Source organism: Paenibacillus allorhizosphaerae (assembly GCF_042659105.1).
GTDB lineage: Bacteria > Bacillota > Bacilli > Paenibacillales > NBRC-103111 > Paenibacillus_G > Paenibacillus_G allorhizosphaerae.
In genome coordinates, this window is record NZ_JBHSRV010000007.1 from 288,237 (window position 1) to 345,907 (window position 57,671).

45 protein-coding genes, 1 riboswitch and 1 other annotated feature (1 of these 47 only partly in view) are annotated in these 57,671 nt (G+C 49.1%); of the genes, 6 read left to right on the top strand and 39 right to left on the bottom strand.

Annotated elements, in window-relative coordinates:
• The 14 genes from ACFQI7_RS24535 to ACFQI7_RS24600 form a co-directional block, all read right to left on the bottom strand.
• A protein-coding gene (locus ACFQI7_RS24535; RefSeq protein ID WP_377517764.1) for a methyltransferase domain-containing protein crosses the window boundary here: on the bottom strand, positions 1-11 show its 5' end (the start). Its footprint begins 1,315 nt before the window's first position; only the first 11 of its 1,326 coding nucleotides appear in the window; the start codon lies at positions 9-11; its stop codon lies off the left edge, out of view.
• Positions 12-22: 11 nt separating this feature from the next.
• On the bottom strand, positions 23-1,288 hold the full coding sequence (locus ACFQI7_RS24540; protein WP_218103509.1) for an ABC transporter ATP-binding protein: 1,266 nt from the start codon (positions 1,286-1,288) through the stop codon (positions 23-25).
• A 15-nt stretch (positions 1,289-1,303) separates the two neighbouring features.
• Positions 1,304-2,080: an ABC transporter permease gene (locus ACFQI7_RS24545; protein WP_218103511.1), complete on the bottom strand. Its 777-nt coding sequence runs from the start codon at positions 2,078-2,080 to the stop codon at positions 1,304-1,306.
• A 15-nt stretch (positions 2,081-2,095) separates the two neighbouring features.
• Positions 2,096-3,061: a GDP-mannose 4,6-dehydratase gene (locus ACFQI7_RS24550; RefSeq protein WP_218103513.1), complete on the bottom strand. Its 966-nt coding sequence runs from the start codon at positions 3,059-3,061 to the stop codon at positions 2,096-2,098.
• Between the two features lie 27 nt (positions 3,062-3,088).
• Complete coding sequence (gene gmd, locus ACFQI7_RS24555; protein WP_218103514.1) at positions 3,089-4,051, bottom strand: GDP-mannose 4,6-dehydratase; 963 nt, start codon at positions 4,049-4,051, stop codon at positions 3,089-3,091.
• Between the two features lie 19 nt (positions 4,052-4,070).
• On the bottom strand, positions 4,071-5,147 hold the full coding sequence (locus tag ACFQI7_RS24560) for a mannose-1-phosphate guanylyltransferase (RefSeq protein ID WP_377517767.1): 1,077 nt from the start codon (positions 5,145-5,147) through the stop codon (positions 4,071-4,073).
• A 126-nt stretch (positions 5,148-5,273) separates the two neighbouring features.
• A complete protein-coding gene (locus ACFQI7_RS24565; protein WP_218103582.1) occupies positions 5,274-6,680 on the bottom strand; it encodes an undecaprenyl-phosphate glucose phosphotransferase in 1,407 nt (468 codons plus the stop codon).
• 4 nt (positions 6,681-6,684) lie between these two features.
• Positions 6,685-7,551, bottom strand: coding sequence for a glycosyltransferase family 2 protein (locus tag ACFQI7_RS24570; protein WP_218103584.1), 867 nt, complete (start codon positions 7,549-7,551; stop codon positions 6,685-6,687).
• A gap of 86 nt (positions 7,552-7,637) precedes the next feature.
• Positions 7,638-8,582, bottom strand: a complete 945-nt coding sequence (locus ACFQI7_RS24575) for a glycosyltransferase family 2 protein (protein WP_377517770.1) — start codon at positions 8,580-8,582, stop codon at positions 7,638-7,640.
• A complete protein-coding gene (rfbD, locus tag ACFQI7_RS24580; RefSeq protein WP_218103537.1) occupies positions 8,579-9,436 on the bottom strand; it encodes a dTDP-4-dehydrorhamnose reductase in 858 nt (285 codons plus the stop codon). Before rfbD ends, ACFQI7_RS24575 begins: the two co-directional genes overlap by 4 nt.
• A gap of 2 nt (positions 9,437-9,438) precedes the next feature.
• Positions 9,439-10,452 (bottom strand): dTDP-glucose 4,6-dehydratase, encoded by a 1,014-nt coding sequence (rfbB, locus tag ACFQI7_RS24585; protein ID WP_218103538.1) that lies wholly within the window; start codon positions 10,450-10,452, stop codon positions 9,439-9,441.
• A gap of 14 nt (positions 10,453-10,466) precedes the next feature.
• On the bottom strand, positions 10,467-11,015 hold the full coding sequence (gene rfbC / locus ACFQI7_RS24590; protein WP_218103539.1) for a dTDP-4-dehydrorhamnose 3,5-epimerase: 549 nt from the start codon (positions 11,013-11,015) through the stop codon (positions 10,467-10,469).
• Positions 11,015-11,770: a sugar phosphate nucleotidyltransferase gene (locus ACFQI7_RS24595; protein ID WP_218103540.1), complete on the bottom strand. Its 756-nt coding sequence runs from the start codon at positions 11,768-11,770 to the stop codon at positions 11,015-11,017. Before ACFQI7_RS24595 ends, rfbC begins: the two co-directional genes overlap by 1 nt.
• 36 nt (positions 11,771-11,806) lie before the next feature.
• Positions 11,807-13,045 (bottom strand): glycosyltransferase, encoded by a 1,239-nt coding sequence (locus ACFQI7_RS24600; RefSeq protein ID WP_377517773.1) that lies wholly within the window; start codon positions 13,043-13,045, stop codon positions 11,807-11,809.
• Positions 13,046-13,266: 221 nt separating this feature from the next.
• Here ACFQI7_RS24600 and ACFQI7_RS24605 point away from each other — a divergent pair, with 221 nt between their 5' ends.
• Positions 13,267-15,759 carry an O-antigen ligase family protein gene (locus ACFQI7_RS24605; protein WP_218103014.1) on the top strand — a complete coding sequence of 831 codons (2,493 nt, stop codon included), beginning with the start codon at positions 13,267-13,269 and terminating at the stop codon, positions 15,757-15,759.
• A gap of 199 nt (positions 15,760-15,958) precedes the next feature.
• Here the strand turns inward: ACFQI7_RS24605 and groL are convergent, their stop codons facing one another.
• The 9 genes from groL to ACFQI7_RS24650 form a co-directional block, all read right to left on the bottom strand.
• On the bottom strand, positions 15,959-17,593 hold the full coding sequence (gene groL / locus ACFQI7_RS24610; protein WP_218103013.1) for a chaperonin GroEL: 1,635 nt from the start codon (positions 17,591-17,593) through the stop codon (positions 15,959-15,961).
• Positions 17,594-17,739: 146 nt separating this feature from the next.
• Positions 17,740-18,021, bottom strand: a complete 282-nt coding sequence (groES, locus tag ACFQI7_RS24615) for a co-chaperone GroES (protein WP_218103012.1) — start codon at positions 18,019-18,021, stop codon at positions 17,740-17,742.
• A gap of 279 nt (positions 18,022-18,300) precedes the next feature.
• Positions 18,301-19,053, bottom strand: coding sequence for a twin-arginine translocase subunit TatC (tatC, locus tag ACFQI7_RS24620; protein WP_218103011.1), 753 nt, complete (start codon positions 19,051-19,053; stop codon positions 18,301-18,303).
• A 40-nt stretch (positions 19,054-19,093) separates the two neighbouring features.
• Positions 19,094-19,405: a twin-arginine translocase TatA/TatE family subunit gene (gene tatA, locus ACFQI7_RS24625; protein ID WP_218103010.1), complete on the bottom strand. Its 312-nt coding sequence runs from the start codon at positions 19,403-19,405 to the stop codon at positions 19,094-19,096.
• Between the two features lie 36 nt (positions 19,406-19,441).
• Complete coding sequence (locus tag ACFQI7_RS24630; RefSeq protein ID WP_218103009.1) at positions 19,442-20,446, bottom strand: molybdopterin-binding protein; 1,005 nt, start codon at positions 20,444-20,446, stop codon at positions 19,442-19,444.
• Complete coding sequence (mog, locus tag ACFQI7_RS24635) at positions 20,446-20,937, bottom strand: molybdopterin adenylyltransferase (RefSeq protein ID WP_218103018.1); 492 nt, start codon at positions 20,935-20,937, stop codon at positions 20,446-20,448. Before mog ends, ACFQI7_RS24630 begins: the two co-directional genes overlap by 1 nt.
• 229 nt (positions 20,938-21,166) lie before the next feature.
• Positions 21,167-21,670 (bottom strand): cyclic pyranopterin monophosphate synthase MoaC, encoded by a 504-nt coding sequence (gene moaC / locus ACFQI7_RS24640; protein WP_218103008.1) that lies wholly within the window; start codon positions 21,668-21,670, stop codon positions 21,167-21,169.
• The gene (locus ACFQI7_RS24645; RefSeq protein ID WP_218103007.1) at positions 21,663-22,298 is read right to left on the bottom strand and encodes a 5-formyltetrahydrofolate cyclo-ligase; all 636 of its coding nucleotides are present in this window, start codon (positions 22,296-22,298) and stop codon (positions 21,663-21,665) included. The genes moaC and ACFQI7_RS24645 overlap by 8 nt, the downstream gene beginning before the upstream one ends.
• A gap of 198 nt (positions 22,299-22,496) precedes the next feature.
• Entirely contained in the window at positions 22,497-23,198 is a 702-nt protein-coding gene (locus ACFQI7_RS24650) for an endonuclease/exonuclease/phosphatase family protein (RefSeq protein WP_218103006.1), read from the bottom strand.
• Between the two features lie 292 nt (positions 23,199-23,490).
• Between ACFQI7_RS24650 and ACFQI7_RS24655 the strand changes: the two genes are divergently transcribed.
• On the top strand, positions 23,491-25,455 hold the full coding sequence (locus ACFQI7_RS24655; protein ID WP_218103005.1) for an ABC-F family ATP-binding cassette domain-containing protein: 1,965 nt from the start codon (positions 23,491-23,493) through the stop codon (positions 25,453-25,455).
• Between the two features lie 254 nt (positions 25,456-25,709).
• Here ACFQI7_RS24655 and ACFQI7_RS24660 read toward each other — a convergent pair whose 3' ends face one another.
• The 13 genes from ACFQI7_RS24660 to ACFQI7_RS24720 form a co-directional block, all read right to left on the bottom strand.
• Positions 25,710-28,136, bottom strand: coding sequence for a hypothetical protein (locus ACFQI7_RS24660; RefSeq protein WP_218103004.1), 2,427 nt, complete (start codon positions 28,134-28,136; stop codon positions 25,710-25,712).
• Between the two features lie 476 nt (positions 28,137-28,612).
• A complete protein-coding gene (locus ACFQI7_RS24665) occupies positions 28,613-30,202 on the bottom strand; it encodes a 2-isopropylmalate synthase (protein ID WP_218103003.1) in 1,590 nt (529 codons plus the stop codon).
• 72 nt (positions 30,203-30,274) lie between these two features.
• Positions 30,275-30,552 (bottom strand) — a binding site (T-box leader).
• 679 nt (positions 30,553-31,231) lie between these two features.
• Entirely contained in the window at positions 31,232-32,647 is a 1,416-nt protein-coding gene (locus ACFQI7_RS24670; protein ID WP_218103002.1) for an NCS2 family permease, read from the bottom strand.
• 101 nt (positions 32,648-32,748) lie between these two features.
• A riboswitch (purine riboswitch) is annotated at positions 32,749-32,849 on the bottom strand.
• 283 nt (positions 32,850-33,132) lie between these two features.
• The gene (guaA, locus tag ACFQI7_RS24675; RefSeq protein WP_218103001.1) at positions 33,133-34,671 is read right to left on the bottom strand and encodes a glutamine-hydrolyzing GMP synthase; all 1,539 of its coding nucleotides are present in this window, start codon (positions 34,669-34,671) and stop codon (positions 33,133-33,135) included.
• Positions 34,672-35,204: 533 nt separating this feature from the next.
• A complete protein-coding gene (locus ACFQI7_RS24680; RefSeq protein ID WP_218103000.1) occupies positions 35,205-37,595 on the bottom strand; it encodes a transglutaminase family protein in 2,391 nt (796 codons plus the stop codon).
• A complete protein-coding gene (locus ACFQI7_RS24685; RefSeq protein WP_377517778.1) occupies positions 37,576-38,712 on the bottom strand; it encodes a DUF58 domain-containing protein in 1,137 nt (378 codons plus the stop codon). Before ACFQI7_RS24685 ends, ACFQI7_RS24680 begins: the two co-directional genes overlap by 20 nt.
• Positions 38,713-38,814: 102 nt before the next feature.
• The gene (locus ACFQI7_RS24690; RefSeq protein ID WP_218103017.1) at positions 38,815-39,783 is read right to left on the bottom strand and encodes an AAA family ATPase; all 969 of its coding nucleotides are present in this window, start codon (positions 39,781-39,783) and stop codon (positions 38,815-38,817) included.
• 119 nt (positions 39,784-39,902) lie between these two features.
• Positions 39,903-41,345, bottom strand: coding sequence for a polysaccharide deacetylase (locus tag ACFQI7_RS24695; RefSeq protein ID WP_230415687.1), 1,443 nt, complete (start codon positions 41,343-41,345; stop codon positions 39,903-39,905).
• Positions 41,346-41,472: 127 nt separating this feature from the next.
• Complete coding sequence (locus ACFQI7_RS24700) at positions 41,473-41,946, bottom strand: peroxiredoxin (RefSeq protein ID WP_377517780.1); 474 nt, start codon at positions 41,944-41,946, stop codon at positions 41,473-41,475.
• Between the two features lie 137 nt (positions 41,947-42,083).
• Entirely contained in the window at positions 42,084-42,764 is a 681-nt protein-coding gene (locus ACFQI7_RS24705; protein ID WP_218102996.1) for a hypothetical protein, read from the bottom strand.
• A gap of 313 nt (positions 42,765-43,077) precedes the next feature.
• Positions 43,078-43,863: an ABC transporter permease gene (locus ACFQI7_RS24710; RefSeq protein ID WP_218102995.1), complete on the bottom strand. Its 786-nt coding sequence runs from the start codon at positions 43,861-43,863 to the stop codon at positions 43,078-43,080.
• A gap of 5 nt (positions 43,864-43,868) precedes the next feature.
• Positions 43,869-44,663: an ABC transporter permease gene (locus ACFQI7_RS24715; RefSeq protein WP_218102994.1), complete on the bottom strand. Its 795-nt coding sequence runs from the start codon at positions 44,661-44,663 to the stop codon at positions 43,869-43,871.
• Positions 44,656-45,705: an ABC transporter ATP-binding protein gene (locus ACFQI7_RS24720; protein WP_218102993.1), complete on the bottom strand. Its 1,050-nt coding sequence runs from the start codon at positions 45,703-45,705 to the stop codon at positions 44,656-44,658. Before ACFQI7_RS24720 ends, ACFQI7_RS24715 begins: the two co-directional genes overlap by 8 nt.
• A gap of 200 nt (positions 45,706-45,905) precedes the next feature.
• Here ACFQI7_RS24720 and ACFQI7_RS24725 point away from each other — a divergent pair, with 200 nt between their 5' ends.
• The 4 genes from ACFQI7_RS24725 (at position 45,906) to ACFQI7_RS24740 (ending at position 54,465) form a co-directional block, all read left to right on the top strand.
• The gene (locus ACFQI7_RS24725) at positions 45,906-46,973 is read left to right on the top strand and encodes an LCP family protein (protein WP_218102992.1); all 1,068 of its coding nucleotides are present in this window, start codon (positions 45,906-45,908) and stop codon (positions 46,971-46,973) included.
• Positions 46,974-47,160: 187 nt separating this feature from the next.
• Positions 47,161-47,988, top strand: a complete 828-nt coding sequence (locus ACFQI7_RS24730; protein WP_218102991.1) for a PhzF family phenazine biosynthesis protein — start codon at positions 47,161-47,163, stop codon at positions 47,986-47,988.
• A 35-nt stretch (positions 47,989-48,023) separates the two neighbouring features.
• The gene (locus ACFQI7_RS24735; protein WP_218102990.1) at positions 48,024-49,349 is read left to right on the top strand and encodes a glutamate-1-semialdehyde 2,1-aminomutase; all 1,326 of its coding nucleotides are present in this window, start codon (positions 48,024-48,026) and stop codon (positions 49,347-49,349) included.
• 565 nt (positions 49,350-49,914) lie between these two features.
• Complete coding sequence (locus ACFQI7_RS24740) at positions 49,915-54,465, top strand: glutamate synthase-related protein (RefSeq protein WP_230415684.1); 4,551 nt, start codon at positions 49,915-49,917, stop codon at positions 54,463-54,465.
• A gap of 567 nt (positions 54,466-55,032) precedes the next feature.
• Here the strand turns inward: ACFQI7_RS24740 and ACFQI7_RS24745 are convergent.
• The 3 genes from ACFQI7_RS24745 to kduD are packed head-to-tail and all read right to left on the bottom strand — an operon-like array spanning position 55,033 to position 57,470.
• The gene (locus ACFQI7_RS24745; RefSeq protein WP_218102989.1) at positions 55,033-55,695 is read right to left on the bottom strand and encodes a bifunctional 2-keto-4-hydroxyglutarate aldolase/2-keto-3-deoxy-6-phosphogluconate aldolase; all 663 of its coding nucleotides are present in this window, start codon (positions 55,693-55,695) and stop codon (positions 55,033-55,035) included.
• Between the two features lie 36 nt (positions 55,696-55,731).
• A complete protein-coding gene (locus ACFQI7_RS24750) occupies positions 55,732-56,715 on the bottom strand; it encodes a sugar kinase (RefSeq protein WP_230415682.1) in 984 nt (327 codons plus the stop codon).
• On the bottom strand, positions 56,715-57,470 hold the full coding sequence (kduD, locus tag ACFQI7_RS24755; protein ID WP_218102988.1) for a 2-dehydro-3-deoxy-D-gluconate 5-dehydrogenase KduD: 756 nt from the start codon (positions 57,468-57,470) through the stop codon (positions 56,715-56,717). The genes ACFQI7_RS24750 and kduD overlap by 1 nt, the downstream gene beginning before the upstream one ends.
• Positions 57,471-57,671: the final 201 nt, after the last annotated feature.

Genomic DNA, 57,671 nt, shown 5'->3' on the forward strand with positions numbered 1-57,671 from the left:
TTTTTAGACACATTACCACCTCTTATTTCTCATGAACCCATTCATGATTTATTTTTGCGATTCCAACGTCATTGGTCAGACTCGATATTTTAAAAGAATATTTCTTATCATGGTAATCATACTGGTTACCGTTTATATCATGCGCTGCAACGGAAAGCAAATAAGTTCCGGCAACCAGATTTATGGAAGGTATATTAAAAATTATTTTGCCTTTTGAACTCTTATCTAGATGATCTATATAAAATTGATCTATAAAAGTATTCGTTCCATAGCAATGTGTATTATCTATTGTATGAATAGCACAGCCAAAGATAGGCTTTTCAACATCTTTATTTACTTCATAACTAATTTGAATTTGCATGGGTTCTGCACTTAGAAACCCTAGTTTCGAGTTACCTTTTTCATCAGCTATTTTAACATCAACTATTTCAACTTGATGATTTCCCCAACGCTTGTCATCCATTTGTTCATTTGCATGTTGTTGTTCATTTTCCTCATTAATATTTTCACTACTAACTTTCTCAAAGTTATTATTTTCTTCTATCAAACGCTGATTCTCTTCCTCTGATAAATAAGCTAAATACTTATCAATTACTTTTCTAGGCTTTCCGTCTTCTTTTATCTTTCCTTTATTGACCCACACTACCCTATCACAAAGTTTTTCTACGGCTCCAAGATCGTGTGATACGAATACTATTGTTGTACCATTATTTTTTAATTTGAGTAGTTGATCCATACATTTTTGTTGAAATGCCGCGTCTCCAACAGCAAGAACTTCATCAATCAATAAAATGTCCGGTTCAACCATAATTGCTACTGAGAAAGCTAATCGCATATACATACCTGACGAATAACTTCTAACAGGATTTTCAATGTAATGTTTCAATTCAGAAAAAGTGATTATTTGATCCAGCTTCCTCTTAATTTCCTTTTTACTCAGGCCCAGGATAGCTGCATTCATAAATATATTTTCTCGGCCTGTAAAATCCGGATGAAAACCTGCCCCTAGTTCTAATAGGCTAGATACTTTTCCTTCTATATTAATAGTCCCTTGGTCAGGGTATAGAATTCCCGTTAACAGTTTCAATAAGGTACTTTTTCCAGATCCATTTCTTCCTATTAATCCAACAGTTTCACCTTTTGGTATTTCTAACGAGACATTATCCAAGGCGAGATAAATATCGTATTTATTTTTCCTGTTATTAACTATCCGATCTTTAAGTGTAGCTGTTCTTTCTTTGAAAACTTTAAATGATTTACTAACATTTGTGACTGAGATAACACTCATAATCTTATACCACCCTTAGATTTCTTCTGCAAAATTACGGCTTAGTCTTTTAAAAATATAAAAGCCGATGTAGAGCATTACAGAGGATAGGATTGCTACCAAAGTCAATTGACCGGGATCCGGAAACTTATTATAAAAGAAAATATTGTGAAAACTTTCAATGATCACTTTCATAGGATTATAATCAAAAATATATTTGATATCTTTAGGTATCATTGATGATGTAAACACGATTGGAGTAAGATAAAACCAGACCATCATTACGATACTAACGATATGTTCCAGATCCCTAAAATAAACATTCAAGCTTGAAACTATTAAAGTGATCGAAAATGTAAACATAAAATATATAACTAATATGACGGGAAACAATAACAGCGGCATCCCAAGTTGGATTTTGTTTATAAAAAGAATAGGAAATAATATTAACAGACTAAATAAGAAATTAATGACTCCACCTAAAACAACTGAAAGAGGTAATATTTCCTTAGGAAAATAAATTTTCTTTACCAATCCGGAATTACGAATTACTACTCCCGCTCCGGACTGTACGGCTTGATTTATTAAGAACCACGATATTAAACCTATAAATAAATATGAAGTATAGTTCTCCATTTCAATTCTAACAACATATTTAAATACTATTGAATAAACGAATAACATTAGAAGCGGGTTAAGGAATGTCCAAAAAAATCCAACAAAAGATCCCTTATAACGTGTTCGTAGATCTGTTAGGACTAGACTTTCTAACATTTGTCTATACTCATATATTTCTCTAATCTTATTAACCATCGTCTGCATTGCTCCTTATATGGAGTCACTTTTTAATCTTAATCTCCAATGATCTAAGATGTCTTTAAGAGAATCATCTATAGACATTTTAGGAGACCAGCCTGTGTGCAATGAAATTTCACTTGAATCCCCATAGTAATAAGGAAAATCGGAAGGTCTCATTTTTGACAAATCACGATGAATCTCAATGTTCTGACATCTGCTTAGATTTATTAGTTTTTCGAGTATCTCTTGAATAGACGTAGGTTTTTTAGAGCAAACATTATATATTTTACCAGATTGCCCATGAGCAACAAGAAGCGCATATGCTTGGACAATATCTCTAACATCAGTAAAATCTCTTTTAGCATCGAGATTGCCAACTTTTATAATAGGAGTTTGTTTTCCCTCTTCGATTTCGGCAATTTGTTTAGCAAAATCTGAAGTTACAAAACCGACATCTTGTCCGGGACCTATATGATTAAAGGGTCGGACATGAACAATATTTAACGAATATGATCTGTGATATTGTTCAGCTAACATACTAACTGTTGCTTTTGATATTCCATAAGGACTGATAGGTCTTAATGGATTCTTCTCAGAGATCGGCATGTTTTCTAAGTTAACTTCACCATATTCCTCTGAAGACCCAACCGTAAGTATCTTAACAGACTCAGCAACGATACTACCTCTAACGGCTTCTAATAAATTAATTGTCATAACTACATTAGCTTCAAATGTTTCTATTTTATTATCCCAAGATTTTTTCACTGAGCTTTGGCCGGCAAGATGAAATATATAATCAGGTTTGAGAAAATTAAGATATGATACTATTTGTTCTATAGAAGTATTTAAGTCTAACGTTTGGATATGATGAATACCTTTAAATAAAACGGGGGAACTCTTACGAGTTGTCCCCCAAACTTCAAATCCTAGATTTGTTAAATGCTTAGTAAGGTGTTTTGCTACAAAACCGGTAGCACCTGTAATTAAAGCTCTCATTAAACAACCGCCTTTGTTCGCTTTAATTTAGTTTTGTAATTTTTTCAAATCACTTTCAACCATCATCGTTACCAATTGCTCAAATCCAACCTCAAGCTTCCAACCAAGTTTTTCTTTCGCTTTAGTACAGTCTCCTAGCAAAAGATCCACCTCAGCCGGTCTAACAAATTTAGGGTCGATTACAACATAATCTCTCCAATTCAAACCAACATGACCAAATGCAATTTCAACCAATTCTTCAACTGTATGAGTTTCACCTGTAGAAATAACATAATCATCCGGGGTTTCTTGTTGCAGCATCAGCCACATAGCCTTCACATAGTCACCTGCAAAGCCCCAATCCCGTTTTGCATCTAAGTTACCCATGCGAAGCTCTTTTTGCAGTCCAAGCTTAATTCTTGCTGCAGCATCCGTTACTTTTCGCGTAACAAATTCAACACCACGGCGAGGAGACTCATGATTAAATAAAATACCAGAACATGCGTACATATCAAAGCTCTCACGATAGTTTACAGTGATCCAATGCCCATAAACCTTGGCCACACCGTAAGGACTTCTTGGATAGAACGGTGTTGTTTCTTTTTGAGGTGTTTCCACTACTTTCCCAAACATCTCACTGCTTGAAGCTTGATAAAATCTAGCTTCTGGTTTAGTAAGTCTCACGGCTTCCAATATATTTGTTACGCCAATTCCCGTAGATTGACCAGTAAGTACCGGTTGCCCCCAGGAGGTTCCTACAAATGATTGTGCAGCGAGATTGTAAACTTCATCAGGATTAGATACCTTTACTGCATTAATAAGAGAACCTTGATCCAATAGATCTCCTTCTATAAATTCAATTTCATTTTTGATATGCTCAATATTCTCCATTATTGGAACACTCGTTCTTCTGCGAAGACCAAATACTTTGTACCCTTTAGATAACAGTAATTCTGCCAAGTATGAACCATCCTGTCCTGTAATACCGGTAACAAGCGCTTTTTTAGTCATGATTTTCTCCTTAATAGGTTTATAAGTATTGTTCAAGTTTTTGGGTTCTAAGCTCTTTGAGTAATAATTTAACCTCTTGAGCTTTATCTTTTGTACAAATCAAAGTAACATCCTCGGTATCTACAACAATTAAATCTTCGATACCTAGAGTGGCAATTAATTTACCGTTACTTTCAATAATACACCTTTTAGTATCAATATTTAGAATATTTCCTTTAATAACATTCCCATTCTCATCGCGATCATTAATACGATCTAAGGCTGTCCAACTACCAACATCGTCCCATCCAAAAACACATGGTATAACATATATATTTTCTGCTTTTTCCATAATACCGTAATCTATTGATTGGTCCGGCATTTTAATAAATTCAGACCTTATCACTTGGTTTTTATCTTCCTTGTTGAAAGCGCATTTCATTGTTTCCAATAAGTCATGCATTTCGGGCATAAATAATTTAATATAATTCCTTATTACGCTGGTCTTCCATATAAATATTCCACTGTTCCAGAAAAAATTTCCGGATGCTAAGTATTCTTGAGCTGTTTGAAAATCCGGTTTTTCAACGAATTTATTAACTTTATGAACTTCCAATTCATTTATATGCTGTATTTGTTTGGTACTTTCAATATATCCATATCCCGTCTCCGGATAAACAGGCTTAATACCTAACGTTACAAGATTGTTATCTTTTTGAGCAACCTCTACTGCTGTTTTAAGAATTTTAATAAATCCATCTTCATTTTCGATAATGTGATCCGAAGGAAGAACGACCATCGTACTATCGGGATATTTTGCTTCTATAATAATCGAAGCTAACCCTACACAAGGTGCCGTATTTCTGCCTATCGGTTCAATAATGATATTATCGTGCGGCAGATGGGGAATTTGAGCCCGGATTAATTCGGCATAAAGCTCATTGGTAACAATAAAAATTTGTTTTATGTCTATTAGATTTTCAAGTCTGGAAATAGTTTGCTGAATCATCGATTTATTTCCGGAAATATTAAGGAACTGCTTCGGTAGATGCGTTCTACTTTTCGGCCAGAATCGCTCACCTTTTCCCCCAGCCATAATCACTGCTGTAATAGTCATAACTTCCCTCCAAAAACTCACATAAAAAAATCTACAATATGACATCCTATATTATAACGTAACAAATTCCGACAAAGCAATAACTTCTAATTATTGGGTAGTAGTAATATAATATTTTTTAAAATATTAATACGCATTCTTATTAACGAAACCGTTAATAATTGTTTTCCATATGATTTTTATATCAAATAAGAAACTCCAGTTTTCAATATAAAATATGTCGTATTTAATTCTTTCTTCAATTGAAGTATCCCCTCGAAACCCATTGGATTGTGCCCAACCTGTGATTCCAGGACGAATATGATGTTTTATCATATATTTAGGGATTTCTTCCTTAAACTGTTCTACAAAAAATGGTCTTTCAGGACGTGGACCTACTACGCTCATATGGCCAAAAAGAACATTAAAAAATTGCGGCAATTCGTCCAAACTTGTTTTTCGTAAAAAGGATCCGAATTTTGTCTTTCTAGGATCATCTCGAGTAGTCCATTGTTTATCCGATGTTTCTTCCGTCTGTATCCGCATTGATCGGAACTTATACATCATGAAATGTCTTCGATTCAATCCTACTCGTTCTTGTTTAAAAATGATTTCCCCAGGGGATGTTATTTTTATACTGATTGCTATTAAAATTAATAACGGGGAAGTAATAATGATCGCAATTAATGAAAAAATAATATCGAATGCTCTTTTTATAAATCGATTACGAAATTCATCTAATGGTATATCTCGGACATTAATTAGAGGAATACCGGCAAAATTATCAAAGAAAGGTTTTGAAGGTAAGTAATCATAAAAATCAGGAATAATGAGAGTTTTTACTCCTGCTTTTTCACAAATATTTATTATTCTTCCATACTTCTTGTGCGCATGTAAAGGTAATGCAATGATTACTTCGTCTATTAATAACTCATTAATTATGGATTCAAGATCATCAACCTTCCCAATTATCGGTTTATAATTTTCAAAACCGAATTCATGGTTTTTTTGGAAATCATCTAAAAATCCAATTACCTCATAACCAAGTTCAGGATGCTGCATTAAGTTAGTATAGAACTTTTTCCCCAAAGTACCGGCGCCTAGAATTAACAAAAATTGTTTGTTATATCCTTTTTGTCTTAAGCGCTTCAAGGATATTTTTAAAATGTAACGATAAAAACTGATAAGCAAAATGTTATTAACAAGATAGAGCAATAAATACGAGCGAGAAATGTTTAACTCTTTAAAAATAAATAAAATACTTAATAAAATCAATAAGCTTATGCAATAAACCTGAACAATGATAAATAATTCAAAGGAGAACCTTTTTTTCCGTTTCGGTGTATAAAAATTGAAAAAGTAACTTAGAAAAATCGCGGTTCCACCGTATACTAAACTCCATAAAGCGTAAGTCTCAATTGGAAGTGAATTCTCATAAGGAATCCATCCACTTTTAAATTTTAACCACCAGGAAAATAAGAAAACTATTTGAACACATACGAAGTCCGTAAGTGCATAAAATTGAGATAAAAAACTTTGACTTCGCCTAATCATTTTATCACCTCACTGACCCAAACCGATTCAACAGTAACGATATGCCGAGTTTAACAGCAATGCCGACATAAACAATCCAATTTACAAAAAAAGAATATTTATCCTGATAATGCTTTTTATGAAATAAGTACATTGCTCTGTGAAATTCATATATTATTTTATACGGCTTACGTCGACTGCTTGCACCTTTATAATGAATTATTTGTGTATAAGGATAATAATAAATTGCCCATCCTGCTTCTTTTATCCGGTAACACCAATCAATGTCTTCGCCGTACATAAAAAATTCTTCATCTAACAAACCAACTTGTTGAATAGCTTCCCTTCGCACCATTATAAAAGCTCCGACCAAACAATCTACAGGATAGTCTTTATCCGGATCTAAGTGGGTTAACTGATATTGATTGAATTTTGCATTTTGTGGAAACCATTTAGAAAGACCACACATATAATAAAATGAGGCCGATGGCGTCGGAAAACCACGGCGACAAGCTTTATCTAAGCTGCCATCTGGCAATACAATTTTACAACCTGAAGCACCAACCTTAGGATGATGATCCATGAAACTAACCATTGTTTGTAATGAGTCCGGTTGAATGATAGTGTCCGAATTTAACAATAGGACATACCGTCCTTCTGCCAGACGAATTCCTTGATTATTCGCTTTAGAATAGCCTAAATTTATTTTATTACAGTGTAATTTTACTTCCGGATATTTTTTTTTAATTTGTTCGACCGATAAATCTGAAGAATTATTATCAATTAAAATAACTTCGTATGAATAATTAATTTGTGATTCGAATATTGATTTCAAGCAATTTAACGTTAATTCACATGTATTGTAATTTACGATGATAATACTTAAATCCATAATTTTCTCCAATATTAGACAGAATAAGAGATCAATTTCATTATATCACAAAACAATTTCAGTAATATGACGGTTTTCTGGGGATTTTACCGAAAAAAAGAATATAATTGTCCAAAACGAGCTCTTCGTTTGGATTGAACCATCTTTCGTTTACGTAACAAATCCCCAAATTTATTCCAAAAATCTTTCCATGAACCTAACACTAATGGTTCTTTCATTAAAAAATAAAGAAAGCTAGGAACTTCATATGATAGAATAGGAATAATATGTTTTAATACATACAACCAGTGATCATTTTTTACTATTATTTTGTAACGATTTATATATGAATATCTGCGAATTCTTAATGGAATTTGACTTCTTGATTCTTTTTTCCATCCTCTTTCATGGTAGGCTAATGCTTCCGGTGAATAATAAGCTTTCCAGCCTAATAATCTTGCCCTCCAAGCTACATCTACATCTTCTTTATAGGCAAAAAAATCTTCGTCAAAAAAACAATCATCAATACTGATATCTTTTACCATTTCACGATTATAAAACGCTGCGGCTCCTGATACCCCAAACACTTCTTCTTCAAAGACGAATTCGGAAGATTGGCTAGCGCCGCGGTCGAACGCTCTTCTCGACTTCGTAATTATTAAACCAGTACTATCAATTTGATCTGGAGACTGACCTAATAATAATTTGCCCGTAAGACTCCCTATTTTAGAGTCCATTTCCGAAATTCGGATCAAACATAAAATATAATCAGGACAAAGCTTCACATCTGGATTTAGGACTAGAAAATAATCACTGGATGACATACGGATAGCTTGATTATGTCCTGAAGCAAAACCGACATTCTCATCGTTTCTTACAACCATAATATTACCTTTAAAATCTTCAAGAATCGTCAAGGTACCATCTTGAGAATTATTATCTACAATAATGATTTGTTCAATAGGATAAGTTTGTTTCATAACACACTCGAGACAATCACGGATATAAGCTTCACTATTAAAAGTAACAATGTGAATGCTAACTTTTTTCATGACAGTTGATTTCCTAACTTTAATAAAAATTCTTTAAGTGCTTCTCTCCAAGGCCTAAAATCCGCAAAACCATTTGTCCGAATAGATAAATGATCCAAAACCGAGTAACTTGGCCGCGGTGCCGGTCTTGGGAATTCCTTTGTAGTACAGGAAGCTACAATAATGGCCAATCCGCTCTCTTCCATAATCGCTTTAGCGAATTCATACCATGAACAGCAACCTTTGTTTGTACCATGATAGATACCATATTTCTCAGTCTGAATTAGCTCATATAAAAATAATGCGAGATCTTCTGTATAAGTAGGAGATCCTATTTGATCATTTACAACTTTTAACTGCTTTCTTTCATGGGCTAATTTCAACATGGTTTTAACAAAATTATTTCCATGCATTCCATATACCCATGATGTTCGAACAATAAAATAACGAGTTGTTAAGCTGGTAACTAACTGTTCCCCCGCATACTTGGTTTTTCCGTATACATTTACCGGATCCGTACGATCGTACTCTTTATATGGTTTATCCGATTGACCGTCAAATACATAGTCTGTACTAATATAACATAACTTTATTCCATATTTCTCCGAAGCAACGGCTAAATTTCTAGTTCCAACAGCATTCACTATATAAGCGTGATCTTCGTTACTTTCCGCCTGATCAACCGCAGTATAGGCAGCGCAATGTACAATGGCATCCGGCTGATGTAACATTATCTGATGCAAACATTGCTCCATTTTTGTTATGTCTAATTCATATCGACCAAGACCTATGACGGACATAGTAGGATCTTTTTGAAACAATGCAACAACATCTTGTCCTAGTTGGCCGCCGGCACCTGTCACCAATATTTTCATTTTTACACCTTGCTTGATACACAGGTTTGATTGTTGTAATCCTGGTATGCTGCGGTTTGAATTCGTTGTAACCAATCCATATTATTTTTGTACCAATTGATAGTGGCTTTAATGCCTGTAAAAAAGTTATATTCAGGAATCCACCCCAGTTGGTCTATAATCTTTGATGCATCAATACCATAACGTTTGTCATGGCCGGGTCGGTCTTCAACATAAGTGATTAAAGATTCCGGTTTGCCCAATTCGATTAATATGGTTTTAACAATTTCAATATTCGTTCTTTCATTACGGCCGCCTATATTATAGATTTCCCCGTTTTTGCCCTTAAGCATAACGGTTTCGATTGCACTGCAATGATCTTTAACATGAATCCAATCTCTAACGTTAAGACCGTCACCATAAACAGGAAGTTCTTTATTTTGTAACGCATTGGTAATCATTAAAGGAATTAACTTTTCAGGAAATTGATATGGACCGTAATTATTTGAGCAACGTGTAATATTAATGTTTAAACCATACGTTTCGTGGTAGGAACGGACTAATAAATCACTTCCTGCTTTACTTGCAGAGTATGGACTATTTGGTGCTAATGGGGTCGTTTCCGTGAATAGTCCGGTATCCCCTAATGTCCCATATACCTCATCCGTTGATATGTGTATAAATTTCCCAACTCTATATTTCCTTGCTGCTTCCAACAAAACATGGGTTCCCATGACATTGGTTCGGATGAAAACACCAGGATCAGAAATACTTTTGTCAACATGAGATTCTGCAGCAAAATTGATTACAATATCAATACTCCGTTGGAAAACATCATCAACGATTCTCGGGTCTGCTATATCTCCCTTAATAAATAAATATTTAGGATGATCTTGTATATGCTTAAGGTTTTCTAAATTCCCCGCATAAGTTAAAGCATCTAAGTTAATAATTTCATAATCCGGGTATTTATTGATCATATAGGTTATGAAATTGCTACCGATAAATCCTGCCCCACCAGTAACTAATATTCTCAAGGATCATCACCTCATTAATCAAAATAAATATCCGCATCCTTTAATAATGGATGCATGTTATCTTTATCCGAAAGGATTGGAATTGATGTCGGCCAATCGATGTTTAATTCCGGGTCATTCCACAATATACCTCTATCTAGCTGGGGCGAATACAACTCATCGACTTTATATATAACCTGTGTATTTGACGTAATCGTACAAAAACCGTGTGCAAATCCTACTGGAACTAGAAGTTGTCGCTTATTTGATTCACTAAGAATTACACTCATCCACTGTCCAAAAGTGGAAGATGTTTTGCGTAAATCAACAACAACGTCGTAAATAGCTCCAGCAATAACACGAACTAATTTGGTTTGAGCCATCGGGCTATTTTGATAGTGAAGACCACGGATCGTTCCTGCCTCTATAGATAGGGAGTGATTATCCTGTACGAAAGTATGATTGAAACCAAGTTGCTGAAACGTCCTGTTATTATAACTTTCCATAAAAAAACCTCTTTGATCGCCATGTACTTGGGGTTCTATAATATATACACCGGCAAACGGAGTTTCAACAGTCCTCATTACATTATCCTCTCATTTCTTAAGTAACCGAATTCTTTAGGCAGCACAATTTCTTGTGCCAGTTCATTTGCTTTAGTTAACGATAAATGGGTTCCTGCGTCTGTCCACCATCCCCCAAGAATATCATAAGTAAGTTGGCTCTTTGCGATATAGAAATTATTAACATCCGTAATTTCTAATTCTCCTCTTTCGGATGGATGCAAAGTTTTTATAATATCAAAGACAGAGCTGTCGTACATATATATACCTGTAACGGCGTAATTGCTTTTAGGATTTTTGGGCTTTTCTTCAATATTGATAATAAAATTGTTCGATATTTGGGGAACACCATACCGTTGCGGGTCGTGTACTTCTTTAATTAAAATTTTTGCCCCGCGTGGTTGCATTTTAAAATTATTCGCATAAGGAACAATACTTTCTGAAAAAACATTGTCGCCTAAGATAACAACCATCTTTTCATTTCCTATGAATTGCTCTGCAAGACCTAGAGCATGGGCAATACCGCCAGCTTCGTCTTGAACTTTAAAAGTAAAGCTGACTCCCATTTCATTACCGCTACCTAATAAATTCACAACATCTCCCATATGTTCTTTACCGGTAACGACTAAAATATTTTGAATATCAGCTTCTTTAAGTTTAGATATCGCGTGGAAAATCATAGGATACCTTCCTACAGGTAATAAATGTTTATTTGTAACTTTGGTTAAAGGGTATAATCTCGTACCTGTGCCACCTGCTAAAATAACTCCCTTCAAGCGAGTTCCTCCAATCACCTCTTTTTAGAGGCCAATCTATTTTAAGTACCAAGAATTTATATATTGCAGTCTTTTATTAATTAATGTTCCAACGGTTTTTGGAGAATAGTGTGTTTTAATTGTATTTTCCCCATTTTTCGAAATTTCTTGACGATATTCAACATCGGTAACTAATCGTTTCATGTAATAGCTTGCATGATTAATATCTGGATCAGCCCATACTTGATAAGATTTATATGGACCATAGTCTCTACCAACTGGTATTAATTTATAATTCACAAGACAGGAATTGTCCTGATTCATAAAATCCGTATTAGATGACCAGTTGGTTCCAATGACTGGCTTCCCTAGATACATAGCTTCTGCTAATCCGAGACCAAATCCCTCACTTCGGTGAAGTGATATATAACTATCGGTAACAGAAATTAATGCATTTGTATCTTCACGATTTAATGTTTCTTTTATTAAATATATATTTTTATAATCTGCTATTAAATCATTTAATACATCAATTTCTTCCAAATTTTGCTTTAAGGTGTTTATTTTGATGACCAATCCAACCGATAAATCATTTGGTTCGAAAGCAGTTTTAAAGGCTTCAACCGATGCCCGCGGGTTTTTTCGTTCTTGATAGCTTTTAACGTCATACATTGTCAGAAACAAAAAGCTATTATCAGGTAAATTAAAGTAAGTTCTATCTTTATTACTTATATATTTAACTTCAATGGAATGTGGAATTTTCACCACAGGCACTGGACTTTTAATGGAGATAGAATCCGCGACAAAAGTTGAAGGTACCCAAACTTCATTCACCAATTTAAAGCTATCACTCCATTCATCAGGAAAGTCTGGTAATTCCCAATGCCAGTAACCTATATTATAACGGTTTTCGAAAAGTGGGCTTCCATATTCAGCATAGATTTCCATTGTTTGCTCGGCATTCACATGATAAACGTTCACATTATATTTTGGGGACTCTATCTCTTTATGAATCCAAGAAGTATCAGTCATTCTAGAGCTGTTAGTTCCTGTAAAATTAATAATACCGAAAGGTATGCTAGCGGCATCTAAACTTTTGGCAGCTATCCTGCATGATTCGCCAATTCCCATTTCCGCCCTGGAATATCCAACCAAATTCACACCTTGCACTGAAGCAATAGTTAAGTTAGCTTTTTTTTCATTCCATGTGATCGGATAAGCATTATTTAATAATTTCTTTTTAATTGTCGTTCTATAAGATGTAGGAAGTAGAGGTTTTATTACTGATTTCGACAATACAGCTAATCTATATATTAATCGATAAAAGCTTGTCTTTATTTAAAACACCACCATTCATGTTTCTAACTTCTAATTATTCTAACAAAATAAATATTTAATTACTATATAAGCTTGCTTATTCGCAATTCAACCAACCGGAATGAGAACTAATGAATTAAATCAAATAATATGCTAGAATGAAAAAGGTTGTCAGGTATTATCGAATAAAGGAGTCTCATATGAAAAACAAAAAAAATCAAGCCTATGGGTATTCATCTGGCGCAAAAAAAAATGAAAACTTAACTGAGAATAATTCATTACTGTTTTGGCTTCTGGGTGCGTTTTCCGTAGTATTACTTTTCTGGTCCCCATTCCAAAAAGGCCTATTTAACGGAAACAGCTTTGACTTTGAAAGACCGATCTACTCCGCTTTCGTATGGTCGAGTATAATACTCCTGCTTGTGGCTATTTACGCATTTTATCATTGGAAGTTAAAAACAACATCTGACGTCATCAGCTTTATCGCATGGCTCATTCCACTGACTTACCTAATATCGCTTATTAATGCGGGTTCTCACTATAATGCGATCAATATGGTATATATTCAGTCGACTTACGTCATTTTTTTATTACTCGCTTATTATATTGCCAAAAGCGATCTCGGAGCCGCTATATTAAAAAATGGTTTCATGATTTCCACGTACGTAATCATACTATTCGGAATATTTAACTGGTTTGGGAATAAAATCACTAGCTATAATTGGGTAAAATGGTTTGCTGCCGATATGGTCGAGCCATTTTACCGTGACGCTGTTATGACCGATGCTAACGGACTGCGACTTACGTCGGTTTTTCAATACGCCAATAGTTACGCAGCATTTTTGATTGCAGCTTTGTTTTGTACATTATTCTTGGTATTATCGTCCAAAAAGTGGTACAGCATCGGAATACATGGATTTATGGTCGTTCCAATCATTATCTCATTTTTCCTGACACTATCCCGCGGCGGTTTGGTGATATTGCCGGTTGTTTTGTTATTGGTACTCCCTTTCCTGAAACCATACAGACAAATACTTTATATCATCCATTTGATTGTATCGTTTGGTTTATCTCTCATCATTCTTACGAAAATAACGAATCTTGGCATCGAACTGAATAAAGCATTTAACATAAACCAATACGCAACCGGCTGGATGACACTACTTGTCGTTTCTTTAATTAATGCGGTCATTGCCGTTCTCATTCAAAAATTTGTTGCTGCATGGCTGTCCGGTCTACTGGATCGTTTTAACAAGTTTCGTTTTGCTAATATAGCAATTCCTGTCGTGGCCATCGTAGTAGGCGCGATAGGGGTTACAGTGCTTTTTAGCGACCTTGGGTTGACTAAGCTGCTTCCTGAAAATGTACGAACGCGGGTTGAGAATATCAACTTCCAGCAGCATAGCGTTTTGGAACGCGGAACATTTTATAAAGATGCATTGAAACTTTCGGCTGACTACCCGATATTCGGAGCCGGCGGCGGTGCTTGGTCCGCTTTATATGAGAAATATCAAAATAACCCGTATACTAGCCGGCAAGCGCATAACTTCTTCCTTCAATATCTCGTGGAAGTCGGGATCGTCGGACTGTTGATTTTTTTAGGAATTTTAGCTGCTATTATTTATGTGTATATTCGAAATTTTATGAAGCAAGACGAAGCAACGAGAGACCGGCGGTTCATTTTTTACATTCTCGCTATCTCTTTACTTGTGCACAGTATGATTGACTTCGACTTAAGTTATGTATACCTGGGAATGCTGCTTTTCCTAAGCTTGGGAGTTTTAATCTCCAATGATGCTATCGAATTGAAAGGGAATTGGAAAAATGGAATAAGCAAATACAAGTGGATTTATCCATCCGTCTTGCTTATTTTATCCATTGTATGTTTCTTTGCAGCAGTCAAATCCCTATCCGCAAACAGCCTGTTTCGAAATGCAGCTGCTGCATCGTCCAGCGGTAAAGGACTTACGGAAATTACAACACCGCTTGATAAAGCTTTGAAAAATCGCCCGCTTCATCCGGATTATACAAACAGTAAAATTGATATGCTATTGCAGCTCTATAATCAAAGCAAGGATGAAAAATATTACACCGAAGCCATGAGTTTGCTTGAACAACTGAAACAACAAGAACCTCACAATAGACCTGCACTAGATAAGCAAATATATGCTCTTGCTTTAAAAGAACAGCTTCCTAAAGCGTTAGAGTTAGCAAAGGCAGAAATCGTTAATTTCAAATGGGATATCACTTTGTATGAAAAAAGCATTTCTTTAGCAACTGATCTGGGCAATAGAGCAAGAACGGAAAAGAATACACAGTTACAAACCCAGTACTGGAATGAAGCATTTGAAACCTATAATACTGTGCTAAGCAAAATGAAAACATTGGAATCCTTGCCAAAAGAACAATTGCAAGGTCGCGAATTTTCTGTAACGCCGAGTATGGGACTTTCACTAGGACAAATCGAATTTATACGCGGCAATTATCCAGCAGCGGAAAATTTCTTCCGGATCGGCATTGGCGGCTCACTAGATGATCCGCAAACGGCAGCCCAAACGCGAGTGATTATCCGTTATTATCTTGCGACGATTCAGAAACAAGGTAAGAACGACCAGCCTCTAATGGATAAGCTACTCGCTAAAGATCCTAACGAGAAACAGCAAATTCAAAATTTGGTGAACGCACAATTTTAGTCGAATGAGGAAAGAGCCAATCATCAGTCTGTTAAAAGACTAAATGATTGGCTCTTATTTTTCAGGAACATCTAATTGACATTCCCCCGTAATTCCTCAATATTATACGGTCATGCCGCGCTTGCTATATACCCGCAACCACAAAACAAAAACGGCAGCCATCCCATAGGGATGCTGCCGTTTCTCTTGCATAGTCGGATTAGAATCCGCCCATGCCACCCATACCGCCCATGCCGCCCATATCAGGCATAGCTGGCTTTTCTTTTTCCGGTTTGTCTGCGATAACCGCTTCCGTCGTCAAGAACATAGCTGCAACGGATGCTGCGTTTTGCAAAGCGGAGCGAGTTACTTTCGCCGGGTCAACGATACCGGCTTCGATCATATTCACCCATGCGCCGCTTGCTGCGTTGTAGCCTACGCCTACAGCTTCTTTTTTCAGACGCTCAACGATAACGGAGCCTTCTTGACCCGCATTCGCTGCGATCGTGCGTACAGGCTCTTCCAGAGCGCGGAGAACGATGTTTACGCCCGTTTGCTCGTCGCCGTCTGCTTTTACTGCTGCGACAGCGTTATACACATTTACAAGCGCCGTACCGCCGCCTGCAACGATACCTTCTTCAACAGCAGCGCGAGTCGCGTTCAGAGCGTCTTCGATGCGCAGTTTGCGCTCTTTCAGCTCAGTTTCAGTAGCTGCTCCGACTTTTACTACGGCTACGCCGCCAGCAAGCTTAGCAAGACGCTCTTGCAGTTTTTCTTTATCGAAATCGGAAGTCGTTTCTTCCAATTGTGCACGGATTTGCGTGATGCGCGCGCCGATGTCTTTCTTGTCGCCTGCGCCGTCCACGATGATCGTGTTTTCTTTCGTTACACGAATTTGACGAGCGGAACCGAGTTGATCGACAGTGGTCGATTTCAGCTCAAGGCCGAGCTCTTCCGTGATCAATTGGCCGCCGGTAAGAGCCGCGATGTCACCCAGCATTGCTTTGCGGCGGTCGCCGAAGCCAGGAGCTTTAACCGCTACGCAAGTGAAGGTGCCGCGCAGTTTGTTCACTACGAGTGTAGCGTTCGCTTCGCCTTCTACGTCTTCAGCAATGATCAGGAGCTGCTTGCCGGATTGAACAACTTTCTCAAGCACAGGCAAAATCTCTTGAATGTTAGAGATTTTCTTGTCGGTAATCAAGATGTAAGGATTGTCAAGAACAGCTTCCATCTTGTCCGTATCCGTAATCATGTAAGGGGAAATGTATCCGCGGTCGAACTGCATTCCTTCAACCACTTCCAACTCCGTTGCAAAACCTTTGGATTCTTCAACGGTAATAACGCCGTCTTTGCCTACTTTTTCCATAGCTTCAGCGATCAGCTGGCCTACCTCTTCGTCAGCCGCGGAAATAGCCGCTACTTGAGCGATAGAGTTTTTGCCTTCGATCGGCTTCGCGATCTTTTGCAGCTCTTCTACAGCCGCTTTAACGGCTTTGTCGATCCCTTTGCGAACAACCATCGGGTTAGCGCCCGCAGTTACGTTTTTCAGGCCTTCGCGGATCATCGCTTGAGCCAATACGGTAGCCGTCGTCGTACCGTCACCGGCAACGTCGTTCGTTTTCGTAGCGACTTCTTTTACAAGCTGTGCGCCCATGTTCTCGAATGCGTCTTCGAGCTCGATTTCTTTGGCGATCGTTACGCCGTCGTTTGTGATCAGCGGGCTGCCGAACTTCTTCTCCAGCACCACGTTGCGGCCTTTTGGACCCAAAGTGACTTTAACGGCATTTGCAAGCGCGTCAACCCCGCGAAGCATTCCGCGGCGAGCGTCTTCACTGAACTTGATTTCTTTTGCCATGTGTTATACCCTCCCAAGAAATTGGTTTCATGTATTTTGCGTTTCGGATATTTTCCTAAGTAATTGCACAAAACTTAAGTATTCCCGTTACAACGGTTAGATCGGTTCGACGATCTCAGTTGTCAACAGGCTCCGGCACGTCATCCTTAGCCCAGGATAGCCAGAACGTCGCTTTCGCGCATAATCAGCAGCTCGCGGCCGTCGAATTTCACTTCAGTACCGGCATATTTGGAGAAAATGACGCGGTCGCCTTCCTTCAACTCAAGCGCAACACGTTCGCCGTCCTTGAGTGTACCGCTGCCTACGGCTACGACTCTACCTTCTTGCGGCTTTTCTTTCGCCGTGTCAGGCAGTACGATTCCGCTTGCAGTCGTTTCCTCCTTAGCGATGGCTTCGATAACTACGCGATCACCCAATGGTTTGATCATGAGAAAATAGCCTCCTTTGATATGTTGGTACGGTCTTATTAGCACTCGAATGTGGTTAGTGCTAACAACAATTCTTATAATAATCACTTCGCGGCAATTTTGCAAGTAGTTTTCTATTCATTTCATGTCAAATTACAATAAAACCGCACTCACATCATTGTTTCCACCGCATTCGAAAATATACGACATTTTCCAACAAGAACTGCCGGCTCCTCTGCATTAAGCAGAAGCGTAAGCCGGCAGTAAACACGAAGTCTCGTATATAGTTATAAGTAGATGCTACCCCCGCTCCTTCTCCCACTGCTGATCCTGAAGCAGCTGTTTGCGGTATACGATGCCGGATAGAAACACACTGAATTCATACAGCACGATCATCGGCACAGCGACGATAATAGCGGACGTTGCGTCGGGCGGCGTAATCATGGTAGCCACGACTACAAGCAGCAAATACGCGTACCGCCGCATTTTGCGCAGTCGCATCGGATTGAGCAGACGCAGCTTGGTCAGAAACATGACGACAATCGGCAGTTCAAACAGGAGCGACAACGGAATAATAATGTTGAACATGAACGAAAAGTATTGCGTGATGCCGTACGTTTCCTGCAGCTGCAAGTTTTTCGTGACGGCGGACGTAAAGAGGAACGCCATCTTAAACACGACAAAATAACCGAAAGCAAGGCCGATCAAAAACAAAACGAGCGCGAACGGAACGAACATCAAGGATGCTTTTTGTTCCTCTACCCGCAGTCCCGGCTTCAAAAAAGCCCACAATTGATACATTGTAAAAGGAAGTGCGATGACGAGTCCCATTACGAAGGCGAAGTTCATGTACATTTTGATCGCATCCCACGGCGAGAACACGTTCCAAAAGATCGTGTTAGCCGGGGGGACGCTTTTTAAATAGACGATTAGCGGTTGAGCAAATATAAGTCCGACTACCATTCCAAGGACAAGCACGAGTACAACCCATATCAACCTTTTTCGCAGTTCTGTCAGGTGTTCGACCAGCGACATGCCTTCATCGTTTTCCATCTAACGATCACCAACCTACCATTCCAAAGTCTCCCTCTCGTTAATCGGGAAGTCTGCGTGAATCCTGACGATCTGTTTGCGGTTGCGAGGCGCCTTGCTCCGCCTCCCCCGGCTTCTGTGCGGTCTGGGCCTGGGCCGGCGCCGGAGCCGGTGGCGGTTCAGGAGGGGTTACGTCTTTGCGCTCACGCGGTGTTTCCTGCTCATCTCCAAGCAGATCGCGAGCGCCCTGCTTGAACTCGCGGATCGTCTTACCTAAGGAGCGGCCCAGTTCCGGCAGCTTATTCGGTCCGAACAGGAGAAGTGCGATAAGCCCGATCAGCAGCAATTCTCCGAAGCCAATATTTCCAAACATCGGAATCGTTCCTTTCCGGTAAAAGTAAAGTCAAGTTTAACAGCCGTATAGTCCGCCATACCCCAGCTCCGTAATATCTTCGCGTGTAATCATTTCTCCGGCGCAAATACGCGGCAGCAGCACATCGAAGGAGGTATATGGGTCGTGCATGACGCAGCCGGGCAGGCCCATGATCGGCACATCGCCCAAGTAGCCGACGAGCAGCATCGAGCCGGGAAGCATCGGCGTACCGTAGCTGACGATGCGCGCGCCGGCCTGTTTGATCGCCCCGGGCGTCCGGTCATCGGGATCCACCGACATGCCTCCGGTTACGAGAATGAGATCCGCCCGGTCTTCGTGCAGGAAGCGGTGAATCTCGCGTACGATCGTGTCGCTGTCATCCGGCGCCAGGCGCTGCTCGATCACTTCCGATCCGAGTGAGGCCAGCTTCTCGCGTACGATCGGCCCGAACTTGTCCTGGATCCGCCCTTTAAACACTTCGCTTCCCGTCGTGATGAGACCCACCCGCAGTTTACGGAACGGTTTCACTTCGGCAATCGCCCCTTCCGCTTCCGCGGCGATCCGTTCCACCTCTGCAATTTTCGCCTCGTCAATGAGCAGCGGAATAACCCGTGTGCCCATAAGCGGTTTGCCGGGCGCTACGACCGTATTCGTCTTGATCGTTGACATAATCACTTGATCCAGGGAGTTGATCCGATCGATCCGGGACTTGTCGATTTTGGCTAATCCATGAATCGCCGATTTCAGCGTTATTTTTCCTTCATGGGGCTCGGTTAGCTCCACCTGAGTGCCTTGCGCTGCATTCGCCATGCGGAAAGCCGCTTCGTCTTCGTGAAGATATCCCGTCTTGAGCCGAATCGTATAGATGTGTTCCTTCCCGATACTGAGGAGCGCGGGAATGTCCTCCTCGCGGATGACATGGCCTTTTTTGAACAAGCGCCCTTTAAATTGCCCCGGGATGATTTGCGTCAAATCATGCGCCAGCACCATGCCGACGGCTTCTTCGACCTTCACTTCCTCCAGCATCGATTCATGTTTCATCAGCCGTGGTCACCTTCCCGTCCGGTCAAAATGCCAAGTGCATGCGGCAGCTGATCCATGATCGCGGAGAGATTCTCAGAGACGCCTTTGGGGCTGCCCGGCAGGTTAATGATCAGCGTCCTGCCCCGAATTCCGGAGACCGCGCGGGACAGCATCGCACGCGGCGCCTTGGACATGGAATACATACGCATCGCCTCGGCAAAGCCAGGCGCCTGTCGGTCAATCACGTCCAGCGTCGCCTCCGGCGTCACGTCACGGACAGCCAAACCCGTACCTCCGGTTGTCAAAATAAGATCGGCCTTGAAGTAATCCGTCATCTCGATCAGCGCCGCCATGATCTCATCCTTCTCATCCGGCACGACGCGATACTCGATGATTTCCCCACTCATCTCCTCCTCGATCAGTTCCCGGATCACCTGTGCACTAGTGTCTTCTCTTTCTCCACGGAAACCGCGGTCGCTTGCGGTTAAGATAGCCACTTTCCAGCGCATAAGCCTGCTCCTCTCCAGCATTCAGTTCCTTGTCTCATTGTATATGTAAGAAAAGCTTCTAATCGAAGCCTTTCGATGAAGATACATTCGTGTCTTAGCGGAAGCTTTTCTTGCGAGCAGAAAGTTCAATACGCGCTTTAGCGCTTAATTAAAGTAAACTTTCTTTACTCTTAAGAAAAAGCTTCTGATCGAAGCCTTTCGATGAAGATACATTCGTGTTTATGCGGAATCACAATAGCCCCGGGTGGTGGAAATCCCCGCTTTTTCCGCCGGTTTTGCTGACCAGCAACGTTGGCCCGATTTGCATCGTTTTCTCCGCCGCCTTGCACATGTCGTATACGGTCAGCGCCGCCGCAGAAACGGCCGTGAGCGCCTCCATCTCGACCCCGGTCGGCCCTTTCGTTTTGACGGTCGCTTCAATCTGCAGGCGTCCATCCTCGAAATCGGCAAACCGAACATCCACGCCGCTTAACGACAGCGGGTGGCACATCGGAATCCAGTCGGATGTTTTTTTGGCTGCCATGACGGCCGCCACTTGCGCTACGGCCAGCACGTCGCCTTTTCCGATCTTCCCCTGTTTGATCAAAGCGAGCGTAGAGGGCTGCATAGACACGGTCGTTTGGGCCGTGGCCGTCCGAACCGTGTCTTGCTTTTCCGTAATATCCACCATCCGGGCGCGCCCCTGCTCGTTAAAATGGGTCAAATTCCCGCCTTGCTCCACGGGATCAGACATCCGCCTCCGCCCCTCTCTGCACAACGCAACGTTTATCCGTAACCAGTTCGTCAATCCGAAAGTCAAACAGTCCCATCGGAACCTCGTCGATCACCTGCTCATCGAAGGCAGCGGCGATAATATACGGCTTCGGCAGTCCCGTACGCACATACTGCTGCATGAAGCGATCGTAAAAGCCCCCGCCGTAGCCGAGCCTTCCCATGTTCAAGTCGAACGCCAGCCCCGGTACAAGCGCGACGTCGAGTTGGCGGATATCATACAGCTGCGGCGCTTTCGCTACAGGTTCGGGGATGCCCCATGTACCCTGCTCCAAATCCGCGTAAGAACGAATTTCGAACAGCTTAAGCTGCTTGTACGCCGGAACGACTTTCGGCACAACGACGCGCCATGAGCGCTGCCAGCAAGCTTCCAATACAGGCGTAACATCCACTTCTGTTTTGACCGGCATGTAGGTGAAAAGCGTTGGCTTCCGTCTGACGGAAGGATCAGGTTTAAGCAGTAGTTCCAGCCTGCTGAGCAGCGTTTCACATATTTTATTCGATTTCAGGTTGCGTCCTTCCTCCGTAATGGCGGCACGGACGGCCTCCGCCTGGCGGCGAAGCTCGATTTTTTTCTCTTTAATGTTCATGAAACGGCCTCTCTTCTAGCGGGTCGATTCTTGGTTAACCACATTCTAATGCTGTGAACGATTTATAGCAAATCTTTTCTTGCAATTGTTCAAACAACGATCGTGAGCGTTATATATAGTGTACCATAATTGCGTGTAAAATCGCGAATGAAGGCGGTAATCGAATATTTCCCGGGAAAAATGCCTCCCCACCGAATGCTACGGTTCACGAGCCGGTTTCATAACCAGCGAGGCTACGACCGGAAGATGATCGGACGCCCTGCTCGGTACGGTTGCAACAGGCGCTTCGTAGGCAAGATCGGAACTGACGAATATATGATCGATCTCGCCGCCTTTCAGTACGGTGGAAGTGACTTCGGGAAACTTCAGCCGGATGAGTCCTAGCTTTGGCATGCCCGGCGATATGCTGTTAAAATCCCCCATCAGCAGTAACGGTTCCGGGACACCTTTTAATATATACTGCAGCTGCGGCAGCTGCTGTTGCCGTTCGGCAGCGGCAACTCCGAGATGCGTCGTTGCAACTGTGATCTTGCGCCCGCTAAGGTGCAGCTCTGCCGTAAGCAAGCTTCTTGGTTCTCGTCCTCCGCTTAGCCGGTATTGCCGTGGCGACTCGAGCGGATAGCGGCTTAACAAGGCAATGCCGTATTGCGATAATCCGCTGCGAATCGACGGCGCGAATACGTAGTTCATCCCGAGTTCGCGGGCAAAATACCGGGCCTGATCGTGAAGCCCGCTGCGCCATTTATACCGGTCAACCTCCTGAAGGGCGATCACGTCCGCATGAAGCGGCCGAAGCTCCGCTGCAACAGCCTCAGGTCTCACTTTTCCGTCCAGTCCTTCCGCATGACGTATATTATATGTTATGACGCGCAGCTCAACCGGATTGTAATCAAGCTTCAACGAAGAGGTAGCAACCGTGGTAAACAGTAAAGGATGTACGAGCATAGATACAAAAAACATGACCAACAGGAGCATAACTCGGTTAATTTTTCTATTAGCTGCGGAAGACGGCTGCATGACGCCTCAACCTCATTTTCGTAAAAGAATAGGAAGTACACCGAGCATACGTTAGAGCCATTCCGTTTGTATACAAGTAAACCGTTGGAAATCGAAATCGGCGGCGGAATATGCTACACTGGTGGAGATTGGACTACATTTTAAATAGAAGAAACCGACATTCGGGAGGCTTATCATGCTGCTGCAAGTATCAGGAATTCATAAAAGCTACGGGGTCACTACCGTGCTTTCCAATATATCGCTCCAAGTTGAACCGCGCGAGCGAATCGGACTCGTTGGCGTGAATGGCGCCGGTAAGTCGACGCTGCTGCAAATTATCGCCGGCGAGCTTTCGTATGACAGCGGAAACATTTTCAAGGCAAAGGAAACCAGGATCGGCTATTTGAAGCAAAACAGCGGTCTGCACTCCGACCGTTCCATTTGGAATGAACTGTTGAGTGTTTTTTCGGGGCTGATCGAAACCGAACGCGAGCTTCGCAGGCTGGAAACGTTGATGGCCGATCCGCAAATCCTTGAGGACGCCAAAAAAACCGAAGAAACGATGTCTCGCTACGCCAAACTGTCGGATACGTTTCGCGAACAGGGCGGCTATGAGATCGAAGCGAAAATTCGCGGGATATTGAGCGGAATGGGTTTTGGGGACATGGATCCCGCCACCCCGTGCCAAGCGTTGAGCGGCGGACAAAAGACGCGGCTCGCACTCGCCAAAATGCTGCTCGAAGCGCCGGACCTGCTCCTGCTCGACGAGCCGACCAACCATCTGGATATCGCCACGCTGACTTGGCTCGAGCAGTATCTGCGATCGTATTCCGGCGCGATTGTCGTCGTTTCGCACGACAGGTATTTTCTGGACGCGCTCGTGGATGCCATTTACGAGATTGAACGGACGTCCTCGCGGCGATACACGGGCAACTACTCCCGCTTCATCGAGCTGAAAGCGGCGGATTACGAGGTGCAGTTGAAACACTTCGAAAGACAGCAGGAAGAAATCGCCAAAATGGAAGAATTCATTCAGCGCAACATCGTCCGCGCATCCACCACTAAACGGGCGCAAAGCCGACAAAAAGCTTTAGACAAGATGGAACGGCTCGATAAGCCGCAAGGTGATTTGAAGCGGGCCAGCTTTTCGTTCGAGGTCGAAGTTCAAACCGGGCGCGAAGTGCTCGATGTACGTAATGTAGCGGTTTCATATGACGGCAGCAAGCCCTTGGTGAAAAACGTAACATTCCAGCTTCGCCGCGGCGATACCGCCGCACTGATCGGGCCTAACGGCGTGGGCAAATCGACGCTGCTGAAAACATTGATCGGACAGCACCAGCCGGACCGCGGTACCTTCGAATGGGGCGCCAATGTTCGTATCGGTTACTACGATCAGGAACAAACGGGACTGAATCCGAACCACACTGTACTGGACGAGCTTTGGAACGCCTACCCCCATATGGAAGAAGCTCGAATTCGGACCGTACTCGGCAATTTCCTGTTCAGCGGCGAAGATGTGTTCAAGAAAGTCAGTTCGCTCAGCGGCGGGGAAAAAGCGCGCGTGGCGCTCGCCAAGCTGATGCTGCAAAAAGCGAACGTGCTCATTCTCGACGAGCCGACCAACCATTTGGATTTATATAGCAAAGAAGTACTCGAATCCGCCTTAATCGATTATGAGGGAACGCTGCTGTTTATTTCCCATGACCGGTATTTCCTTAATAAAATGGCGGAAAGCATGCTGGAGTTGAGCCCGGACGGCGTTGCCGGCTATTTGGGCAACTACGACGACTATGTGGAAAAAAAGCAGGAGCTCGCCGAAATGGAGCAGCAGCGTCTGGCCGAAGAAGCGACAAAACGGGCGGCGGGCGGACAGGCGGGCGCAAGCCCGACCGGGGAAAGCGCCGGGGCTGTAGGAACCGGCAGCGACTACGAAGCAGGCAAGCAGGCAAAGCGCGAAGAACGGAACCGCCAGCGTAAGCTGGAGCAGCTCGAGCAGCGGATCGCACAGCTTGAGGAAGAGACTGGCGCGATCGAAGCCGAGTTGGCGGTGCCCGAGGTATACAACAATTACGTGCTCGTGCAGGAAAAAAACGCGCTGCTCGAATCAAAGAAAGCGGAGCTCACCGACTGTTATGAACAGTGGGAGCAGCTGGCGGAGTGAATAATAGTTGCCCCTATCGAACAAATTTCTCCTAAGTAAGCCCAAAAAGGGCGGAACCGTTCGTGAAACCTTACTATTCAGAGACTTACCCCTTCGAATAGTTCGGTTCACTTTACGATTCTGCCAATTTGCCTATTTCAGTGCTAACTTAGTTAGATTCGGGCTACTAATCGTTTCCTGCCTGTCGGCCTAACGCAGGCAGCAGCATTCCTCCTTACATCGGAACGCTAGACCCTCCTTGTAAAAATGGAGGCTTACGATTCCCCCGCTTCCGCCAATCGCAACAGCAGCAGCGGCACGCTGCTATACACGATCATGGCGGCGGCGGCTACAATGCCCGAATCATTGAGGGCCAAGGCGGCGAAGACGCCGATCACGCTCGCATAAAACCCGTGCATCAAATACGGGTACCGCTCCCCCCACCGGCGCAGCCGCCCTTTGGGCCGCATTACAAGCAAAGCCATGACGGCTAGGCCGGTGAGCAGCACTTTGCTCCAGGCGGAGACGCGGATCAGGTGCAGATTCATCGCGAGTTTGCGCGCGATCATTGCACCGATAGCGTCATAGCGCCCTTCACGCAGCGCGTCGAAGGCACGGCCGATATGGCTGCCGTGCCCGGTCGTTGTGCCGCCGGGACCAACAGCGGCGGCGGTTACGCACGCGGCTGCGACCGAGCCTGGACCTCCGGCCGAGCCAGGGGGCCAAGCGGCGTTGAGCAGCCATAGGCCCGCGAGCGCCGCGGCCATCGGCAGCGCGACCGCGAGAGCGAGGCGGCGCCAGCACAAGGCGCCGCCGGTGAACAGGCGGGCGACCAGCGCGCCGAACGCCGCCGCCGCGGACAGTGCGCCGCCGGCGTTCGTACCTAGTGCCGGCGCCGCAAGGTAGCCTGCGATGCCGACGCCCGCGACGACGACGGGCGCGATCGCGAGCCACCGGGGCAGCGCCGGTGGCATGCCGTCATCCGGCTCCGCCCGAACCTGCAGCATGGCGCTGAGTCCGAGCACGGCTGCGCCGAGAAGTACGCCCATGAACTCGTTGCCGATTCCATAATAACGAGCTCCGATCATCACGTCATAACCGAGAACGGAATATTTCATCGCCTGGGCCCCGGTCCATCCGTCAAACAAAATAAGCAGCGTGATTCCTATACCCATCCAGCCAAAGGTTCGAATCAATCGAGGTTTCGTTGTCCCATAGAGAGCTGCTGCGCCACCTCCGACAAGCATACCCGCTAATACAAAAACAATGACTCCGGAAGCATCCCGGCGGATCAGCCACCCCATCATCAGCAGTAAAGCCGGGAGCAATAGTACGCTAAGGAGCAGTGCCCGCGTGATTATATGCAGCAGGATGGAACGTCCGTTCTTCCAGACGGCATAAAGCCCCAACAACATGGCGACGACCTCGAACGCCGCGAGCCCATAAAGCAGCGGCGGGCGAAGCATGTATACTCGTGCCTTGCGCTTCACGTCCAGCAGAAGTTCTTCCAGAGTTGACTTCACACCCTTGCTCTCCAATTGGCTGCTGGCTTCCACCGGCATGCCCGCCATCGATCGGGGGACTGTTAAGCCGAATTCCTGCAGCATCGAAGGAGCTACGTCCGTGGCCGCAATAATACCGGGCCTTTGCGTCGTGCCGGAGAAGAACAGTTCACCGGCTGCCGAAGCATTAGCCCGCCACCGGACCGCCGGGGTAAGCATCAGCTTTTCCTTCATCGCCTCCGTATGAACCTGCGGGCTTAGCACCCATAATACTCCGTCACTCCCATAAGTCTTTATTTCTTTCATCAGATCTCCGAGAAACCGATCGATTCGGGCTATAATCTCTTTTTTCAAAAGAACGAACGCTTCGGGTGCGTAGTTATCTTTCTCCTCATACAAACGATATAAATCCCCAAGCTCAATGACCGCAAAGGTCCCGGCCTTTCCCCGCTCCAACTCCCGTCTCCACTGATCGAAAACCAGCTCGTACCGTGTAACAACGCCGAAAGGCATCGCGCCGTCCGCCTCGAGTATGCCGCCTCCGACGGTTCCGTGCTCGACCATTCCCTGCTCGTCCATCGCCATCAATGGCGCCGGGCGACGAATATGGTCTTTTCCGCTGACCGGTATATCCAGCCCGCTCCATACAGCAATGCGAATGCCTTGCTGTTTGAGCCTTTCCCCGAGCTGCCCCGGTACAGCCTCGCTGCCTCCTACCAACTTGCGTCGAATCGATTCGATGGAGGGAACCGTCACACTTGGCAACCGTTGTCCCGCCTGTTGGCCGGCATATCGTTCAAGCATCTCTGCAGCCGTCTGCCCGTCACGCCGTTCCGAGCCGTTCCACGCCTCTGCTCCGCGCGCATCGACCGTCTGCCCCGCTCCCCATGTGGCATACACAGACTCCAGTCCTTTGTATGGCAAACGAACGTTCATGGCAGCCCAGCTGCCGTACAATGCGAGTTCACGAAAGTTGGGATACGCGTCCAGACCGTTTGAATCGAGTTCCATAAACGAAAGATACGGAATGGAAACAACCGTAACATGACGCCTCATTCCGTTCGAGTGATCCGATTCGTGAATTGTGGATAAAGATGCATCCGCCTCGCCGTTTTGCAACGGTACCGCAAACGACAGACACGGGAAACCAAGTATCGACAAAAGCAGCACGGTAACGACAACCCGCACAGCCCTCAACAACCCGTTTCCTTTTCTCCTCGAACCATATCCGCAGCCTCGCATCGCGGTGCTCCCCCGTTTCCGTTTGATGCCTATCGAACCTTTGTCCACAGTTGATAAATTACGGCGCAAACCGCTGTCCTTTGACAAAAATACGCACAGATTTACAACTTTTACCGAGAAATGTTCGGCGCATTTACCCCGTACTTTGCCCAAATTCAACCGCTTTATCCGACATGTGCATATGGAGGCAGTAACTTACCTTTATCCCCAACATTATCCCCAGAAAAAAATGTCGCTTTCTCCAGAAAAATCAGCGTTTTTTTGTAAATCCACAGACTTATTCACATTATCCACAACCCCACTGTGAAAAACTTATCCACCCGGCAACGAAATGCCCGTGTATATTTTTTATGATTACAGCGCTTATTTTTGTGTTTATCCACATTATGCACAGGGGCTGTGGATAAGTATTATCCACAGCCCCTTCCTAACGCTTATGGGATTGTAATTTGTGCTTCACCTGCGTCGGCCGGCAATCCTTGCTTCACCAGTCGTTCCTCATCTCTGGCCGCTTGATTACATGCCGCCATGTACGCGTGGGCCGCTGCCATAATGACGTCCCGGTCTATCGCGATCCCCCTGTACGTCTTCACTCCTGCGCGAACCGTAACAATGGCTTCGCCGCTAGCCTCTTCCCCGGAGGAGAGGGAGTACAACTCCATATCGGCAAATTCGGCCTCAAACGGCAGCGCCTGCCTGATTCCGGCCACGATTGCTTCAACGGGTCCTTCCCCGGTTCCCGTATACATTGTCTCTTTGCCCGATACATTATCGCGAATCGTGCACGAAGCCATCCGATGGCCGGTGCTTCCCGTCACCAATTGCGCGGAAACAAGCGTATACGGCTCCAAAACTTCGTTAACCGTATGTCCCACCATGGCGAGCAGCTGATGATCGTGAACCACTTTTTGCCGGTCGGCCGCAAGCTTGAACTCCGTATACAAGCTTTCCATCTGCTCATCGTTCAGTTGTACGCCGAACTGGCTTACGCGGTGCTTGATCGCATGGCGGCCGGAATGTTTCCCCAAAATAATCATGCTGCGCGGAATGCCCAGCCGCTCAGGGTCCATGATCTCGTACGTGCTGCGGTTTTTGAGCAGCCCGTCCTGATGAATGCCGGCTTCGTGCTGGAACGCGTTTCTCCCGACAATCGGCTTGTTGAAAGCAATCGGGAAGCTCATCGCCCGGCTGACCATTTGCGACACGGTGAAGATTTGATCTGCCCGGATGCCCGTCTCTGCGCCAATCGTCTCTTTCCGTGTCTCCAGCGCCATCACCAGCTCTTCAAGCGAACAGTTGCCGGCCCGCTCCCCTACGCCGTTGACGGTTACCTCTACATGCGTGACACCCGCTTGAATCGCAGCCAAGCTGTTCGCTACCGCGAGGCCGAGGTCGTTATGACAATGCGCGCTGTACTCGACCTGCCGCCCCCCGCGTACATTGTCCATCACCCTGCGAAACATCGCTCCATACTCCTCCGGCAACGCATAGCCGACCGTATCCGGAATATTGATGATCGTGGCGCCTTCCGCAATGACAGCCTCGATCATCTCGTACAGAAACGCATCGCCGGTCCGAGTAGCATCCATGGGGGAAAACTCGATCCGGGGAACGAATTGTTTGGCATATGCAACCATGTTCCGCGCGATGTCGATCGCCTGCTCCCTCGACTTGCGCAGCTGAAAATCCAGGTGAATGCTGGATGAGGAGAGAAATAAATGCAGCCGCCGGCGCTCCGCATCTTGTGTCGCCCGAACGGCGGCGTCGATGTCATCTTTAACCGCACGCGCGAAGCCGCAAATTTCTACGCCGGCCACTTCTCTGGAGATTTGCTGCACCGCCCGAAAATCCCCCGGGCTTGAAATCGGGAAACCCGGCTCGATTACATCGACGCCAAGCTTCGCCAGCTGCCTTGCGATGACGATCTTTTGTTCCGGCGTAAGCGAAGCGCCCGGCGCCTGTTCCCCGTCTCTCAATGTCGTATCGAAAATCGATATTTTGCGTTTGCCGTTGTCCTTATTCATGCCATTCATCCCCTCAATCGATTATTTTCCAAGAAAAATCTCAATACAAAAAGCCCGCCGCCTCTTGAATAATCAAGAGACGACAGGCTGCAAGCTTGCCGCGGTACCACTCTTCTTGAACTCGCATAAAGGTCATGCGAATTCCACCTCGAACCTTGATTACGGAAAGGTGTCCGTCGAGACTTACTTTTATCGATTCAGTCCCGCAGCTCCCGGGCGAGTTCAAGCTTCCGCTGACTGCGTCGCACCTTTGTTGCAACAGTGCATCCCCTAGATGGATGCCCGCCCGCAACGTTCGCAGCTCTCTGTACAGCGGGAGTCGCTTTACTGCTCCCGATCCTTGCTTTTGCCGATATGCTGTTGTTGTATCCAAGAAAACCAAAAAGACCTGCCGCCTCTTTACAAAGAGACGACAGGTCTGACCTATCGCGGTACCACTCTTGTTGACCTAACGCATCCGAAAAGGATGGCGTAAGCCCGCTCGAAGCCTGATCACGGAGGCGATCCGTCAAAGCTTATCGCAAAGCGCAGCGCTACGCCGTACGTTCATCTTTGCCGCTCCCGGGCGAGTTTCGCCGTATCCCCGACTGCGTCGCACCTGTGTCGCAACAGCGGCATCCTTATCAAATGCCGGTTGTCAACATCCCGCAGTTCTCTGGACGGGTATTTCGGTTACTGCTCCCGTTCGTTGCGTTTGAGATTTGTTTGTCATTATAGTATGCGATAAAACCATTGTCAATGCCTCGAATTTAATAAAAGGCCGGATCATTCTCATAATGATCCGCTCATCCCTTTGAAAGCGGAGCCGGACCATTCTGTCATTTCAACAATTGTGCGGATGGAACAAAGAATGTATCTTCATCCAAAGAGCTTCGAGCAGACTATTTTTCTTATTTGTCCGCTAAGCTATGCCATCGCTCGTAGTCCGGCTTTTTCCAAACATTTTCTCTGCGCCATAAATAAAGCCCCGATACCCGAACATGGTCGGACACCGAGGCTGGTAACAACGTATGTCGGTAGCGAGCTGACTTAACCCTCGCCGCCAATCAAAACATAGCGCAGGACGATCAAAATCGCCAAAATCCACATGAGCCAATGAACCTTGTACTGCCCTTTGCCGCTTGCATTAGCGATCGTACCGAGAATCACATAAGTGACAATACCAAAGGAAATACCGTTAGCGATATTGTAAGTGAACGGCATCAGCGCAATCGTCAAGAAAGACGGAATGGCATACACCATATCCTGAAAATCGATCTCTCGCACCGCTTGCATCATCAGTACGCCGACCACGATCAATGCCGCAGAAGTAGCCGCGCCCGGAATCAGTGCCGCAATCGGAGCGAGGAACAGCGCAAGCAGGAAACACACGCCCGTCGTTACCGCCGTCAAGCCCGTACGTCCGCCCTCCGCAATCCCTGCGGAACTTTCAACATAGGCCGTTACGGTGCTTGTCCCGACAAGCGCGCCGCCGCTTACGCCGATCGCATCGACCATCATCGCTTTCCCGACTTTTTTGTTGCCTTCTTCTTTATTTTTCATAATGCCGGCACGGTTGGCCGTTCCGACCATCGTTCCGAACGTATCGAACAATTCAACGAAAGTAAATGTCGCAATGACGGAGATAATACCGGCATTCATGATGCCTGCAAAATCAAAGTGAGCAAACGCCAGCTTGCCAAGGTCCGGCACCCACGTCGTTTTTTCCGATCCCAAGTTCGCGAAGTTGACGACCGGACTGCCGTCCGGATTGTGCAGGAAGATACCGATCAGCGTTGTAAGCAGTATCCCGAACAATATTGCGCCGCGCACGCGCAGCACCATAAGGGCGGAAATGAGAATAAGACCGATGACGCAAAGTATGACATTAACGTCATGCATACTGCCGATATGGAACACGGTCTCGAACGATAAAACATCCGTATATTTGCCTTTCGGAATATCGTTTGCCGCTTCTACGGCAACGGTCAACAGGCCGCTGTTTTTAAGGCCGATAATCGTAATGAACAAGCCGATCCCGACGGTGATCGCATGCTTGATGCTGTCCGGAACCGCAACGAGCAGCAATTGCCGAACTTTCGTCACCGTAAGAATGATAAAAATAATACCGGAAATAAATACTGCCGTTAGTGCCATTTGATAAGTAAATTGGCCTTGTGAAGACAAAATCACCGTAGCGAAATACGCATTTAAGCCCATACCCGGCGCCAAAGCTACCGGAAAGTTAACGAACAATCCCATGGCAATGGTCATGACCCCTGCCGCAATCGCCGTAGCAAGGAACACGGCCGTCCAATCCATGCCGGTCGCTCCGGAACCGAACGCGCTAAGGATGTTCGGATTTACGGCGAGCACATACGCCATGGTCATGAACGTCGTCAATCCGGCCATAATCTCGGTGCGTACCGTGGTGCCGTTTTCCTTCAGCTTAAAATACCGATCCATTCCCGAATCCCTCCAAAATGGTTTATCGGAACAACGAAAAGCCCGGGTGCGCGAATGCCCCAGGCTCCAAGCAAAAGAAGGCTCCACGAAATTTCTTCCGTGAACCGTCATTTCTTGTTCGTAGCCAGATCATTTACGGTGACCTCGTAGAAACTCCCAGGCCCATTCCCGGGATTATACGAAACTTGTTATTCCCTTGATTTCCATTCCTTATTCTAAGAGGGAAGTCGAATGTTGTCAATCGTTTTTCCGAACATTATTGCTAAAATTTAATTTTATGTTCGGATAACGGGGAGGTGCGGTCTTTTTCGAATACATAAGTACACATCATGCATCGAGAATGTTTCCCGAATGATCAACGTAGCATTCAAGCGTAAACGCTCTGGGAGACAGGTCCTATGCCTTGTATGTATGAAAAAGACCTGCCCTCCTAATTTCAAGAGAACAGGCCTCCTTGCATTCCCTATAAGGTCGCAAGTTTTCAATTATTCCCACTCGATCGTCGCCGGCGGCTTGGACGTAATGTCGTACACGACGCGGTTGACGTTATCGACTTCGTTGACGATGCGGACAGAAATCTTCTCCAGCACGTCCCACGGAATTCGCGCCCAGTCGGCCGTCATCCCGTCGATGGATGTAACCGCGCGAATCCCTACCGTATACGAATACGTGCGGGCATCGCCCATAACCCCGACACTCTTCATGTTCGGCAATGCCGTAAAGTACTGCCAAATCTCACGGTCCAGGCCCGCTTTGGCAATCTCGTCGCGAAGAATGGCATCGGACTCCCGCACAATCTCAAGTTTGTCTTCGGTGACTTCGCCAAGCACGCGAATCGCAAGGCCCGGTCCAGGGAACGGCTGACGCCATACGATCGCGGCAGGCAGGCCGCATTCCTCGCCCACTTTGCGCACTTCGTCCTTAAACAAGGCTTTAAGCGGCTCGACGAGCTTAAACTTCATATCTTCCGGCAAACCGCCGACGTTATGATGCGATTTGATCGTTTGCGCCGTTGCCGTGCCGCTTTCGACGATATCCGTGTACAGCGTGCCTTGCGCCAAAAACGCGAAATCGTCAAACCGGGACGATTCCTCCTCGAACACGCGGATGAACTCGTTGCCGATAATCTTCCGCTTTTGTTCCGGATCGTCTACACCGGCCAGCTTGCCGAGAAAACGCTCGCGGGCGTCGATTTTGACGACTTTCATATCGAATTTGCCGACGAATGTCTCCATTACGCCTTCCGCTTCATCCTTACGGAGCAGACCATGGTCGATAAACATGCAAGTAAGCTGATCGCCGATCGCCTTATGAATGAGCATTGCCACGACGGAAGAATCCACGCCGCCGCTGAGTGCGCAAAGTACATTCTGGTCGCCTACTTGATTGCGAATGTCGCGCACGGTGTCTTCGATGAACGTCGTCATACTCCAAGTTCCTTCGCAACCGCACACATGGTACAAGAAATTGCGGATCATGTCATTGCCATATACGGAATGGCGCACCTCCGGATGGAACTGAACCGCGAACATGCGGCGCTCCGGGTGGCTCATCGCAGCGATCGGCGCATGCTCCGTGCTGGCGTCGACCACAAAACCGGCCGGCGGCTGCACCACAAGATCGCTGTGGCTCATCCATACCGTCTGTTTTTTATCGAGTCCATGCACCAAACCGCACGCATCCGTAAAATCGACTTCCGCCTTGCCGTACTCCCGCTTCGACGCCCGCTCGACTTTTCCTTCGAGCTGGTGGGCCATCATCTGCATCCCGTAGCAAATGCCCAGAATCGGTACGCCGATGTCATAAACGCCCGGATCGACAAGCGGCGAGTCCTCGCCGTATACGCTGGCAGGTCCGCCGGAGAAGATGATGCCTTTAGGTTGGAGCGCTTTAAGTTTCTCTACCGGTGTGTTAAAAGGAAGCAGTTCGCTATATACCCCCAGATCGCGGATGCGGCGCGCAATCAACTGGTTGTACTGTCCGCCAAAGTCGAGCACCACAATAATTTCATTCGGCTTGTCCATTGATAATTTTAATCCTCCCGATATTTTCGTTCGATTTCATAATGAACTTTATTATAAGCGTACGATGGGCAAAGGGCAATGCGTCCCGGGGAAAAGTGTTGTCCATTCGGCAACAAAATGGCTGTGGATTGTGCATAAACGCAGCGTAACGCAGATCGATGCAACCTCTGAATAAATCCGGTTGTTCTGAAGGCGTTGGGGATATGTGTACAAATTGGAAAAGTATCGTTTAAAAAAGAGAGTGACCATTCATGCTGGACGATTCCAGCAGATGAATTCTGCAAAAATTCAAATCGATCAAGAACGCTTCCGCAAAGTTCGTACAGCGTGCCAAATCGTCGCGCACCAAAAGAAAAGACGCATCCATGACCACCATGCGAGATGCGAGTGGAAATAAAAGCGCCTTTTCGATGCAGATTCATGACAACGGGGGGGACAAATCAAATATGACTTGGGGACGCCCTCCATATGTTTCGACAATCTCGAAATACAAGGACTATGCGAATCTGAAATGGACTTGTAGCCAGCCAGCTCTATTTAAGTCGTTTGAGCTTAGCCCATGCTTCGGATAGCTCACGCCGCGTCACGAGCAGCGCCGCACGGTTCGGTTCGGCATAGCGGGAAGTTTCCAGCATCTCCATAAGCCGGTGCAGCTCCTCCCGCTGCGCTTCGCTGCCGACTTGACGAGAGTCCGCGTACTCACGCAGCGTCTGGTGCGGCTTGGAGCGCCCGTAAACGCGCTGCAGCCTGCGCCAGATGCGATCGCCGAATCGAAGCAGCCTGTCCCGGCGATCGGCGGGAAGCGCAAAGCCTGCAAAACCCGGACGTTGTTCCGAGCCTGCGGCGTTAGAACTGGCCGCATAGGCTGAACGCATCCACAGGTGGATAACCCCTGAGATGAGTATGATCACAGCGGCGCCGAGGCTGACAGCCGTCCACAAGGATAACTTGGACCAAGCCGATGCAGCGTTGTGGAGAAGCAGCTGGACCGCTGACACCGCTGCAACGCCGAGGTGCCGTACTGTAATTTTCAACGATTGAAGCGACTGCACGGATTGCCGCCACATGGCATCGAGCGGCGTTTGCTTTTGCGGTACAGCATCAGAGGCTGGGACTGCAGCCGGTTGCTTAACCTGCGCTGCGCTTCCTGCCGTATACCCGGGCGTAGGTTCGAACGGAACCCAACCGGCATCCGGAAAGTATACCTCCGCCCAAGCATGCGCATCTTTTTGCCGCACTTGCACCGTATATTTATTGTGGTCTCCGTCCGGTTCGACCGACACCACTTCCCCGGGCGCAAACCCTTTGACCCAGCGGGCGGGGACGCCGACCGACCGCAGCAGCACGACCATGGCCGTCGAAAAGTGATCGCAGTACCCTGCCATCTGCGTGAACAAAAAATGATCGACGAAATCTTCATCCGGCCCCGGCTCCCGGCTGCCTTCCAGACTGTACGCATAATGCTCTTGCAAATACCGTTCGATCGCGAGCGCTTTCGCATACGGCGTCTTCTCTTGTCCTGCGATCGTATCGGCCAACTGCCTCACGCGCGGCGGCAGCGATTCGGGAAGCTGCAAGAACCGCTCGGCAATATCCGTGCCATATGGGGACACCGGCTCGTGGTCAAGCTGCGAGCGGTCGGACAAGACCATCGATTCGATTTTGTACGATGCCAGCGGATCAGTTAAAGACGGAATCGAGTAACGATCCGTCCCTTTCTCCCGCCAAACCCATTCGGCCGGTATCGGCTGTCCGTTCTCCGACTGAAGCGATACGATCGCGCTCAACTCGCCTCCGGTAAACAGCTGGCGCGATAAATCCCCCGACTGCAGCCGCACTTCCTGCACAACCGTATCTTTCGTCGGCGTGCTGCCGGGAAGCACCGGCGGGGCCAGGGCGGCATCGGCATTGTTTTGCACCAGCGTGTCGCCCGCAGGCGCCCAGCCTTTTCCGGTGTAGACGCTTTTCGCATCGCCGCGCCAATAGGTAAGCTTCGTCGTCACGGCGGTGAACGCCGGCCGGTCGTCCGCCCGCAGCGGCCTGCCAAGCTCTGAATCATCCGAGCCGTAGCCCGTAACGCCCCATCTGCCGGCTCCACCGTTTGCGGTATAATGTCCGGTCCAGGCCTGGCTCTGAAATCGTTTCTCCCAGGCGCCGATATATCGGGACCAATCCATCTCCTTCATCACGGACGGATGGAAGCTCGAGCCCACCCAGCCCACGGCTAGGCATATGCCGGCAAACACGATGCCTGGAATCAGCGTTGAAGACCGCTCGGTCGAACGCGCCGGTTCCGGCCCGGCCGTTTCTGCTGCATCTGCCTCGGATGTCCACCGTGCCCAATGTCCGCGCTGCAGCAGCGTTTGGAGCAGCAGCCCGATGCCGAACGCGCGCAGCATGGAAACGGAAGAATCCACAGAAAACACCAACTGGATAAACACAAGAAAGGAGCCGGTCAACATCAAAAACCACAGCACCGACCGGCGTTCCAACACAAACGATTGCACGACGGAGATGAAGAACGCCCATCCTGTCAAAAACAGCAGCGTTCGCGTTGCAGGCTCCCACGCCGCCAAATTTCCCTGCAATCCTTCGGCCGCGTCGGACAATAATTCACGGCTCCAGTCGATCCACCAGTCTGCGGAAGGCAGCGACTGCCCGTTGTGCAGCCACGCCGTCACCGCAACGATCCACAGCAGCTTGGCCGGCCAAACGAGCCACGGGCTCCAGCGGAACGTATCGATCAGCACGAATAAACTGAAGGCGATGACAAACGGCCCGATGGAATACACCTCGGTAATTTCCACAAGCTCGCGCAGCGGGTACAGCCACTCCAGCAGCACGAGCAGCAGCAGGCCGGAGAGCAGCGCATCCGCGGCAAAGCGGGCCGGATACTTCGAAAGGTCATCGGCCGATGGCGGCATGGCCGGCACCCCCTTGTCGCGGCGCAGGCGCAGCGCCCGCCGCCAACATCGTCACCCGGCAGCCGAGCGCTTCGAGCTGCCGCTTCCATACGCACACGGACTCGGGGAGCGCCCGCCCCGGTTCGTGCACGAACACAACCTGCGCGGCGCCCCGGGGAAGCCCGCGCAGCGCCGACGGCAGCTGCGCATCGGCCCGGGCCGTGACGAGTGTCGCCGCCCCGGCGGACCGCCGCGTCTCGCGCCGCACGAGCGCGGCGAACGCGCCCGGGGCGCAGCCGCCCTGCGGCACCGCCGCCAGCGGCTGCAGCAGCTCGGGCAGGCGCGCCCGGCCTTGCGCCTCCGCGTTGCTCCCTTGCCCGTCGCTGACGGCAAGGCGCACGCGCTTGCCGCGCTCGAGCTCGCGCCGGGCGATACTGGCCGCGGCCTCGACCGCAGCCGCGAGCATCGGGTCCGCCCACAGGGCGGCCCCTTCGCTGCCGCCCAATCCGGCCGCGTCAAGCAGCACGAGCTGCCGCCCGCCCGCGGGCAGCTCCGTCTCAATCGCGCGCAGCTCGCCCGTGCGCGCGGTGCTGCGCCAGTGGATCCGCTTTAGCGGGTCCCCGGGCGCATAAGGCCGCGTGCCGCTCACCTGCGGCACGGCGGTTTCCACCGCCGGCGAAGCCGCTTTCCGGACCCCTTCCGGGGTCCCGGAAAGCCCGGCCGCCGCAGCCGGGCGGGGCAGCACCCACAGCTGCCCGCCACCTTCGCTCCTGCGCTCCGCATGCAGGAGTCCCAGCACTTCGGAGGCGCTCACGCTCAGCGCCTCCCGTACGTAGACGCCGCGGCGGAAGCCCGGCGTACGGACCGCGCGGGCGCCGGGTGCAAGCTCGCCGCGCACGACCGTGCGCTCGCCCGTGCCCTGGTGTACCCATTGCTCCTCCCAATGGATGCGTGCGCCCGGCAGCAGCCGCGCCGCTTCGCTCCATATAGCGGAGAAATGAATGCTCTCACCTGCGTAGCAGCGCCGCACTTCAGCTGAATATACGGCGAGCCCGGTCTCCAGCCGCTCAAGCCCACGCTTCAATGCGCTGTAAGCGGCGATCGCATAGAGCGATAAATAGGCAAAGCTATAGAACAAAAACCACGCCGTCCGTCCGTCCCGCTCGAACGCCCACCAACCGGACGCCGCGCAAAGACACGCCAGCCCTCCGATACAAACTACACTCCGCATCGGACGCTCCTAGCCTGCCGCATGGCGGCGAACCGGAACCGCAGCCGCTCCGACAAGGGAAGCGATCACTGACGGTGCATCTTTGCCGGCCATGAGCGCGCCGTCGCTAAGCAGCAGCCGGTGAGCGAGCACCGGCCCGGACAGTGCTTTGACATCGTCCGGGATTACATATCCGCGGCCTTTCATCAGCGCCTGAGCCTGGGAAGCCCGCATCAGAGCGACCGAGGCTCGCGGGCTTGCGCCGAGCGTGACATCGGCGTGCGTTCGGGTGGAGCCCGTTAATTGAACGATATATTGCTTAATCGCCTCGTCTACATGGACCGCACGCACTTCTTTTTGCAAAGCGGCAAACTCCTCTTGAAGAACAACCGTTCGCACCTGCGAAAGCGGAACCGCTTCTTCCATCCGGCTTAGCATGTCGATCTCATCACGTACGTCCGGGTAACCAAGGCGCAGTTTGAGCGTAAACCGGTCGAGTTGCGCTTCCGGCAGGCCGAAAGTGCCTTCAAAGTCGACGGGATTTTGCGTGGCGAGAATGAAAAACGGATCCGGCAGCGGATACGACGTGCCGTCGACCGTAATGCGCTTCTCCTCCATCGCTTCCAGCATCGCTGCCTGCGTTCTCGGCGATGTCCGGTTCAGCTCGTCGGCCAACACGATGTTAGCGAGCAGCGGCCCCGGGCGAAACTCGAACTCGCCCGTCCGCTGATTGTAGACGGAAACGCCGGTCAAATCAGAGGGCAGCAGGTCGGGCGTACATTGAATCCGTTTGAAGCTGCCGTCGATCGTTCGCGCCAGCGCCCGCACCAGCATCGTTTTCCCGACGCCCGGCACATCTTCAAGAAGCACGTGACCGCCGCACAGCAGCGCAACAAGCAGCTTTTCGATCACTTCTCTTTTGCCGACAATCACTTTTTCCACTTGATAAATAATACGTTCTACAACCGTTTGCGGCTGATCCGACAGGGATGAGGGCATAGTCATCGCTTCCAATACCTCCAAGTATCCATAATAGAATCATAGTCTTCTACTCTATGAATATAGTATGGACGCATCATGAAGGTTTTAGACTTCCCGTAATCCCCGCTTCGGTCCGTTTAGCCCGTAGCTGACCGGGACATTCCCAGCCAAGGTAACGCACGACCTCCCCGCTGCGTGATCCGCACCTCTGCTTGGCCTTGCCCGTTATCCATCACATAACCGGCAATCGAGTCGCCTAGCCACTCGACCGTATACCGCAACGGCACGTACAAAGTGCCGTCGATAAGCTCCATATCGGGCAAAGCAATCCGTTTCATGGAACCATGCGTATCGGCTGCGTGATGCTGTTCGATTCGCAGCTCATGCTTGCTCATATCGTACTCTGCGGTATATAACCCGTACGTGATCTTTGCCGTACGCTGCTCCCCCAACCATTCGATCGATGCTCCCATAGTCTCTCCCAGCTTGCGAAGCGGCACGACGTAGGAGCCGTCGTGAAGCCGGAAATCGCCTTTATCCAGCACAAGCGTGCGCTCATCCATTCGAATTGCCAGCTTATCGGGTCCTATCGCTTCGCTAGACGGGCCTGCTGAAGCGATCGCCGTAGGAGGGGGCGGCTCGATCGTCATTCCCGGCTCCGTACCGCCGTCTTCCTCCAGTTCAGCCCATGCGGTATGCTGATGCTCCGCGGCAGCGTTAACGAACTTGTCAAATCCTTGCGGACTGACGGAACGGGACCACTTCGGCTTGCCGTTCGAAAAATGGATCGGCTTCACTTCCGGCGACAATACTTCAAATTGGTACCCTTTCGATTTGAACAAGGCAATGATTTGCGGCAGCGCTTTCACTGTTTCGCCATGGCCGGAACTGTCGTGCATGAGCACGACGACTTCATGGCGGAACGGTCCTTTGGCCACCGTATCATATATTTCTTTCGCCGGAACGCCGACGCGGGCGGAATCGCCGCTATCGATATTCCAATCATAGATTTCGTAGCCGGCTTGATCCAAATAGTAGAAATAGAACGGATCGAAATTACCGAATGTGCCTCCAGGCGCCCGCACCATGCGGGGACGAACTCCTGCCGCATCCTCCACCGCCTGCTCCGTTCGCTGGATTTGTCCCCAAAACGCGCTGAAGTCCGCATACAATTCCTTATATACATGGTTATAAGTATGATTTCCGACAGCATGCCCTTCCCGAACCATGCGCCGAACAAGCTCTTGCTGTGCCTGCACCTGCTCACCGAGCACGAAGAACGTTCCTTTCACTTCTTCTTGCTTCAGAATATCGAGCACTTGCGGCGTCTGCTTGCTCGGTCCGTCGTCGAACGTAAGGTACACCGTCGGCTTATCCGGCGTACGGTAATTTTTCTCAAGCTCTACGCGTTGACCGGATTTCAGCGCCGCATAAACGTCCGTCCCGCCTGCATCTGCCGGGGATTGCGCCCACGCCGCTTCGTGGCCTATCGTTACAAACAGCAGAGGAATACAGCATACCCAGACCCATATCCGCATGAGTTGACCCATCAAGCCATTCGGTCGTCCGTCGTTCATCATCAGGAAATCCCTCCGCATATTCTATTATATTGTTGATTTAATAGAATATATGGGAGACACAGCCGGGATATGACAAAAAAACGCAAGCCCCCAAAGGAGACTTGCGCGATACCGGTAGCCGCAAACGCTATATGGCTATTACAGCCTGCAGCACTTTATCTACGTGGCCTTTGACGCGAATATTGCGCCATTCTTTGGCCAGCACGCCCTTTTCGTCGATCAAGAACGTCGAACGGACAACCCCCATGTACTCCCTTCCGTACAGCTTCTTCTGCTTCCATACGTCGAACAGATGGCAGACGGCGAGATCGGGGTCGGATAAGAGCACAAACGGCAGCTCATATTTGGCGGCAAATTTATCGTGCGAGGCAACGTCGTCCGGACTGATGCCGATGACGGTCGTATTCCATTCCTCGAACTGCCCGTTATAATCACGGAACGAACAAGCCTCATCCGTACAAGTAGGCGTATCGTCGGTTGGGTAAAAGTAAATGACGACTTTCCGGCCCCGCAGCTGACTTAGCGAGAACGTTGCACCGCCAGCGGCCTGCAAAGTAAAGTCCGGTACGGGCTGTCCGATTTGAACGGTTTCCACAGTCATTTCACTCCTGTATCGAGAATGCCCTGTTTAGGTTTGTACGGACATTATACATACAACGGGCGGCTTGCACAAATGACGGGGAATGCAAGAGAGACCGCCCAATCGCGGGCAGCCTCCTTTTCGTTTTTCAGCTAGCGTTATTTTTTTTGAATAAAATCCTGAATCGAAGGCGTGAGTTCTTCTTTCAGCTTGGCAACCAGTTGTTCTTCGCCGATCCCTTTGCTTGCGGCAAATTCGGCTATTGATTGTCCGTCCTGAAGGGCTTGCTTCAATTGTTTCTTATTTACTCCGAGCACAGTGGCGAGCCTTTCGAGCTTCGGAGTGTAGCCAATACGAAGGGCATGACCCTTAGCCGCTTGATCGCTCTCTTGTTCCTGATACCCGGCCGTGCTGAATGCTCTTTGCACTTCATCCGTAATTTTTTGCTTCAGCTTCGCCGCGTCTTTGGAGCTGATGCTATGCTCGCTAAGCGCCTGGTCGACAGGCTGTTCCAGCGACTTTACAAGCTTTTCCTTCACTTCGGAGGCATGAAGCCCGCGCTGTGAAGCAATTTCCGTGAGCGATTTGCCGTTTTTCAGCTCGCTGTTCACTGTCTCAGGCGACAAGCTAAGCAGCTCTGCAGCCGACGGTATGATCGCTTTCAGCTCATGACCGACTTGCTTTTTGACCGGCATCGCCGGCGCTGACGATTCCGAGGCCGTTGATCCGTCGCTGCTGTCGTCATCGGCAAAAGCCTGATGCGTCAATCCTCCGAGCCCTCCGAACAATACGGCTGTCGCCATAGCTCCGGCGATCCATTTTCCCTTCCATGTCTTCATGGTCTCTCCACCTTATCCTTCGCTTGAAGCTGTTCCTTTCGGAAACAAAGATCGTAGACTGTTCCTCAGGCCGCTTCATCTTTTTTTATGTATTGCCGCTTACAGTTCCAAGTATAAAGCCGAATTATGAACGAAATTTTACGCTAACCTTAGCACGAGATAAAAGGTTGCTTAAAATAACTTTAAAATTATCCATTGGTTAATTATCTTCGGAAAATTCGCATGAAAAAAGCTTTGCCGCGGATCGTCGCAGCAAAGCCTCTATACGTGATTTATGACAATTTTGTACGGGAAATCGAACCTCTGCCTCTTCTTACGATCCGGCTCCCCGGTATCGCTTCACTCCAATGTTCCAGATAATGAGCGCACCGGCCAAAAATACAAGGCCGACCACCGGCGTGAGGAGCGCAAACGTCCCCCAGTTGGCGCGGTCAAGGAAATATGCGGCCGGGTAAAAGCCGACAAAGCCGAAAGGCAGTATCCAGGTCAGCATAATCCGCAAAATGCTGTTGTAGATCGTTACGGGGTACCGGCCGTAGTTTTGCAAATTCCACATCAGCGCAAGAATCCCCGTAGGCGCATCGGAGTAAAACGAAAGCGACGTAAAGAAAATATACACGCCCCCGTAAATCATAATGGAACCAAGCACGAGCAGCACAAAGATGAGCGGATCGTACCACATCAGGCTCAGATCCAGCTGGCTCCAGGAATACGCCATAATGAGCAGCCCCACCAAAGCGCTGAACAGCGAGGACGGGTCCATGTTTTCCAACATGAGCTGAACCAGGTTATGCGCCGGCCTCGTCAAGATGCGGTCCATCTCCCCTTTGACGATATACCGCTCGCTAAACCCCCACAAATTGAAAAAAGTAATAAACAAGCCGTATGGCACCATAAAATAACCATAGATGAACATGATTTGCTGTTCATTCCAATTGCCGATCGCCGCCGTATGCTGAAAGACGACCAGAATAAAAAACAGATTGAGCCCGTTAAACAGCAGGTCGGACAAGATTTCGATCCAAAAATCGGAGCGATACGTCAACCGCGTCTTCATGTAATTTTTCAAGTAATCGACAAGCAAGCCCGCATAAAACATCCGCCTCAACCTCCTTGTACGAACAGCCGCGTACGCGCGCTGCGCCACAGCAGAAACAGCGGAATAATCAACAGCGCAAACCAGAACAGCTGCGTCGCAAACACGCCATACACCGCGCTTCCCGCTACTTTTCCGGTAAAGACGGAGCCCGGCAAATACGTAATCGCCGGAAACGGCAGCAGCTTCATCAGTCCTTCCGCCCAACCCGGAAAGAAGGACATCGGCACGACTAGCCCGGAAAACAAATCGACGGCAACCCGCTTCATGCGCATCATGCCCTCGTTATTTTCGAGGAAGAAGGCGAATAGACCGGTTATAATATTGATTTGAGAATTGATCAAGAAGCTGAAAAACAGCATGATCAAAAAGATGACCCATACTTTCGGGTCCGTCGGCAGCTCTACATGGAACAGCAGCGTCACGATGATCATGCCCGGCGTCGAAAACAGCAGGAACCGGAACAACCCTTCGCCGAGACCTTGCATCATTTTGACGATAATGTAGTTGTACGGCCGAATGAATTGGGTTGCAACGCTGCCGTCCTTGATTTCATTGGCGATCTCGCGATCAAGATTATTGAAGTAAAACGCCCGCGCCATCCAGGAAACGGCCACGTAGGTCGTCATCTGATGGACGGTCATGCCGCCGAGCAGCTCTTTCGAGCCGTAAATCGCCTTCCATAAAAAATAATACGCTCCTATATTCAAGGCATAAATAATAATCCCGCTGTAATAATTGACACGGTAAGCCAGCATCATCAGGAAGCGCATGCGAATGATTTCTACATAAGCGCTAAGCACGCACGGTCACTTCCCGTTCTTCTGTAACTTCTTTCTTCACATCGGCCGATCCGGTCTTATATATTTCACGGACAATATCGTCGGTATTCGTCTCGACAATCTTGATATCTTCGATATTCATCACCCCTACCACGCGGCTCAGCACTTCCGATACGCCCGCTCCCTGCTGGGGAATCCACACTTTGGCCGTGCGGTCCGTGTCCATCGACCATTCCACTTCAAGCCCGCGGGTTAGTTCCCGCAGACGGGAAAGCGAGACCGGTTCCGGAAACCGGAGAATGACTTCCTTGCCTTTGCCCCAACGGGTCTTGAGCTCTTCCAGCCCTCCGTCGTAGATGATGTTCCCGTCATCGAGCATAATGACCCGCGAACAGAGCGCCTCGATGTCCTGCAGATCATGCGTCGTCAGCAAAATCGTCGTCCCGTACCGGGCGTTCATCGATTTCAAAAATTCGCGAATTTCCGTTTTGACGACAATATCGAGTCCGATCGTCGGCTCGTCCAAAAACAAAATTTCCGGGTTATGCAGCAGCGACGCGGCCAGCTCGCAGCGCATCCGTTGACCGAGACTGAGCTTCCGCACCGGCCGGTTTAACAGCTCCCCCAAATGCAGACGCTCCACCAATTCGTCCAAGCGCTCCTTATAATCCTTGTCGGATACGCGGTATACTTTCTTGAGCAGCTGAAACGACTCGACCACGCCAATATCCCACCACAACTGGCTTCGCTGTCCGAAGACGACGCCGATCCCTTGGACGAACTTCTCCCGCTCCTTGTACGGAATATATCCATTGACCCGTATATCTCCAGCTGTCGGAACGAGGATGCCGGTCAGCATTTTGATCGTTGTCGATTTACCTGCGCCATTCTCGCCGATATAGCCGCATATTTCCCCTTTCGGGATTTGAAAGCTAATGTCTTTAACCGCCGTTACCTGGTTATACTCTCGATTAAACAGATCGCGTAAAGCGCCTTTCAGGCCTTCCCGATTTTTTTGCACTTTGAATTGTTTGCGAAGTCGATGTACGTCGATAGCCAGCATAATTTCTCAGGTTCCTCCTGTCGTAAATTGCCGAAGCTTGCAGGCGTGAAGCGAATCATCTTATAATGAAATGAAAAGAAAAAGTTTCCTTTCGTTCGCGCGCATGATTTTGAAACATTGTCAAAACCTATACACGTTATCATACACGAACCGTCCCGATTGGAAAAGCAAGCGATACTACAAGAAAGGATGGGATATTTATGGCTCGAACGTTCAAGTGGTTTTTTATTATGCTCGGACTGATCTTGGTAGCGGGCATCGGTTATTTTACATATTCCTTCCTCCATTTTGCAAATAACATTCAAAGCCGACCGGAAACGACAAAATTCGGAGGGATCACCGCCAAGCAAATCGGCATGACCGAAGTGTACACTCCGCCCAAATGGGAAGGGAAACAGCGGGTGAACGTGCTGCTGCTCGGCGGAGATTCGCGGGGTCTCAAGAAAAACGAAATTCCGCGTTCCGATTCCATCATGGTCGCTTCCATCGACCCAGTTACAAAAAAAGCGTATCTGTTCTCCATTCTGCGCGATACGTATGTGAAAATTCCCGGCTCCGGGGAAGACCGGATCAATTCCGCTCTCGCCATCGGCGGGCCGAATTTGGCGGCACGTACCGTAGGCGACTTGCTTGGCATACCGATTCAATATTACGTGTATACCGATTTTAAAGGCTTTATCGCGCTGGTGGATGCCATTGGCGGAATCGATTTGGACGTCGAGAAGGATATGAAATACAAAGACTCCGAAGACGGCCACGAGTACGATATCAATTTGAAAAAGGGCATGCAGCACCTGGACGGCAAAACCGCGCTGCAATATGTGCGCTTCCGCCACGATGCGCTTAGCGATTTCGCGAGAACGGAACGGCAGCGAAAATTCCTGCAGGCGGTGGCGCAAAAAATGCAGACGACCGGATCGCTTATCCGCTTGCCGAAAGTGCTGAACAGCATCGATCCGTACATCGAGACGAATTTAACGACGACGGACATGCTGAAGCTGGGTTCGCTCGGCTTTGACGCGAAAACGGAAGGCATGGTCAGCCAGCAAATCCCGCCTTCGGAGCTGCTTGTCGAGAAACGGGTTGGCGGCGCTGAAGTATTAACTGTAAACCGCGATAAATTGCAAGCCTACGTGAAGGCGCTGTTCGAAGGACGCGATCCGAACGCTCCGGCCGAGAAGCCGCAGCAAAACAAGACAACGACGAGCGCCGGCGTGAACCGCGCGACCGAGAGCAATACGGGAAGCACCGCTTCGTATAAAAAATAACGGCTCTTTTCGTGAGAAACGCCTTACAAAGTCGCGCGACGTTGTAAAGGAATGAAGCCGGAACATACCGAACAATAAACGGAGAGCCGCCGCTCTCCGTTTATTGTTTGTTTTCCAAGCCGGACGCAATTCCTTATAATAAACGGTAGGGGGCACTATCATTCGAACGGCAAGGAGGTTTACGGCCATGGAAATTCATGTGATCGATGCGTTTACCGACCGCCCGTTTCGTGGAAATCCGGCGGCGGTATTGGTAATGGACCGCTATCCTTCGGACGCGGCGCTCCAGCAAATCGCGATGGAGATGAACTTGTCCGAGACAGCGTTCCTCTGCAAAGAAAATGACGGCCTGTACCGGCTCCGTTGGTTTACCCCCGAAGTAGAGGTCGATTTATGCGGGCATGCGACGTTGGCGAGCGCGCATCATTTATGGGAATCGGGGGCCGAGGCGTTATCGCAACCGCTGTCCTTTATGACCTTGAGCGGTCTTCTCACCGCCGTCCCGCTTGATAACGGATGGATTCAGCTCGATTTCCCTTCCGAGCCCGTTAGCGCGATTCCCGTTACGGAGCAGCTGTTGTCCGCGCTCGGGTTGAGTGAGCCGCCCCGATTCGCAGGAAATAACCGGCTCGATGTATTAATCGAACTCGATTCGGCCCAAGCGGTACACGATTTAAACCCGGATTTTGCAGCAATCGCTTCATGGGAAGGCGTTCGAGGCGTGCTGGTAACGGCCCGATCGGAGGACTTGACGTTGCCGGACGGTGTGCAGGTCGATTTCGTTTCCCGCTGCTTTTTCCCCGCGATCGGAATAAACGAGGACCCCGTTACCAGCTCCGCGCACTGCGCCCTTACCCCTTACTGGCAAACAAAGCTCGGTAAGCACACATTGTGCGCGATGCAGTTGTCGGCACGCACCGGCATTTTGCAACTGCAAGTCGCTGGCGACCGGATCAAGCTCGCCGGACAGGCCGTCACCGTTCTGAAAGGAACGCTGCAGCTTTCCTTACCATAATCCAATCAATCTTTGAAGCCATGGAGGAGATACATATGACTTTGCAAAAACAGCGATCCGAATCGTTGTATAAGGAAGCGCTCGAACATATCGTGGGCGGCGTCAACAGCCCGTCCCGCTCGTTCAAAGCCGTCGGCGGCGGGGCGCCGGTATTTATGAAGCGCGGCCAAGGCGCCTATTTCTGGGACGAGGACGGCAACCGCTACATCGACTATCTCGCCGCCTACGGCCCGATCATTCTCGGCCATGCGCATCCGCATGTGACGGCTGCGATTTGCCGCGCCGCCGAGAACGGCACGCTGTACGGCACGCCGACCGAGCTAGAGATCGAGTTCGCCCGCATGCTGAAGGAAGCCATTCCCTCGCTCGACAAGGTACGCTTCGTCAACTCGGGCACGGAGGCTGTCATGTCGACGATCCGCGTCGCCCGCGCCTATACGGGCCGCAACAAAATCATCAAGTTCGCCGGCTGCTACCACGGCCACTCCGATCTGGTGCTCGTCGCCGCGGGCTCCGGCCCGTCCACCCTCGGCATCCCGGATAGCGCCGGGATCCCGGTCAGCATCGCGCACGAGGTGATCACCGTGCCGTACAACGATCTGGGCGCGCTCGATGAGGCGCTCGCGCGCTGGGGCAGTGACGTGGCCGCGGTCATGGTCGAGCCCGTCGTCGGCAACTTCGGCATGGTCATGCCGAAGCCGGGCTTCCTCGAAGGGCTGTGCGCCGTCGCGCGCCGAAACGGTTCCCTCGTCATCTACGACGAGGTGATCACCGCGTTCCGTTTCCATTACGGAACGGTACAGAACTTCGATGGCCTGCCTTCGGGCACCGACTTCGCGGCCATCGAGCCAGACCTGACGGCCCTGGGCAAAATTATCGGCGGCGGACTGCCGATCGGGGCGTATGGGGGCCGCAAGGACATTATGGCGCAGGTCGCGCCCTTGGGCCCGGCTTATCAAGCCGGCACGATGGCAGGCAACCCTGCATCGATCTCCGCAGGCATCGCCTGCCTGCAGGTGCTGCAGGAGCCGGGGACGTACGCCCGGCTCGACAAGCTGGGCGCAGTGCTCGAAGCCGGCCTGGCGGACGCGGCGCGGAAGCACGGCGTCGCGCTGACGATCAACCGCATCCGTGGGGCGTTGTCCACCCACTTCTGCGATCATCCGGTAACCAACTACGATGAAGCGCAGAACACGGACAGCGAGCAGTTCGCGCTGTTTTTCCGGCTGATGCTGGAGGAAGGCATTTGCCTCGCTCCGTCGAAATACGAAGCTTGGTTTACGACCATCGCCCACACGGAAGATGATATTGCCGTCACAGTCGAAGCCGCCGATCGCGCATTCGCAGCGATGGCTCACTAAAACGTTATTTTATTGGAAAAGCGCCCGATTTTGTCCTTTGCGACAACGGGTGCTTTTCAAACTAATAAATTCCATTTATCACTCAAATCACGAACTATTATCGGACAACGATAAAAGTTCGTTCGTCTTTAACAAACCGCGCTGTTATGCATAAAAATTGGTTTTATTCACCAGTTATGCACAATAGACAGCGCTTACATCGTTAGAATCCCTGTAAAGTTCTATTGTATCGTCGAAAATTTCATGTTATTCTATTAATACTTTTTCAAGTAATAAAATCGGCTCTATTATAAGGTTTACAAGCCATGTAAGCTTTGAAAGGTAAGTGCTTGTCAGGGCGAATCGGGTACATTTATTCCTTTATTATTGTCTCTTCCAGGCAGCTTCATTCGAGTAAAAGAACCGTTGAAGAATTCGAATATGCAGTATAAATGTATATTTATTCATACTAAACTGCCATTTTGACCTTCATCCGCTTTCTTTCTGCGACATGAACAAACCTTAACACAGGGATGAATCCGCATAATTTATTAGGGAGGTGACGGTCAGCCTGCTGACCAACAGTATGAACCAAGTAATGCGCAATGAAGGCCGCTTTCAAAACCTTTTGGCCACCGAACACGACAGCTGCGGCATCATTTGTATCGTAGAGAAAGACGGGTTCCCTTCCCGCGATAACATCCAAAAAACGATTGAAGCTCTTGTCAAAATGGAGCACCGTTCGGGATTTATTAACGGGGAAGGCGACGGATGCGGTATTTTGACCGATATTCCAAGAGCCCTCTGGGAGAAAAAATTGACAGACGCCGGGCTTGACGGCAAGCTGGCATACGACGAGCGTTTTTCCGTCGCCCACATTTTCGTTCCGCGCAAGCTGAACATTTCAGCCGCCGAGATGCAAAAAGGCATTCGTGAACTGTTCGCTGGCTTCCAGGTCAGCATTTTGCTGGAGCAGGAAAACCAAGTCGACAGCTCCGTACTCGGTCCGAACGGGCGCGCTGACGAGCCGACATTCTGGCAAATCGCCGGTCTTTGCGACAAGCAGGAAGTAAAGGTCGCCGATCACCTGTTCGAGCTTCATATCGCCATCGAAGCCAAATACAATGTGCACGTCGCCACACTCAGCAATGTGACGGCCGCTTACAAAGTGATGGGCGCCGCCAGCATTTTGCCTAAATATTTTAACGATACTCGCGATCCTTTGTTTGCTGCGCAAGTAACCGTCGGTCACAACCGTTACTCTACCAACACCCAATCCAGCTTTTTCCGCGTACAACCATTCTCCCTGCTCGGCCACAACGGCGAGATCAACACTGTTAAGAAAATGCGCCTTGAAGCCGATATGGTCGGCGTTCCGCTCGTAGACGGCGGCAGCGATTCGCAGGATATGAACCGGACGATCGAGACGTTCATCCACCGTGCCGGTCTCAGCTTGTTTGAAGCGATGGAAGTCGTATTCCCTCCAATTATTAATGAGATGAAGTTGTACCGCCAAGAGCTTCAGGATTTATACGTATATTATCGTCAAATGTGGGGTCATTACGCCCAAGGTCCGGCCGGTATCGTATCGCGTTACGGCAACGAATGTATTTTCAGCGTCGATGCGCTCGGTCTTCGTCCGGTATGGATGGTCGAAAGCGAAACGTCGCTTTACTTCTCCTCCGAGCAAGGCGTCATTACCGTCGGCGAAATGGTTGCCGATCCGAAACCGATCGCTCCGGGCGAAAAAGTCGGCGTCCTGCTGACTCCTGGAGAGCATATTCAAGTGATCCCTTATCATCAAGTGCAAAATAAAGTGCTCGAGCGCGCATCCGCCCGCATCGGTTTTGAAGGCCTGCGCAAGCATCTCAACAACGCGGTTCCTGCGGTAGAAGCCGCTCCATCCGCTGACGTGACGCCGACCGATTCGCTTTACAGCGCGTTCGGATGGGATCGCGACGGCATTCAAATGATCGAAACGACCGCCGAAACCGGCGCCGAGCCGATCCGCTCTCTCGGTCATGACAGCCCGCATGCGGCGCTGAACTGGGAACGGATCAACATTCCGGATTTCATTAAAGAAAGTGTCGCCGTCGTCACCAACCCGGCCATCGACCGCGACCGCGAGATGGAGCATTTCTCCACCCGCGTCGTTGTAGGTCCTCGTCCAACCGTTTACGGACAGCCGGATGAACGTCTGCGCCTTGAACTGCTGTACCCGGTTGTGCTGGAAGGCAGCAACGGTGCCGATTCCTTAAAAGAGCTGAAACAGCCAAGCCTGGAGCAGCTTACAGCCATGTTCGGCGCACAGAGCGGCGATGCCGTCGCCACGCTGTCGACTACGTTCGCACGCGGCACTTCCTTGAAGGATGCGCTTGATCAACTCGCTGCCGATGCGATTCAGGCCGTTCGCGGCGGTGCAATGCTGCTCGTCCTGGACGACAGCGAATCGCATCAGAACGACCGTCTGTGGATGGATCCGCATTTGGCCGTTTCCAAAGTGGACATTGCCTTGAGAGCCGAGAAGCTTGGCTTCGGCGACAACCTTCGCCGTCAGACGACGCTCGTGCTTCGCAGCGCGGCCATCCGCAATCTGCATGATATCGCCGTAGCCTGTGGGTTGGGTGCGGATGTGCTTTCGCCTTACGTCATGTTCGCTACCGCTTCCAACAAAGACGGAGCGCCAGCTGCACGTAAAGTATTTACGGCGCTGATGAAAGGTTTGGAAAAAGTCATTTCCACCATCGGAACGCACGAGCTTCGCGGTTACACCCGTTTTTATTCTTCCATCGGCCTAAAGCCGGAAATCGCGGAAGTGCTCGATATTGTCAACTACTTGGGCAGCGATGCCGCAGGTACCGGCTTCGCCGAGCTGCAAAGCGATGCGGAAGCCCGTTACAACGATTTCTCGAACCCGAAAGCCAAAGCGGCGCGCAATTTCCGTTTCTTCCAACGGATGTGGAAAGCGCTCGGCGATGCGGCTTCCGGCGCGGCTCCTTATGAGGACTACCGCGACAAGCTTCGTGAAGAAGAGAAGAAAAATCCGATCTCCATCCGTCACGTCGCTGCGTTTGACTTTGAGAAAGCATTGAATGAAGGACGCAAACCGCTTGATCCTTCTCAAGTCAATATCGGTATCGGCGGTCATGACTTGCCGATGCTCATCTCCTCCATGTCGTTCGGATCGCAGAACGAAACCGCGTTCCGCGCCTATGCGGAAGCCGGCGAGCGTCTGAACATGGTGACGATGAACGGCGAGGGCGGCGAGATCAAAGATATGCTCGGCCGTTACAAGCGGACACGCGGCGCGCAAGTCGCCTCCGGACGCTTCGGTGTCAACGTAGAGCTTGCTACCGCTGTAGCTTTCCTTGAAATTAAAATCGGTCAAGGCGCGAAACCGGGCGAAGGCGGTCATCTGCCAGGCTCCAAGGTTACGGCCAAGATCGCTGCCGCGCGGAACGCAACAATCGGCTCCGACCTGATTTCGCCGTCCAACAACCATGATATTTACTCGATCGAGGACTTGGCGCAAATCATTTCCGAGCTGAAAGAAGCAAGCGGGCGCAAGGCGAAAATTATCGTTAAAGTGCCGGTCGTTCCGGGCATCGGAACGATTGCCGTAGGTGTTGCCAAAGCGGGTGCGGACGTCATTACGTTGTCCGGCTTCGACGGCGGTACCGGTGCGGCGCGGATTCACTCGATCACGCATGTCGGCCTGCCTACCGAAATCGGTACGAAGCTCGCGCATCTTGCCCTGATCGAAGCCGGTCTTCGCGACAAAGTCGAGCTTTGGTCCGACGGTGGTATGAAATCCGGCGCAGACGTCATCAAGATGGTGATGCTTGGTGCAAACCGTGTCGGCTTCGGCTCCATCGCGATGCAATCGATCGGTTGTACGACTTGCCGCGGATGTCACCTGGATACTTGTCACGTCGGTATCGCAACGCAGATCGATTCCATGGAAGAAGCGGAAGAGAAAGGCCTTCGCCGTTTCGTACCGCGTCAATTCGATCTTGCAGTCGATTCCCTCGTTCGTCTGTTCGGCGGCATCGGTCAAGAAATTCGCGAGCTTGTTGCACAGCTTGGTTATGCAAATCTGCAGGAGCTGGTTGGCCGTTCCGACCTGCTGCAGCAAGTAAGCCATCAGGAAAAAATCGACTTGTCCGACCTGCTTCGCCCGGCACCGTTTGCCGCTTCTAGCGAGCAGGACGCTCTGGCGGAAGTTGCGGCTGCGGTATCCTCCGATATCCGTATCGCTGCAGGAGCCGAAGGTCTGGACTTCTTCCCGGATTCCGTATCCTTCAACGGTCCGGTGATACGCAACTGGAGCAAAGTGGATGCCGAGTCCCGTATTCTGGGCAGCCGCTATTCCAGCCATCGCGTGAGAGACCGCTTCGACGGCAGCTACGATCAACTGCCTCCGGTGAACATCACGATGACCGAAGGCTCCGTGCCGGGTAACGGACTTGCGGCGTTCAACGCTCGCGGCGTCGAAATTACGGTTCACGGCGGTGCGGAAGACGGCGTCGGCAAAATGTCTCTCGGCGGCAAAGTCGCCATTCTGAAGGCACCTAGCAAGCATAAGCAATTCATTAACGGCTCCGTCGGTAAATCGTTCGGATACGGAGCGCAAAAAGGTCTGTTCCTGATCCAGGGCAACGCGGATACTCGCGCATGCATTCGTTTCTCCGGTGCAGACGTCGTATTCGGCGGCGAAATCACTTCCCCGCTGCGCGATGAACTCGGGGGTATCGCGGCTCGCGCCAACATGAAGGGCTTCGCGTTCGAATATATGACTAACGGTCGTGCGGTTGTTCTCGGCGACCCGGGTCCATGGATCTGCGCAGGGATGACGGGCGGCGTGATCTATCAACGTCTCGTTCCGGAAATGGGCCTCGATCAAGCCGCTATCGAACGCCGTGTCGCAAAAGGCGCGAAAGTGAAAATCGAGCCGATCGGCGCGCAAAGCACGAAAGATTTGAATGAACTGCTTGGGGCTTACCACGAAGAACTCGTGAATTCCGGTCAACCGGAAGCCGCAGCAAAAATTCAAGCGCTGCTCAGCGATCTGCAATCGAACTTTGTACGTATTGCCCCTGTAGGTCTGCAAGCTGACCAATCGGTGGCTACAGAGTAAGCGAGAACACCTCCCCTAAATCCCCTCCAAGGAGGGGACCCCAGGGGTTTCGCCCCCTGGACCACGATCCGGCTGACGAGTTCCTTTTGGAGCTTTATCGTGTTACGTAGGTGGAAGGAGCGCGTTTATCGGCCTCGGTCTGGCTTTTGCAAGCAGATACGAGGCCGATACGCTTTATGGAGGGTGCGGGTTTGCGGAGAGAGGAACGTTGTCGGGTTAGACTCGCTTTCGTCCTTTGGGGCATTGTCATTCTTCAATACCCGTGGACAGACACGCTTTACAGCGGAAAACATAAAGGGATTGCCTGGCTTTCAGCAGGCGTTTCAATCGGCGTTTCCCGATTGAGATAAGTAAAAGGCAACGAACCTCGCACAAACGGGCGAGATTCGTTGCCTTTTTTGCTTAACCTATTAGTGGTTCCACTTGCTTGCTTGCTCGCTACGGCTCCACTGCGGATCAAACTACATACATATCTATCATCAAACTTGTGTTTACGTATGTAGTCCTCGAATAACTGCATTCACAGCGTAATGCTTCTTGCTGATGCTTTCTTACTACCAGCGAAGCCTACTTCTTCGCTTCGCGGTAAGCCTCGATGTACTGCGCGGCTTTTTTTGCGACGAGGCTGTAATCGCCGTTTTTGACGGCTTCGGTCGTCAAATCGGAACCGATCCCCACAGCGACGGCCCCGGCTTTGATCCACTCGCCGAGATTACTGAGCGATACGCCGCCGGTAGGCATAATATTCGCCTGAGGCAGAGGGCCTTTAATGTTCTTGATCATTGCCGGAGAGTACAGGTTGCCTGGGAACAGCTTCACGATATCTACGCCCAGCTCCAGCGCCTTCTGGATCTCCTGAATCGTCATGACGCCCGGCATCACGGGAATGCGATATCGGTTACAGAGAGTTACTGTCTCCGGATTCAAGCACGGACCGACGACAAACTCGGAGCCGCTGAGAATCGCGGCACGGGCCGTTTCCGGATCTAGTACGGTACCTACACCGATAATGGCGTATTTGGACGCATCCTGCGTTGTGCTCGAATATTTTTTGGCAAGCTTTTCGATAGCTTGAAGTGCGAACGGTACGGTCATCGTTACTTCGATGACTTTAATGCCGCCTTCGATTGCTTGCTCTGCCATTTCCACGACTTCGTCCGGCGTTTCGCCGCGGAGTACCGCCACGACGCCTTCGTTTACAATTTGCTGTACCAGCTTGAGTTTTTTCATAAGTTTACCCGTTCCTTCTTCATGGAGTCTAACTTATTAACGTTCCACATGCTTCACATTGTTCAAGAATGCTTCGACTTGTTCCCACGTAGGAATGCCTTCCCAGTCGCCTTCCGTCTGCACGACCATGCAGCCGATCAGGTTGCCGAGACGCACCGATTCGTAATAGCTGTAGCCTTTGAGCAGCCCGACGAAAAAGCCTGCGCAAAATCCATCGCCAGCCCCAACCGTATCCACCACTTGCTCCGCCTTAAAATACGGCACTGAACTGACTTTGCCATTCTCTACGATATAGGTTTCGTCGTCGCCGCCCTTGACGATAGAAACGGCTCTCAGCTCGCTCAAACGAGCCACGATTTCGTCAAAACTCTCCGTCTGATAGAGAAGCTTCAACTCGTCCAGACCCGGCAAGAAATAATCGGCTTCCTGTGCAAGCTCCAAAAGTACGCCACGTGCTTCTTCGATCGTCCACAGCTTCAGGCGCAAGTTCGGGTCAAAACATACTTTTACACCGTTTTTCCGCGCTAGCCGGATTGCTTCCTTCGCCGTCTCCCGGCAGCTATCGCTCAACGCCGGTGTAATCCCTGTAACGTGCAAATATTGGGCCTGTTTAATATATTCCTCATCCAAATGCTCCGGGCGCAGCGTGCTGGCCGCAGAGCCTTTACGATAATAGTATACCGACGTTTTTCCGGATACGACTTCCCGCAGCATAAGCCCGGTAGGCGCTTCCGTAGTCAGTTCAGCGCGGGAAACGTCGACGCCTTCGCCGCGTATTTTTTTCAATATCATCCGTCCGAAAGGATCTTTTCCCAGACGGCTGAACCAGCCTACCCGATGACCGAGGCGCGCGACGCCGATCGCAACGTTGCTTTCCGCACCGCCAAACAGCCCTTGAAATTGAGGAGAGTATTCGATCCCTTTGGAGCCTGTAGGCATCATCAGCGCCATCGTTTCACCGAACGTAATGATCTCCGGCTGAAACATTTGCGATTGTCCGTTTTGCTGTTCTATGTTCATTATCTCGTCATCCACCCGCCGTCGACGCACAGCACGTGACCGCTCATGTAATCGGAAGCTTGCGACGCAAGGAATACGACAGGTCCCTGCAGGTCTTCAGGCGTTCCCCAGCGGGCTGCCGGAATGCGAACCAATATTTGATCGCTGCGCTCTTTATCGGCTCTCAGCGCCGTTGTATTGTCCGTCTCCATGTAGCCGGGAGCGATAGCATTGACTTGAATGCCTTTGCTTGCCCATTCGTTGGCCAACGCCTTCGTTACCCCTGCAATGGCATGTTTGGATGCCGTGTAACCCGGAACGTTGATGCCCCCTTGAAAACTCAGCATGGAAGCGATATTAATAATTTTACCCGACCCTTGTTTAATCATTTCGCGGCCTACGAGTTGGGACAGAAAAAACGCTGCATTCAAGTTCAAGTTCAGCACATCGTGCCAATCTTGAGCGGAATGATCGGCTGCCGGCGTACGGCGAATAATGCCTGAGTTATTGACCAAAATATCGATTTTGCCCAACTTGGACAATGTTTCATTCACAACGCTCTCAAGCGCGCTTTCATCCATCAAATTGGCGACAATGGTATGCACTTTACGACCCATTGCTTCGATTTGCTTTTGCACTTCCCGCGTACGGTCATTGCTCGTGACGATTGCAACATCGGCTCCGGCTCTTGCAAGGCCCAGCGAGATCGCCCCGCCCAAACCAACAGCACCGCCCGTGACCAATGCCACTTTTCCGGTCAAATCAAACAAATTCATCTTAATAGCACCCCATTTAAACGTTTTAAGCTGATCCGAACTCGCGCCAACTACGGATTGCTTGTCCTTTCTATTATAAGTCAAAATCAGTGAGTGCGCCATACCATAAGTGATTGATCCGGTTCATTCGTACCTATGATTCAACGACTTTATAGTCATGTCCCTTGCTGTATTTCGTATGTACTCTCGCATATTGACTGC

Bases quoted from the DNA above. Each gene is read 5' to 3' on its own strand.
- ACFQI7_RS24680 (WP_218103000.1), bottom strand. From the start codon at position 37,595: ATGCCGCCATCGGCCGATGACCTTTCGAAGTATCCGGCCCGCTTTGCC.
- ACFQI7_RS24700 (WP_377517780.1), bottom strand. From the start codon at position 41,946: ATGACTGTGGAAACCGTTCAAATCGGACAGCCCGTACCGGACTTTACT.
- ACFQI7_RS24655 (WP_218103005.1), top strand. From the start codon at position 23,491: ATGCTGCTGCAAGTATCAGGAATTCATAAAAGCTACGGGGTCACTACC.
- gmd (WP_218103514.1), bottom strand. From the start codon at position 4,051: ATGACTAAAAAAGCGCTTGTTACCGGTATTACAGGACAGGATGGTTCA.
- ACFQI7_RS24740 (WP_230415684.1), top strand. From the start codon at position 49,915: ATGAACCAAGTAATGCGCAATGAAGGCCGCTTTCAAAACCTTTTGGCC.
- rfbD (WP_218103537.1), bottom strand. From the start codon at position 9,436: ATGAAAATATTGGTGACAGGTGCCGGCGGCCAACTAGGACAAGATGTT.
- ACFQI7_RS24695 (WP_230415687.1), bottom strand. From the start codon at position 41,345: ATGATGAACGACGGACGACCGAATGGCTTGATGGGTCAACTCATGCGG.
- ACFQI7_RS24560 (WP_377517767.1), bottom strand. From the start codon at position 5,147: ATGACTATTACAGCAGTGATTATGGCTGGGGGAAAAGGTGAGCGATTC.
- ACFQI7_RS24645 (WP_218103007.1), bottom strand. From the start codon at position 22,298: ATGAACATTAAAGAGAAAAAAATCGAGCTTCGCCGCCAGGCGGAGGCC.
- groL (WP_218103013.1), bottom strand. From the start codon at position 17,593: ATGGCAAAAGAAATCAAGTTCAGTGAAGACGCTCGCCGCGGAATGCTT.
- mog (WP_218103018.1), bottom strand. From the start codon at position 20,937: ATGCGCTGGAAAGTGGCTATCTTAACCGCAAGCGACCGCGGTTTCCGT.
- groES (WP_218103012.1), bottom strand. From the start codon at position 18,021: ATGATCAAACCATTGGGTGATCGCGTAGTTATCGAAGCCATCGCTAAG.
- moaC (WP_218103008.1), bottom strand. From the start codon at position 21,670: ATGTCTGATCCCGTGGAGCAAGGCGGGAATTTGACCCATTTTAACGAG.
- guaA (WP_218103001.1), bottom strand. From the start codon at position 34,671: ATGGACAAGCCGAATGAAATTATTGTGGTGCTCGACTTTGGCGGACAG.
- ACFQI7_RS24545 (WP_218103511.1), bottom strand. From the start codon at position 2,080: ATGGTTAATAAGATTAGAGAAATATATGAGTATAGACAAATGTTAGAA.
- tatA (WP_218103010.1), bottom strand. From the start codon at position 19,405: ATGTTTGGAAATATTGGCTTCGGAGAATTGCTGCTGATCGGGCTTATC.
- ACFQI7_RS24575 (WP_377517770.1), bottom strand. From the start codon at position 8,582: ATGAAAAAAGTTAGCATTCACATTGTTACTTTTAATAGTGAAGCTTAT.
- ACFQI7_RS24665 (WP_218103003.1), bottom strand. From the start codon at position 30,202: ATGAATAAGGACAACGGCAAACGCAAAATATCGATTTTCGATACGACA.
- ACFQI7_RS24745 (WP_218102989.1), bottom strand. From the start codon at position 55,695: ATGAAAAAACTCAAGCTGGTACAGCAAATTGTAAACGAAGGCGTCGTG.
- ACFQI7_RS24690 (WP_218103017.1), bottom strand. From the start codon at position 39,783: ATGCCCTCATCCCTGTCGGATCAGCCGCAAACGGTTGTAGAACGTATT.
- ACFQI7_RS24630 (WP_218103009.1), bottom strand. From the start codon at position 20,446: ATGAAACATGAATCGATGCTGGAGGAAGTGAAGGTCGAAGAAGCCGTC.
- ACFQI7_RS24565 (WP_218103582.1), bottom strand. From the start codon at position 6,680: ATGATTAGGCGAAGTCAAAGTTTTTTATCTCAATTTTATGCACTTACG.
- ACFQI7_RS24725 (WP_218102992.1), top strand. From the start codon at position 45,906: ATGGCTCGAACGTTCAAGTGGTTTTTTATTATGCTCGGACTGATCTTG.
- tatC (WP_218103011.1), bottom strand. From the start codon at position 19,053: ATGGAAAACGATGAAGGCATGTCGCTGGTCGAACACCTGACAGAACTG.
- ACFQI7_RS24550 (WP_218103513.1), bottom strand. From the start codon at position 3,061: ATGAGAGCTTTAATTACAGGTGCTACCGGTTTTGTAGCAAAACACCTT.
- ACFQI7_RS24750 (WP_230415682.1), bottom strand. From the start codon at position 56,715: ATGAACATAGAACAGCAAAACGGACAATCGCAAATGTTTCAGCCGGAG.
- ACFQI7_RS24540 (WP_218103509.1), bottom strand. From the start codon at position 1,288: ATGAGTGTTATCTCAGTCACAAATGTTAGTAAATCATTTAAAGTTTTC.
- ACFQI7_RS24735 (WP_218102990.1), top strand. From the start codon at position 48,024: ATGACTTTGCAAAAACAGCGATCCGAATCGTTGTATAAGGAAGCGCTC.
- ACFQI7_RS24605 (WP_218103014.1), top strand. From the start codon at position 13,267: ATGAAAAACAAAAAAAATCAAGCCTATGGGTATTCATCTGGCGCAAAA.
- ACFQI7_RS24570 (WP_218103584.1), bottom strand. From the start codon at position 7,551: ATGGATTTAAGTATTATCATCGTAAATTACAATACATGTGAATTAACG.
- ACFQI7_RS24670 (WP_218103002.1), bottom strand. From the start codon at position 32,647: ATGGATCGGTATTTTAAGCTGAAGGAAAACGGCACCACGGTACGCACC.
- ACFQI7_RS24710 (WP_218102995.1), bottom strand. From the start codon at position 43,863: ATGTTTTATGCGGGCTTGCTTGTCGATTACTTGAAAAATTACATGAAG.
- ACFQI7_RS24720 (WP_218102993.1), bottom strand. From the start codon at position 45,705: ATGCTGGCTATCGACGTACATCGACTTCGCAAACAATTCAAAGTGCAA.
- kduD (WP_218102988.1), bottom strand. From the start codon at position 57,470: ATGAATTTGTTTGATTTGACCGGAAAAGTGGCATTGGTCACGGGCGGT.
- ACFQI7_RS24705 (WP_218102996.1), bottom strand. From the start codon at position 42,764: ATGAAGACATGGAAGGGAAAATGGATCGCCGGAGCTATGGCGACAGCC.
- ACFQI7_RS24730 (WP_218102991.1), top strand. From the start codon at position 47,161: ATGGAAATTCATGTGATCGATGCGTTTACCGACCGCCCGTTTCGTGGA.
- rfbC (WP_218103539.1), bottom strand. From the start codon at position 11,015: ATGAGGACTGTTGAAACTCCGTTTGCCGGTGTATATATTATAGAACCC.